Origin of the sequence: Rhizobium sp. 32-5/1 (genome assembly GCF_029537235.1) — a bacterium.
GTDB lineage: Bacteria > Pseudomonadota > Alphaproteobacteria > Rhizobiales > Rhizobiaceae > Pararhizobium.
In genome coordinates, this window is sequence record NZ_CP120638.1 from 2,359,660 (window position 1) to 2,416,976 (window position 57,317).

The following is a 57,317-nucleotide window of genomic DNA, read 5'->3' on the forward strand; positions in this document are numbered from 1 at the left end:
CGGTCACGGAACTGATCACCGGCGTCGATCTGGTCGAACAGATGATCCGGGTCGCGGGCGGCGAAAAGCTCGCCTTCGGCCAGGACGATGTGAAGCTGAACGGCTGGGCGATCGAAAGCCGGCTTTACGCCGAGGATCCCTATCGCAACTTCCTACCCTCGATTGGTCGCCTCTCGTGCTATCGCCCGCCTGTGGAAGGGACGAAAGCCGACGGCACCATCGTGCGCAACGATACCGGCGTCTTCGAGGGTGGCGAGATCTCGATGTATTACGATCCGATGGTCGCAAAGCTCTGCACCTGGGCGCCTGAAAAAGAGGGCGGACCGGCCCGTTTGACGGCGATCGACGCCATGTCCGCAGCACTCGATGATTTCGAGGTCGAGGGCATCGGCCACAACCTGCCCTTCCTGTCGGCCGTCATGCAGCACGACCGTTTTCGATCCGGCAATATTACCACGGCCTTCATCGCCGAGGAATTTCCCGATGGTTTCCATGGTGTTGCGCCGGATGACGGATCGGCTCAAAAGCTGGCGGCTGTCGCAACCGTCGTGCACCAAGCGGTTCAGGCCCGCGCCACGCAGATCTCCGGCACCATCGGCAATCATCGCCGGGTAATCGGCAGGGATTGGGTTGTCACCTTCGCTGGCCACGAACATGCCGTGACGCTCGACGCATCCTCGGATGGCGCCAATGTCCGGTTTTCCGACGGGACCACACTCGCTGTTGCCAGCGATTGGACGCCGGGGCGCAGCCATGCCAGCTTTGATATCGACGGCATGATCATGGGCGTGAAGATCGACCTTCTCGGCACGGGTATTCGCCTTCGCTGGCGCGGCATCAACATCATCGCCCATGTCCGCAGCCCGCGTGTCGCGGAGCTTGCGCTGATGATGCCGAAGAAGCTGCCGCCCGATACATCAAAGATGCTGCTCTGCCCGATGCCTGGCGTGATCACTGCGGTCGCGGTGACCCAAGGCGAAACCGTGGAAGCGGGCCAGACGCTGGCGACCGTCGAGGCCATGAAGATGGAGAACATTTTGCGCGCGGAACGCCGGGGTGTCGTCAAGCGCGTGGCAGTGGCTGCGGGTGCGAGCCTTGCCGTGGATGAGCTGATCATGGAGTTCGAATAATGCCCATCGCGAAAACCCTTGCCGATTGGTCCGCTCTCGCCGAACGGGAGCTGAAATCCTCGCCCGACGCGCTGACTTGGCAGACGCCTGAGGGCATCGCCGTGAAACCTCTTTATACCGAGGCGGATCTGGAGGACGTCAGCCATCTCGGCTCGCTGCCCGGCCTTGCCCCTTTCACGCGGGGCCCGCGTGCCACCATGTATGCCGGACGGCCCTGGACGATCCGCCAATATGCGGGGTTCTCGACGGCGGAGGCTTCGAACGCTTTTTATCGCAAGGCGCTCGCGAGCGGCCAGCAGGGCGTTTCCGTAGCCTTCGATCTTGCCACCCATCGGGGTTATGATTCCGATCATCCACGCGTCGAAGGTGATGTCGGCAAGGCGGGGGTGGCGATCGATTCGGTCGAGGACATGAAGATCCTGTTCGACGGCATTCCGCTCGAAAAGATCTCGGTTTCGATGACTATGAACGGCGCCGTCATCCCGATCCTTGCCTCCTTCATCGTTGCCGGCGAAGAGCAGGGCGTGCCGCGCGATCAGCTGTCCGGCACCATCCAGAACGACATCCTCAAGGAGTTCATGGTTCGCAACACCTATATCTATCCGCCGGAACCCTCGATGCGGGTCGTTGCCGACATCATCGACTACACGGCCCGCGAGATGCCGAAGTTCAATTCGATCTCGATTTCCGGCTATCACATGCAGGAGGCCGGCGCGACGCTGGTGCAGGAGCTTGCCTTCACGCTGGCCGACGGCCGCGAATATGTCCGCGCCGCGATTGCCAAAGGTCTGAGCGTCGATGAATTTGCTGGGCGACTGTCCTTCTTCTTCGCGATCGGCATGAATTTCTTCATGGAGGCGGCCAAGCTCCGCGCTGCCCGGTTGCTCTGGACCCGGATCATGGAAGGGTTCCACCCGAAGAAACAATCCTCGCTGATGTTGCGCACCCATTGCCAGACGTCCGGCGTCTCGCTGCAGGAACAGGATCCCTTTAACAACATCATCCGCACCGCGTTTGAGGCCATGTCTGCGGTGCTTGGCGGCACGCAATCCCTGCACACCAATTCCTTCGACGAGGCGATTGCGCTGCCGACCGAGTTCTCCTCGCGCATCGCCCGTAACACCCAGCTGATCCTCCAGCATGAGACCGGCGTCACAAAAGTCGTCGATCCATTAGCCGGCTCCTATTACGTCGAGAGCCTGACGGCGGAGCTTGCGGACAAGGCCTGGGCGCTGATGGAAGAGGTGGAAGCGCTTGGTGGTATGACCAAGGCCGTGGCGGACGGCTTGCCGAAGCGGCTGATCGAGGAAGCTGCGACACGCCGTCAGGCCGCCGTCGATAAGGGCGAAGAGGTGATCGTCGGCGTCAACAAGTACCGGCTCGAAACCGAGGACGATATCGACATTCTCGACATCAACAATGCCGCCGTTCGTATCGCGCAGGTCAGGCGCATCGAGGAAACGCGGCGCAGACGCGACACGGCGCAAGTGACTGCCGCACTCGAAGCATTGACACAGGTGGCGCGCAGCGGAGACGGCAATATCCTCGAGACGGCCGTGACCGCCGCGCGCGCCCGTGCCACTGTCGGCGAAATCTCGGATGCCTTGCGTGTCGTTTTCGGCGATCATACCGCCGTCCCGGAAGTCGTCCACGATATCTATGGCGAGGCCTACAAGGACGAGCCGGAACTGGCAGTGCTTGCCGCCCGGCTTTCCAATTTCACGCAGACGATCGGCGCCAAACCAAAGATCATGGTCGCCAAGCTCGGGCAGGATGGCCATGATCGCGGTGCCAAGATCATCGCCTCGGCCTTCGGCGACATCGGCTTCGACGTTCTGGCCGGCCCCTTGTTCCAGACGCCGGAAGAGGCCGCAGACATGGCCCTTGCAGCCAAAGTGCATGTTATCGGGATGTCGTCGCTGGCCGCCGGCCACAAGACGCTGGCGCCGCAGCTCGTCGATGCGCTGAAAGCCAAGGGCGGCGGGGATGTCATCGTCGTGGTTGGCGGCGTCGTGCCGCGCCAGGATTATCAGTTCCTGCTCGATCATGGCGTTGCCGCGGTCTTCGGCCCCGGTACCAACGTCATGGATGCCGGCCGCGCCGTGCTTGATCTTCTGGAAGGCCGACGGCGGAATAGCTGACGCCGGTCTGGCCTATTTCGTCACGTCGAAGACGACGCGACCGCGAACCTTGCCGGCCACGATGGCCTCAGCCAGTTCCGGCAGGCGCGACAGCGGCTCCTGCTGCGTCATGCGGGCAAGCTTGTCGCGGTCGAGGCTTTCGACCAGCAGCGCCCAGGCCTTTTCACGCCTGGCATGCGAAGCCATGACCGAATCGATGCCGATCAGCGCGACGCCGCGCAGGATATGCGGCATCACCGTTGCCGGAAGATCGGCACCACCGGCGAGACCGCAGGCGGCAACCGCTCCACCCTGGACTGTCTGTGCCAGCACATTGGCGAGCGTCGTCGAACCGACCGAATCGATGGCGCCGGCCCAGCGCTCCTTCTGCAGCGCACCGCCCTTCTCCGAGAGCGTGTTGCGGTCGATGAAGCCGGTCGCGCCGAGTTCTGCCAGATAGTCATGGGTTTCCGGCCGTCCGGTCGATGCCGTGACGGTATAGCCGCGCGCGGCCAGCAGCGTGATCGCCACGGAGCCGACGCCGCCTGCGGCGCCCGTGACCAGCACTTCTCGACGATCGCCGGCGATCGTGCCCCAATCCTCCAATGCCCGGACAGCGAGAGCCGCCGTATAACCGGCAGTGCCGATCGCCATGCTTTCTTCGAGCGTAAACGCATCAGGCAATCGCGTCAGCCATTCGGGCTTCAGGCGCTGGAAGCGCGAATCGCCGCCCCATTCTGTCTCCGAGAGCCCCCAGCCATTGACGACGACCTTGTCGCCTGTCGTCCAGTCCGCGCTGCGGGATTCGATAACGATGCCGGCGAGATCGACGCCGCCGATCATCGGCAGGCGCCGGGCGATCCGACCCTTGCCCGTCACGGCAAGCCCGTCCTTGTAGTTCAGCGTCGAAAAATGCACCTCGACCAGAACGTCATGATCCGGAAGGTCTGCAAGCGTCAGATCCTTGAAACCGGACACAGGCCCGCCGTCCCGATCTTCGATCACCATTGCCCTGAACCGATCCGTCACAACCTTCTCCCTGTTCTATTTGCTCGGAACATGGCATGGCAGCGCCTTAAAATCCAATTGGACCAAAGGCAAAGAAGGTTGAATGGCGGACCGGGCCGTTCCAGCCGACCGAAAGGGGAACGGCCCTGATGTCAGGCGGCGAGCAGGGATTTCAGCTTGGTTTCCGGGGCGGCGAGCGCCAATGGATCGGGCCGGGCGCCGGTGGCAATCATCATTTCGGCCAACCGGATATCCTGGGCGATCGCATTGCCGGGACCGATACCGCTTGCCGCCAACAATCGGCCCGTGACATCCAGATGAAACAGGATGAAGGCCCCGTCGGCCATGTTGCGCCTGATGGTGATGACGGCGCCGTCTGCCAGACCAGCAATCTGCAAGGTCAAGTCATACTGATCCGACCAGAACCAGGGAACCGTCGCGATCGCTTCCTTGCCGCCCAGGAGATTGGTTGCGGCGAGCAGACCCTGGTCCTGCGCGTTGCGCCAGGCTTCAAGTCGAACGCGGCGGCCATCATAATGGGCCAGCGGAAACGAGCAGCAATCGCCGGCGGCAAAAATGTGAGGATCCGATGTGCGCAAATATTCGTCGACCGCGATGCCATTGTCGATCTTCAGTCCGGCCTCCAGGGCAAGTTCGGTATTGGGCAGAGCACCGATCCCCACAACGATCATATCGACGTTGATGGTGCGTCCATCCTCCAGAACGACCCGGGCTTCGCTACGATTCTCCTCAAGCGCCTTGATGCGGGCGCCGCAGATGATGTTGACGCCCTCGGCCTTGTGACGTTCGGAAACCACGTCGGCGATAGCCTCCGGAACGCCTCGGGTCAGGATGCGCGCCTGGCTTTCGATCAGTGTTACCTTTGCGCCCCGCTTCCGAGCCGTCGCTGCCAGTTCCAGCCCGATGAAGCCGCCGCCGATCACGGCGATATGCTTGCCGGGTTGCAGGGATTCGCGGATCATCACTGCATCACGGTGGGTTCGCAGAGTCTTGATTCGCCAATTGCTACCGCGCAGTCCGGGAAAGGAACGCGGGCGCGCACCCGTTGCCAGCAGCAGCCGATCATAGGTCAGGTTGTGGCCGTCGGACAGACGAACCGCTTTTCCCGTTGTGTCGATGCTTTCGATGCTCATGCCTGTGACGAGATCGATCTTTGCATTCGCATATCGACCGGCGTCGGAGACCAGTTTTGGCTCTTGGCCGTGAAGCAGTGCATCCTTCGATAGCGGTGGGCGTTCATAGGGAAGCACGGATTCGGCGCCGACCAGCGTGACCTTTCCCTTGAAGCCCTTTTCGCGAAGGGCGAAGGCGGCGCGGGCGCCACATTCCCCGGCACCGACGATAACGATATGGTCCATGGTTCGAGTCCTTTCAGGAAACGGAAATGAAGACGCTGCGGGGTTCAACCTTGACCGGACAGGTTTTCAGGTGAGGCAAGCGGAAGCACCCTTGGCTTTGCCGGTGTGGCATTCGAAGCGGCGAATATGCTTTGGACATTCTATAATTCTGTCTGGCACCGCCGGTCGGACCCATGGTGCTGCTCGTGCTTGCACCGCCCGTTCTTTCCCCAGACTTCGATCCAGCTCCCGCTCATGGTCACTCCTCCTCATTCCAACGGCCGTCTTGTCTTGTCGTCGTTTCCCGGCTTGCCCTATTTTGCTGCCGCCACGGCGGTTTCACCATGGCGCTCGTGGCAATAGCGATGCACCGAAGGCGGGAGGTCCCGCTTCGGCAAATTGTCTTCGCTACGCACTTGCCGAATGAACGGCGCGATCATTCTTGATACCCCTCCAGGATCAATCGGTTCGGTGCCGACAGGTCATGTTTTATCATTTCATGCCGTTTGGGAAGGGCTGATCGGGCACCACAGGGACACATGTGGTCCTTGAGAGATGGTTCAAGTTGCAGCCCACAGGTGAATGGAGGGATTTCTGCAAACCGAGCGACAGGTTTGGCGTCGATGGAAGGGCCGTGTTTTGGAACAATTAGCCTGAAGTCGGGTTAGTACAGTTCCAACCAACATAGAGGACCCTGAAATGGACCACACCAATCACGTACGCCTTGGCGCCTCCGAACTCACTCCTGACCTTCTTGAAGGTGCCACGATCTACGGTGCCGATGACAACAAGGTGGGCAAGCTTGACCATGTCCACGGTAGCACAGCCATTATCGATGTCGGCGGCTTTCTTGGCATCGGGGCAAAGCCTGTTGCTGTCCCGCTCATTGATCTCGAATTCATGCGCGACGAGGATGGCGATGTCCATGCCGTCACAAACTGGACGAAAGACCAGTTGAAGGAAATGCCGGAGCATCATCACTAAAACGGCATGCTTCAAAGTGAATAGCCCGGCCAAGCGTCGGGCTTTTTCTTGCACAATATTTTTGCTTTTCCAGAATCGTCTGATTTTATGCCATGTGCACTACACAGGTCTGCGTTGCGGTGCGCCATCTGGCTCGTTTCGCCCGCGTCTGTCATAAGGGCGATATTGCAACACATGGAGACTATCATGACATCGCAGCGCAAGCTCGCGAGCCGGTTCGAAACGCGTTTCATCCAGCAGATCTGGAACGCGATCCTTCTTGTTCACACCCGCGAAACCACATCCCTGATGGATCGCCGCGGCCGCTAAAAGGCTTCAGCCGGCGGAAACCCTACCGTGACCTTCAGTCCCCTGCCGTCCGCGCCATCGGACAGGCTCAGCGTGCCGCCGAACAGTCCCGCTATCTCTTCGACGATCGGCAGGCCTAGGCCCATTCCCGGAGCCTGGGTTTCTCCGCCGCGGGCAAAACGCTGGCGTACCATATGGCGCCGCCCGGGCGGAATGCCTGGTCCGTTATCCTCGACTTCCAGCCGGGTGACGTCCGGCGAACTGACAATGCGCGCGGTGATTTCCGCCTGTTTGCCGGCATAGCTGATTGCGTTCTCAATGAGATTGCGCAGCAACTCGCCGATCAGCAGAGGCTCGGCCCGGATGAAGGCCTCTCCTTCCCCTTCGAAGCCGAGATCGATGCCCATCTCTGCGGCCCGCGGTACATGATCCGCAATAATTCCCTGCGCCAGCGCTGTCAGGTCGATCCGCGCCAGCGGCTGTGGTGCGCTGGAGCCGGCTGCGTCGATTTTCGCCATCAGCAGCAATTGCGTCAGAATACGTTCGGCATGCGCTACCGCCTCGTCGCCTTTTCGGGCCGCGATGTGAGCCTCCTCCAGCGTCGTTGCACGCGCAGACAATGCCAACTGCGTGCGGATGATGGCAAGCGGCGTGCGCAACTGGTGGCTGGCATTGCCGCTGAAATGGCGCAGGGCGTCCAGTGCAGATTGCAGGCGCACCATGAAGGAATTGACGGTTTCTACTAGGCCTTGGATCTCGCTCGGCACGGATTGTTCGATCGGATGCAGGTCATTGGGGCTGCGCTCGGCGATCGCATCCGCCAGCCGGTAGAGCGGGCGCAGCGACACGGTGACGGCAATCCAGACGATGACGGCGGCGCCGAGGATCATCAATGCGAGGCGGAGCGCCGAACGCAGCAGGATCGCCTGCGTCAGCTGCCGCCGGGCGATCGTCGTTTCGGCGACGGTAACCGTGAAGGGTACGGAATTGATGCCGGTCGAGGCCGAGCGCGAAAGGACCGCGAGCCTGATCTGCTCGCCGCGGAAACTGGCATCGCCATAGGCTGTCGATTGCCCTTTCATATCGCTGACGGAGGGCAGGGTCTGGTAGCCCGTGATGAACTGCCCAGGCGGTCCATCGACGCGATAGAAAACACGGTCCTGCGCTGCCGATGTCAGCATTTCCAGCGCCACGTAGGGGATATCGACTTCCAGCGTACCGTCTTCTGCGACGACGACGCGCTCGGCGATCGCCAGCGCCGAACCGGCCAGTACCCTGTCAGAGACGATATCGGCGGTCTTAACCGCCTCGCGATAGGTATCGATCAGGGCGAGCACCCCGATGACGGCGGTGGAAATCAGCAGCCAGCCCAGCAGTCGCCGCCGCAGGGAGTAGACGGCGGGCCGCGTCATGCCCCCTCCGTCGATTTGTCGAGATAATAGCCGATGCCGCGGGCGGTGCGCACCGTCAGCCCATGGGGCGACAGCCGCTTGCGCAGCCGACTGACATATTGCTCGATGGCATTGGCACTCAGATCGTCGTCGAAGGCGGTCAGCGATTGCATGATCGCGTCCTTCGAAACCACCTTGCCGGCCCGCAGGAACAGGATTTCCAAAAGCCCGAGTTCCCGGGCCGGAATATCGATCGGCGCTCCTTCGGCGGAAAACGTGCGTGATGTCAGATCGAACGAGATATTACCGTAGCTGGCCAGCGACGATCGCATGCCCGCTTGCCGGCGCAGCAGCACGCGCACCCGCGCTTCGAATTCGCCGATGTCGAACGGCTTGATCATGTAGTCGTCGGCGCCGCGATCAAGGCCCTTGATACGCTCTTCAGGCGTTCCGCGCGCGGTCAGGATCAGCACCGCTGCCTTGTTCTGACGGGCGCGCATGGAGCGTAGAACGTCCAGTCCGTCCATTTCCGGAAGCGTCAGATCGAGAATGACGAGATCGAAGGTTTCCGTCGCGATGACCGCATCGGCGGAGGCGCCGTCGCGCACCACATCCACGGCATAACCGCTGCCGCGCAGGATGGCGACAAGCCCGTCCGCCAGCGCCGCATTGTCCTCTACCAGTAGAATACGCAAATCCGATGTCTCCCTCGGCATACTGTACCGGTCGTCCCGGCGCTTGTGAACGGGGCGTGCTGCGGCATGATCGGTTTATGCGTTTGGCTGTTCTCATTTTTCTGTTGTTTGGATGTCCGCTGACGGCGTATGCGCAGCCGGTGGTTTTCCCGGCTCTGTCGGGTGCTGCCGATGCGCGGGAACTCCTGGTCTATTCGTCGCTAGACGAGCCGCTTGCCAAGCCGATGATCGCGGGGTTCCAGGCTGCCAATCCGGATGTCGCCGTCCGCTACGAGGACATGCTGACCGGCGAGATTTACGACCGTATCGTCAAGGAGACGGATGCAGGGCAGAAAACGGCCGATTTTGCCTTTTCCTCGGCCATGGACCTGCAGGTTAAACTCAGCAATGACGGCTATGCGCAGCGCAGCGACATGCCGATGAGTGCGCGCTGGCCGGCCTGGGCCAATTGGCGCAACACGGCTTACGCGCTGACTTTCGAGCCAGCCGTGTTCGTCTACCACAAGCCGAGTTTCACCAAGGAGCCACCGCCATCGACCCGGGCGGAATTCGTCGCCTATCTCAAGCACCAGGGCGATGCGGTGCATGGCCGAATCGGCACCTACGACATCGAGCGCTCCGGCGTCGGCTTCCTGTTCATGGCGCGCGACCAGGAACAGTTCGGCGATATCTGGTCCGTGATCGGCGCGATGGGGGCCGCCGGCGTCAAGCTCTATTCCACAAGCTCGGCCATTCTGGAAAGAGTGGCCGATGGCCGCTTCGTGCTTGGCTATAACATTTTGGGTTCCTATGCCGCGGACTGGGCATCACGCCATCCGGATGTCGGCATTGTGCTGCCGAGGGACTATACCGTCGTCATGTCTCGTATCGGCCTCGTACCACAGTCAGCGGCTTCGCCTGATCTCGGACGGCGCTATCTCGAATTCTTCATGTCGAAGGAGGGGCAGTCGATCATGGCCCGCGAGTTGCAGATCGCAGCCGTCAGCCCGGATGTGGCGGGCGAGAACACGGCCAACATGATGCAGTCCATGCTCGGCGCGCAGCTTCGGCCGGTGCCGGTCAGTCCGGGCCTCATGGTTTATCTCGATCAGGTCAAGCGCGCGCGCCTGATTGCCCGCTGGAACGATGTGCTGCGTTTGCAGTAGACGAAAAGCGGAAATTAATGGACAGTGAACGTCCAAGGGCATCGCACATGTCAGCTAAATGTCAGCTTCGTGTGATGGCTTGTGGTTCTTCGGTATCCGTGGAGGCGGATGCTTGAAACGGCCTGGGAGGGGCTTACCGATTTGGCATACTGGCGGTCCGCAAGGATTGTGCGATAAGCTTTCGGTTCAAAATCTCCCCGTCCGTGAAGATGAACAACGCGCTCGAAAGAGAGCGCATGACGGAGGATTTTATCTTGAAGCAGTTTTTTCTGGCATCCATCCTGGCCGGCGCAATGGCGCTGCCAGCAGTCGCTGCCGACTACACCATCATCGCACCGGCGAACCCGGGCGGTGGCTGGGACCAGACGGCCCGTTCCATCCAGTCGGTCATGCAGCAGGAGGGCATCTCCTCCAACGTGCAGGTTCAGAACGTTCCGGGTGCCGGCGGCACAATCGGTCTTGCGCAGTTCGCCAGCCAATCGGCCGGCAACGCCAATGCACTGATCGTCGGCGGCTATGTCATGGTCGGCGCTATCCTGACCAACAAGTCGCCCGTTTCGCTGAGCGACGTGACGCCGATCGCACGCCTGACCGGCGAATATGAAGCCATCGTCGTGCCGGCTGATTCGCCGCTGAAGACTATGGGTGACCTCGTTGAAGCCCTGAAGAAAGATCCGGGCGCTGTCTCCTGGGGCGGCGGCTCGGCTGGTGGCACGGACCATATCGCGGTCGGCCTGATCGCCAAGGCTGCCGGTGTTGATCCGACCAAGATCAACTACATCGCTTTCTCCGGCGGCGGTGAAGCGTTGGCCGCCATCCTCGGCAACCAGGTCACAGCAGGCATTTCCGGCTATGGCGAATTCGAAAGCCAGGTCAAGTCCGGCACCCTGCGCCTGCTCGCCGTTTCGAGCCCCGAGCGCATTGCCGGCATCGACGCGCCGACCATCAAGGAAGGCGGCCTTGACGTCGTCGTTGAAAACTGGCGCATGATCGCCGCCGCACCCGGCCTGACGCCGGAGCAGACGGCAGCCGTGTCGGCTGATATCGAAAAGCTGGTCAAGTCCGCCGGCTGGCAGGAAACCTTGAAGACCAAGGGTTGGGCTGACACCTATCTCGCTGGCGATGCCTTCAAGGAACAGTTGGCAAAGGACGTTTCCGCTACGGAAGCTGTCCTCAAGGACATTGGTCTCGTTCAATGAGCAAGGGTCATACCCTTCAACGGAAACGCGCCGCCCTGATTGGGCGGCGCTTGCCATTGCCGCGTTTCTGGCGGCGCTTGCCGGTCTGATCTTTTGGGATACGTCGCGGCTTGCAACGATTGCCAGCTATTCCGGCATCGGGCCGGGAACAGTACCCTTCGTCATCGCCTGCGGCCTGCTTTTCCTAGCCGCGTGGACCGTTTTTGAAGCGTTTCGAGGCGATTTTCCCGCGCGTGAACGGCAGGAGTTCGGCCCGGTCTTCTGGATCGTCGGCGGTCTTGCGCTGCAGATGTTGCTGTTGAAGACATTGGGCTTTTCCATTGCCACCGGCCTGCTTTTTGCGTTTGCGGCGGCCGGCTTCGGCAAGCGCAAGCTCTGGTTCACGATCCCGATCGGCATCGCTCTCAGTCTCGGCGTCTGGCTGATCTTCTCGGGCCTCTTGCAGTTGTCGCTGCCTGCCGGGCCGCTCGAACGCCTCTTCTGGTAAGGCCAAAGCCATGAACACATTCGAATTCCTGCTGCAGGGGCTGGTCATCGCCGCGCAGCCGATGAACCTGATGTATGCGCTGATCGGTGTAACGCTCGGGACCGCCGTCGGCGTTTTGCCGGGTATCGGCCCGGCGCTGACCGTGGCGCTTCTTCTGCCCGTCACCTACAAGCTTGATCCGGCAGGTTCGCTGATCATGTTTGCCGGCATCTATTATGGCGGCATGTATGGTGGCTCGACGACCTCGATCCTGCTCAACACGCCCGGTGAAAGTGCCTCGATCGTCACCGCGCTCGAGGGCAACAAGATGGCGCGGGCGGGACGTGGAGGTCCGGCACTGGCAACGGCTGCCATCGGCTCCTTCGTCGCCGGCCTGATCGCCACGATCGGCCTCGCCTTCATCGCGCCCTTCGTGGTGAAGCTGGCGCTGGTTTTCGGTCCGCGCGAATATTTCGCTTTGATGGTTCTCGCCTTCGTCACCGTATCTTCTGCCTTCGGCGATTCGACCTTGCGCGGTTTGACCTCGCTGTTCATCGGGTTTGCCCTTGCCATCATCGGCATCGATCAGTTGACGGGGCAGGCGCGCATGAGTTTTGGCGTGCCGGATCTGCTTGACGGTATCGAGGTCACGACACTTGCCGTGGCAATGTTCGCCATTGGCGAATCCCTTTATATCGCCGCCCAGGGCAATCTCGGTCCCGACAAGGTCGAGGCCGTCAAGGGTTCGGTCTGGATGAGCAAGCAGGATTGGTCGCGGTCCTGGAAACCGTGGTTGCGCGGAACGGCGATCGGCTTCCCGATCGGCGCTATGCCGGCCGGCGGTGCCGAAATCGGCACCTTCCTCTCCTATGCGACCGAAAAGCGCCTGACCAAACATCCGGAAGAATTCGGCAATGGCGCCATCGAGGGCGTCGCGGGGCCGGAGGCTGCAAACAACGCGTCGGCCGCCGGAACGCTCGTGCCGCTTCTGACGCTCGGCCTGCCGACGACGGCGACGGCCGCGATCATGCTCGCCGGCTTCCAACAATATGGCCTGCAGCCCGGTCCTCTGTTGTTCGCGACCAATCCGCAACTCGTCTGGGGGCTGATCGCCTCACTGCTGATCGCCAATTTCATGCTGCTGGTTCTGAACCTGCCGCTGGTCGGTCTCTGGGTAAAGCTGCTGACGATCCCCAAGCCCTGGCTCTATGCCGGCATCCTGCTGTTTGCGACGCTCGGCACGATCGGCGCCAATCCGTCGGTGTTCGAACTCGGCATGCTCTTGGCTTTCGGCCTGCTCGGTTATGCGATGCGCATCTTCGGCTATCCGATCGCGCCGGTGGTTGTCGGATTGATCCTTGGTCCGCTGGCCGAGCAGCAGTTGCGCCGGGCGCTGGCCATCAGCCAGGGCGACGTCACGGTGCTGTTCACCTCGCCGATCGCTGCCGTGCTGCTCGTCATTGCCGCGGCGGCGCTGATCGTCCCGCTGATCCTGCGCGCGCGCGGACGTGGCCAAGTCCTGTCGCAACTGGCGGCAAATGAAGACTAGAGTTTGTCAGCGATAAGAACGACAAACGACAACAAAACCATCTGACGCTCCTCCCAAGACCGTCAAGAACAGGGCCCGGTGACCTCTGGTTAACCGGGCCCTGTCTATTTGCATGGCTGTGATGAGTTTCTGTGCATTGTAAACAAGGGGCTTCGGGCGCATCTTCCTGTCATAGAGAAACAAGGAAAGTGAGTTCAAAGATGTCCGCCTACAAACCTGCCCGTGGCTTTTTCAGCAATGCCTTCGCCATCTTCGGCGCAGCCTCCGCTGCTGCAGCGGCTGTTGAAGGCAACCGTCGCCCGCGCGACCGTGATCTCCAGACGCTCGGCATTAACCCGGCAAACTTCCACTCCGTCAAGCGCGGCTGACCGGACCCTGCCTGCGCGCGGTTTCCGTCGCGCGGCTGCTTCGATCGCCCTATTGATCCCAAAACAAAGCCCGCCGGTCAGATGATGACTGGCGGGCTTTTTCATGGCTATCGAGTGCTCTACAGTATCAATCCATGGCATTTTTCCGGATTCAGGTGAGTTCACCTGAATCCGGATACTCTCGTATTATCCGTGTGCTTCGCGTATCTCTTGCTTGTTGTAGCGGATCGAAGACCAGAGGGAGATACCGATCAGGGCCGCGCCACCAAGGCCGGTAATGACCTCAGGAATATGCACGAGCGTCTGGCAATACATGATCACCGAAAGGATCAGGATTGCGTAGAAGGCGCCGTGTTCGAGATAGCGGTATTCGGCAAGCGTGCCCTTCTCCACCAGCATAATCGTCATCGAGCGCACATACATGGCGCCGATGCCAAGGCCGATGGCGATGATGAAGAGGTTCTGCGTCAGGGCGAAGGCGCCGATAACACCGTCGAAGGAAAAGCTGGCATCCAGCACTTCGAGGTAGATGAAGGCTCCAAGACCGCCCTTGGCCGCAGCACTCATCGTCTGCTGGGATGCATCGAGCAGCCCGCCCACAACCTCGACTGCGAGGAAAGTCAGGAGGCCATAGATCGAGCAATAGACGAAGGTCGTTGCCTCTTCGCCTTCGAGCAGGGACGAAAACACCAGGATGATGGTCAGGACGAAAGCAATCTCGACGCCCTTGATGGTGGCGAAACGCGCCATCTTGCTTTCGAGCCAGGCGATCCAGTGTACGTCCTTTTCATGATCGAAGAAGAACTTCAGGCCGACCATCATCAGGAAGGTACCGCCGAAGGCGGCGATCGGCAGGTGAGCATCATTCATGATGCGCGCATATTCTTCCGGTCGAGCGGCTGCGAGAATCATCGCATCGATCGGTCCGATGTTTGCAGCGATGACCACGATCAGGAGCGGGAAGACGATGCGCATGCCGAAGACGGCGATGATAATGCCCCAGGTCAAGAAGCGGTGTTGCCAGACCGGCGTCATGTCCTTGAGCTTGTTGGCGTTGACGATGGCGTTATCGAAGGACAGGGAGATCTCCAGCACGGCAAGCACCGTGCAGATGAAGAACACGGTGGCCGTGCCGCCGATCGTCCCGGTCGTTTGCCAGCCGAGCCAGGCGCCAAGCACAAGACCCACCGCCGTGACGATGAAGGCCCATTTGAAATATCCAAGGGTGGTCGTGGAGGAAGCCGGTGTCATGGCCGCGCCTCCTGTACCGATGCGCGCGCATCAAAAGCTGCAAAAGGCAAAAAAGCTCGCATACCGTCACGGGCATGCAAAGAACGCATGAGGTGGATTTTCATCTGTTTGTATTCCGCCGGCTGTTTGCTGGCGGTACCGACATCACGAGAGCGCCGTTTAAAACTCTCGCCAGAGGGGCCCGGCACCAGGTTTACTTCGCAGGCGTATATCTATGCCCTGCTTCTGCGAAGACAAACTTTTTAGCAACTCCTCCGTCAAGGTCAAGCGCGGACATCGAACAGAACCGGGGGTACTGCATATTTTTTGCCCAGGCAGGATGCCATTCGCAATCGTGATGAACCCATCCGGTTTCCGGGATGGATGGCACGGCCAAAATATGCAACGTGCGGGATCCAATCGTTCAAGAGCACGCCCATGAGCACCCCCAGCGCCACGCTTCCCATCCATGGCAATTCTGCGCGCAACGGCGTTTTGATCATGCTGCTCAGTATGCTGATGTTTTCTCTGAACGACGTGATGGGCAAATGGCTGGTGGCGTCCTATTCGGTCAACCAGCTGATGCTGATCCGAAGCTTGGCGGCACTTGTCGTGCTGTCGCCGTTTCTGATCCGTCGCGGCTGGCGCAGTCTCATCATCGTTGATCGCCCCTGGCTGCAGGGACTTCGGGCTCTGCTCTTTGCTGCCGAAGCCTCCGCCTTCTATTTCGCGGTCAGCTATATGTCGCTTGCCGATGCCATGACCTATTGGCTGGCGGCCCCGATTTATGTTGCCGCAGCCTCGCCCTTCCTGCTCGGTGAAAAGGTCGGATGGCGGCGCTGGTCGGCAATTCTCTTTGGTTTCGCCGGCGTCGTTGTTGCGCTTGAGCCGTCCAGCGAAAGCTTTTCGCTACCCGCACTGATCGCCATCGCCGGCAGCGCTGCTTTCGCCGTTGCCATTTTGCTGGGGCGGACCTTGCGGGAGACGTCGGACACGACATTGATCTTCTGGCAGGTGACTGGCGCTCTGCTTTTTCGGCCTGCGGCCTGGCCATCGAGCCCTCCGGCTGGACGCCGGTCTCCGGACAGCCGCTGATGATGCTTTGCCTGCTCGGCATCGTCGCCATGCTCGCCCACATCTTCGTCACGCGGGCCCTTAAGCTGGCGGATGCCGCAACGGTGGTGCCGCTGCAATATACGCTGCTGCTCTGGGCGATCATTTTCGGATGGGCCTTCTTCGGCGATACGCCGAAGCTGACGACCTTGACGGGGGCCGGCATGATCGTTGCCGCCGGCCTGTTCATTTTCTTTCGCGAGCAGCAGATCAAGCGGCGCGAAAGCCGCAGGGCCTGAAACCTGTCAAGGCATTTGCGCCCCGGTTGCGGTTACGTAGATGGAATAGAGCGACCGGGTTGCGGTGATGAAGAGCCTGTTGCGGCGCGGACCGCCGAAGGTGAGGTTGGCCACTGTCTGCGGCACCAGGATCTTGCCAAGCAACGTGCCGTCGGGCGCAAAACAATGCACCCCGTCGGCAGCACTCGACCAGACATTGCCTGATGTATCGACCCGCATGCCGTCGGGGACGCCGTTGTCGATGTGGCAGAACACTCGTCCATTGCTCAGCGTGCGTCCATCATTAACGTCGAAGACGCGGATATGGCGGGGTGCAGTATCGTCGTGGCTCGCACCGCTGTCGGCGACATAGAGCAGGTTTTCGTCGGGCGAGAAAGCAAGCCCGTTCGGCTGCAGGAAATCGCTGACCAGCGCTGTGATCTCGCCGGTTACCGGATCAAGCCGATAGACGTTTCGGCTCGATTGTTCGGGTTCGGCCTTGTAGCCCTCGTAGTCGGAGAGAATGCCGTAGGTCGGATCGGTAAACCAGATCGAGCCATCGGAACGCACAACGACGTCATTGGGCGAATTCAGATGCTTTCCCTGAAAGCGGTCGGCGAGGACTGTGATCGATCCGTCCGGCTCGGTGCGTGTGACGCGTCGTGTCCCGTGTTCGCAGGAAACCAGTCGGCCCTGACGGTCGCGCGTGTGGCCATTGGTGAAATTGGAAGGCTCGCGGAACACCGAAACATTGCCGTCCGGCGTCCAGCGCAGCATGCGCTGGTTGGGAATATCGCTCCACAGGAGATGCCGGGCGTCATCAAACCAGACAGGACCTTCCGCCCATCGGCAGCCGGAATAAAGCTCCTCGAGTGCTGCGCTGCTGTTGAACAACGCCTTGAACCTGTTGTCGTGGACTTCGAAAGGCGAGGAAGCTGGCATGGGATCAATCCGTATTATCGTTGATTGGGGTTTCGGCCGCCGGCCAGGACGATGACGGCGATGATGATGAGGCCGGTCATGATGAGCCGAATTCCGGCGCCGGCGCCGTAGGTGTTGAGCATCGACACGACCAGGAACATGAACAGCGACGCCCCCAGATGCCTGGCACATTGCTGTCGCCACCGGCCACCGCCGTGCCGCCGATGACAACGACGGCGATCGACATCAGCAAATATTCCGAGCCCATGTTGAGTGCGGCGCCGCCGGAGAAGCTGGCAAGCAGATAGCCGCAGATGGCGGCAAGCACGGCGCAAAGGATATAGGTGATGAAGCGCGTGCCATCGACCGGAATGCCGGCCATGCGTGCTGCCCGGATGCTCTGGCCGATCGCGGCGATCCAGCGGCCGTATACGGTTTTCTGCAGGAGAATGAAGGCAAGTACGGACAGGACAAGCGCGACGAAGGCGACGTTCGGAATGCCTGCTGTCGTCTCCGTCGTGAATTTTGCCAGCACTTCCGGCGGCTTAATCCGCAGGCCGCGATTGGTCCAGATCGCCGTCGATTGCACGATGAAACTCATCGACAATGTCGCGATGATCGGCGGAATCTGCAGGAGCTTGATCAGCGCATAATTGCCGATGCCGACAGCGACGCCGATGCCGATTGCAACAATGAGGCCCGGCAGGATCATCGAATTATCGACATTCATGAATTTCAGCGCAACGGTGCCGGCCAGCGTCATGGTGGCGGGCACGCAAAGATCGATATTGCCAGGCCCCAGCGTGATCACGAACATCTGGCCGATGCCGACGAGGATCGAGAAGGCGGCGAAGGTCAGTGCCGCCTGGCTGAGGCCGACCGTGCTGGCGCCGCCGGTAAACAGGATGGTGGCGGCCCAGACGGTCAGGGCTGCGACGAAGGACCAGATCCACGGCCTGCGCACAAGGGAGGCAAGGCGGGTCATGCGCGTTTCTCCCGGCGTTCGAGGCGGTTGAGCAGCAGTCTTAGCCCGAGCACGACAATGAGGATGGCGCCTTGCGCACCGATCTGCCAGTCGGGCGAGATGCGCAGGAAGGACAGGAAGGAGCCGGCGAGCGTCAGCGTCAGCGCGCCGATGACAGCCCCGATCGGCGAGACCCGCCCGCCGGTGAATTCACCGCCGCCAAGGATGACGCCGGCGATCGACAGGAGCGTGTAGCGCAGCGCGATATTGGCATCGGCAGACGTGGTCAGTCCGACCAGCGAGATACCGGCGAGGATGGCAAAGACCGCGGCAAGCGCATAGGTCGCGGCGCGGGCACCGATGATCGACCAGCCGGCACGTTCGACGGAACGCGCATTGCCCCCGACGCCTCGGAGGATGACACCGAAGGAAGAGCGCATGATCAGGAAATGCGAGACGAGCGCGATGATGATGCTGGCAATGATCGCCATCGGCGCGAAGGGCGGCTTGGAGATCATCAGCGCCCGCACCCATTCCGGCGCCTGACCGCCGGGGGCCGGCAGAATCAGGACAGCGAGGCCGCCCCAGACGAAGCTCATGCCGAGCGTGACGACAATGGAGGGCAGGTTGCGCACGTGGATCAGTACGCCCAGCGCCGCATAGGTGGCGACGGCTGCGGCGAGGATGAGCGTGCCGAGCGCCGGTGTCGCCTGCAGGAAGGTGGCCGCGACGCAGGCGACGAAGCTGACGAAGGTACCCATCGACAGGTCGAGATCGTTGACTGTCATGATCAGCATCTGCGCGATGGTCGCAAGCGCGATCGGGACGGCGAGATTGAACAACAGGTTGAGCCCGATATAGCTCATGGCCCGCGGCTGCAGGTAGAAGACGGCAATCAGCAGGATGGTCAGCGACAAAGCCGGGATCAGCAGCCGGACGGTATCGGAGGACAGGATTTTTCTCATGCGGCAGCGCCCATGAAGGAAGCAGCCAGGATGTTCTTTTCCGTCACGTCTTCGCCCTTGAGTTCGGCGACGATCGCGCCATTGTTGAAGACATAGACGCGGTCGCAGAGGCAGACCTCGTCCATTTCCGTCGAATACCAGACGAAGGTCCGGCCCTTGTGGGCTTCGTCCCGGAGGATCGCGTAGACTTCCTGCTTTGTGCCGATATCGACGCCTCGCATCGGATCGTCCATCAGCACGGCTGGCGCCGGTGTCGCGAGCGCTCGGGCAAAGAGAACCTTCTGCTGGTTGCCGCCGGACAGCGACAGGATCGGATTATCGACGTCAGGCGTGCGTATCTCGATGCGGTCCTTCCAGGACTGGCCAAGCGCTGCCTCGCCTGTATCGTCAAGAAGGCCGCCGCGGCGCGACAGGCCCGACAGATGCGCGATCGACAGGTTCTTCAGGATGCTCCAAAGCGGAAAGACACCGTTCAGCGCGCGGTCGCCGGCAACGAAGGTCACGCGCGGCGCACGACCATTCATCCAGTTGCTGGTATGGGATAGATAGAGATCAACGAGCATATCGGTCTGGCCATGGCCGCCGAGACCGGCAAGGCCGATGATCTCGCCGGAAAACGCCTGGAACGAGAGACCTTTGCCGCGCCGCTCCGCCGCGGTCAGCAGCGGTTGCAGACCATGCGTAGGCTTGATTGTCTTGGCGATGTCGCGACCCTTGACGACGCTGCCCATGGCAGCGACGAGGCTGTGTTCGTCGAATTCGGTTGCCGGTCGCTCCGCCACCACGCGGCCGTCCTTCATGACGATGATGCGGTCGGAGGTCGTGAGGATTTCACCCAGGATATGCGAGATCAGGATCACCGAGCCGCCGGCAGCAACGAAGCTGCGGACATAGGCAAGCAACTGGGTGGCAAGGCTTGCATCGAGCGACGAGGTCGGTTCGTCGAGAATGACGAGCCGGACCGGTTGTGCGACGTGCGAAAAAGCGGTTGCGATCTCTACCATCTGCCGCTCGGCGATGGACAGGTGGCTGACCGGCGACGCCACGTCTATGCCGTGGCCGGGGAAAATCTCATCCAGTTTCGCGCCGATGATCGCGGCCGCACGGCGGCGCCAGCCCCAGCCTGTCAGGGTCTGGTGCATGATACGGGTGTTTTCGATCACGGTCAGGTTCGGGCAGAGCGACAGTTCCTGGAAGACGCAGCGCACGCCGTTGGCCCGGGCGGTGCCGATGCCGTAGCGCACTGCTGCGGTCCCGCTGAGGCTGATCGTTCCTGAATGCGGCGTCAGTCCGCCATTGATGACGTTGACGATGGTCGATTTGCCGGCACCGTTGTGGCCGACGAGGCCGACGCATTCGCCCGGCATGATTTTAACGCTCACGCCATCGAGAGCCTTGACGGCGCCAAAGCTGACCCTGGCATCCGCAACCTCGATCACCGCGTGCCGTTGCGGTTCGTCTGTCATGCTTCATGTTCCCGGAACAAGGGACGGTTCTGCACGGTCCGGGGACCGGCAGAACCGCCAGTTGGGAGGATCGGATTTATTTGGCTTCGGCTATGACCTTTTCGGCATCGGCCTGAGAATATTCGACATTGGCGACGCCGCCTTCCTGGGTGTTAGCCAGGCTGGTTTCCAGCGTATCCTGGCTGATCGAAAGGAAAGGCACGACGAGATCTTTCTTGACCTCCTTGCCGTCGAGGATCTGCTGGGCGACCCAGAAAGCGAGCGTCGAGACTCCGGGTGCGATCGAGACCGACATGGTCTCGTAGCCATTGGCGTCCTTCTGTTCCTTCCACCATTTCAGCTCGTCCTGGCGATTGCCCATGACGATGGTCGGCATCGGCCGCTTGGCGGCGTCGAATGCCTGGGCCGCACCATAACCGTCCCCGCCCTGAGTGACGACGGCGGCAATTTCCGGCAGGCTCGGCAGGATGCCGGCAACGGCCTTCTGGGCGACGTCCTGCGCCCAGTCGCCGTGTACGGAACCGACGATCTTGAACTGCGGGAACTGAGCGACGCCGGCATGGATGCCGGCCGAGATTTCGTCATCGACGAAGACGCCGGCAAGACCGCGGATTTCCAAGAGATTGCCGCCAGCCGGGATTTTCTTCGAGAGATACTCGACCTGGCTGCGGCCCATTTCCTTGAAATCAACGGCGATGCGCCAGGCGCAGGGTTCCGTCACGATACCGTCGAACGAAACGACGGTGATGCCGGCATCGCAGGCTTCCTTGACGGCGCCGTTGAGGGCGGTCGGCGATGCGGCATTGATGACGATGGCGTCATAACCCTGAAGGATCATGTTCTGGATCTGGGCTGCCTGCTCGGTCGCCTGGTTTTCCGCGGTGGTGAAGGGGTCGGCCGCGGCGACGACGCCTGCCTTGACCGCTTCGCCGGTGACCTTTTCCCAGCTTGTCAGCATGGCCTGGCGCCAGGAGTTGCCGGCATAATTGTTGGACAGCGCAATCTTCTTGGCGGCTGTATCTGCAAGGGCCTGGATCGGCATCGCGGCGCACATAAGTGCAGCCGATGCCAGAAGCATCTTTCTGAAATTCATCTCTCTCTCCCTGTTGATCCGGCTTTTTCCGAAGCGGGATCGGTTCATCCTGCCCGAAACGGGGGATGAGCTTTTTGTGAAATGCCGAGCTTCCTCCTCTCGACGGGGGCAGGATGGTATAGAAGTGCGGGCTTGTATAGGAACATTGCGGCAGCGGCTTTGCGGTTTCTGCTGTAAATGATGCGGGATCGTGCAGGACGCGCATTGCCGTCTGGGCGCTTATTGATCGATGGGAACAGTCCGGTGTTTCGGCCGTGGAGGCGGCAGGAGCGATCGGGAGGAGAAAGCAACCATGCTCAAGATGGCGCCCTCGGCGTTGCTCGATCATTATCTCGGCATATCGCGGCTGCTCGCGGGGCAACTCGAGTTCCGTTCGGCCATCCGTGCCGTGGCAGTGGAGATTTCCCATATCATCCCCCATGATCATCTCGATGTCTGCATCATCATGCACGGCGGCAAATACCACACGGCTTACGAGACAGGCCTTGAGACGGCCTGGGGCAACCATCCGCCGGCGCTGGTCTCGGGAAGCCCGATCCGGACACTGCTTTGGGGCGAGGTCAGCTATCTCATGAGCGACGACGCGCGCAACGATCCGCGCTTCAACTTCGAAGGGTCGTTCGTCCGGCCGATCTTCGAGCAGGATCTGCGCAGCCGCATCCATGTGCCGCTGAAAGTCGAGGGCGATGTCATCGGCGCCCTCTCCTGCTCGTCCCACGCGATCGGCCTCTACACGATGGACGACGTTGCCAATGCGCGCTCGATCGCCGATCTCCTGTCTCCCTATTTCTTCGCGCTTCGGGCCGCCGAGCAGGCCCAGCGCTCGGCGATCGTGGAAGCCGAAGCCCGCGCCCGTGAGGAAGGACTTCGCCTCGGGGCACTGAACCTCACGGAAGCGCTGGAGCGGGAGCGCCAGCGCATCGGCATGGACCTCCACGACCAGACCCTCGCCGACCTGACACGGCTGTCGCGCCGGCTTGAGCGATTGACGCATGAACACGAGGTCTCCGGCGAAACGCTGGAGCCGCTCGCCCGCGGACTGCAGCACTGCATGCAGGATCTGCGGCAGATCATCGAGGAAGCCAAGCCCTCGGTCCTGCAGCTCTTCGGTTTCGTCCAGGCGGTGGAAAATCATCTCGACCGGTCCGTGCGTGACAGCGGGCTTTCGATCGAGCCAGACCTTGTCGACGAGACCGATGGCGTGATCGACAGTCTCGACCAGACGGTCTGCGTGGCGCTGTTCCGCATTACGCAGGAGGCAATCAACAATGCCGTGCGCCATGCGCAGGCGGCTCGCATTACGGTGCGGTTGCGCGAACTGGCGGACGGCATTTCCATCGAGGTGTCGGACGACGGCGTCGGTATCCTCAAACCCCGGCGGCGCAATGGCGGCGGCATCGACAATATGAAGACGCGGGCACGGCTGATCTCCGCAAAGTTCTCGATCAGCGCCGGACGGGACAATCGCGGCACTGTTATCAGCGTGCATCTGCCGGTGGCTGCGCAGACACCGCGTCCCCAAAACCAGAGGAATGACGCATGAAAGTCCTGATTGTCGAAGACGATCCGCTGCATCGATCCTACCTGCACGAGGCGGTCTGTGCCGCGCTGCCGGAATGCGAAACTGTCATCGAGGCGGAAAGCGGCACGGCTGGCGAGAAGCTGGCGCGCGACCACAAGTCCGCCCATGTCGTCATGGACCTGCAGATGAACAATCGCAACGGCATCGAGGCGGCGCGCACGATCTGGAAGGAACGCCCGGACACCCGCATCCTGTTCTGGTCGAATTATTCCGACGAGGCCTATGTGCGCGGTGTCTCGCGCATCGTGCCGGATGGCGCTGCCTATGGTTATGTGCTGAAATCGGCCTCCGACGAGCGGCTGAAACTCGCGCTGCGCAGCATCTTCATCGAATCGCAATGCGTGATCGACCGCGAGGTGCGCGGCATGCAGCAGAAGAGCCTCGGCCAGACCAAAGGGTTCAGCGATACCGAGTATGAAATCCTTGTCGATATCGCGCTGGGACTGACGGACCGGGCGATTGCGCGCCGCCGGAACCTATCGCTGCGCAGCGTCCAGAACCGCCTGCAGCAGCTTTACGAGAAACTGGACGTCTACCAGAGCGCGTCGGAAGATCATGACGAAGGACGCTTCAACCTGCGGGCCCGCGCCGTGACGGTTGCGCTGCTGCGCAAGCTTTTGAACTACAGTGCGCTGGAGCGCGCCGAAGCCGAACTGGCCGACTGGCTGGATACCCGCTGATCCGCCTTTATCCCAGCCGCAAGCCGTTGGCCGTAACATAGACCGCATAAAGCGATGTCGTCGCGGTGATGAACAGGCGGTTGCGCCGCGGGCCGCCAAAAGTGAGGTTCGAAACCAGTTCCGGAATATGGATCTTGCCGATCAAGGTTCCGTCGGGATCGTAGCAATGCACGCCGTCGGCGGCGCTCGTCCAGATGCGGCCCGTGCGGTCGAGGCGGAAACCGTCAAAAAAGCCGCTGGTGCATTCGGCAAAGACCCTGCTGTGCGAAAGCGTGCCGTCCTTGCCGACGGTGAGCTTTCGGATATGGCGCGGCCCGCCGTCGCGGTGGGTGCCGCCCGTATCGGCGATGTAGAGCGTGGATTCGTCCGGTGAAAAGGCAAGGCCGTTTGGTTTGACGAAATCGCCGGCGACCTTGGTGACGGCGCCGGACAGCGGGTCGACGCGATAGACATGGCAGCCGCCGATTTCCTCGTCGCCATAGTCGCCTTCGTAGTCGTGCATGATGCCGTAGGAGGGGTCAGTGAACCAGACGGTGCCGTCTGAGGAGACGACGACGTCGTTTGGTGAATTGAGGCGCCTGCCTTCAAACCGGTCGGCGATGACAGTGATGGAGCCGTCGTGTTCCGTTCGCGTTACCCGTCGCGTCAGGTGCTCGCAGGTTACCAACCGCCCTTGTGTATCGATCGTATTGCCGTTGGAATTGTTGGACGGGGCGCGAAAGACCGAGACCGAGCCGTCGGTTTCATCGAAGCGCATCATGCGATTGTTGGGAATGTCGGACCAGACAAGGTATCGTCCGGCGCCAAACCAGGCTGGCCCTTCCAGCCATCGCCCGCCGGTCCAAAGTCGCTCGACCCGCGCATGGCCGACGAAGCAGGCTGCGAACCGCGGATCCAGGGCCTCGAAACCGGTACCTTCCAATTCTCCGAACATAGACCGGCGCCTCCTCGCGCATTTCCGTATTTTCAGACCATGCCAAACAACAAGGCCATGTTGTCTTCGTCTTATGATAGCGATAACATGAAGGCTGGCAAATTGCTTTTCAAAGAAAATATTGCCATCGGGAGGACTTCTGCCGGCGGTGCCGGGAGGAAGCTTTGGGGACGACGGGGCAATGATCAAGTCTGTAAACACCAAGCCGGGAGAGACACCCGCGCCGACCATGGCGGACGTGGCGCGCAAGGCCGGTGTCTCGGCTATGACCGTTTCGCGGGCTCTTAGGCAGAACAGCTATGTCTCCGAGGAAGCGCGCGAGCGGATCCTGTCGGCCGTCAATGAACTCGGCTATGTGCTCGATCAGGCTGCCGGCAGCCTTTCCTCACGCAAAACTGGGTTTGTTGCTGCCATCATCCCCTCGATCAACAACTCGAATTTCTCCGACACGGCGCGCGGCATCACGGATATGCTGGAAAACACCGGCTTGCAGCTGCTGCTCGGCTATACAAACTACTCCGTGGAGCGCGAAGAGAAGCTGATCGAAGCCATGCTGCGCCGGCGGCCCGAAGGGATCATCCTCACCGGGGAGCACACACGGCGCAGGCCCGTCGCATGTTGGAGAAGGCCGGTATTCCCGTGGTCGAAACATGGGATATCCCGGCCAACCCCATCGACCAGGTTGTCGGCTTCTCCAATGGCGAAGCCATGGCCCTGCTCGTCCGGACGCTTGCAGCAAAAGGCTATACGCGTTTCGGCTACATTGGCGGCACGACATCGCGCGATACGCGCGGCAGCCAGCGGCGGGCGGGGTTTGTCCGGGCGCTGGAGGAACTCGACCTTCCGACGGGGCGGGTGATCTCCTTCGGCGTCCCGCCGATCTCGATGGAGCAGGGTGGTCAGGCGGTCGTCAGCCTGCTCGAGCGCTGGCCGGATACGCAGGTCGTGCTGTGTGTTTCCGACCTCTCCGCCTTCGGTGCCCTGATGGAATGCAACCGGCGCGGCCTGCGCGTCCCGGAAGACATCGCCATTGCGGGTTTTGGCGACTACGAGATTTCCGCCTGCTGTCATCCGCGCATGACGACGATCAATGTCGGCTGCTACGACATCGGGCAACTGGCGGCGACCAGGCTGATACAAGCGATCCAGGGCGAAGGCGGCAGTGCCGAGGAGATTACGCTCACCGGCTACCGCGTCATCGAACGCGAAAGCACTTGAACAATTTCCGGGGTGAACCGGTCTACCATTCTTAAGCGGTGAAGGCGGCCCCCATCAGGGTCTGGGTGTAGATCGCTTTCGGTGCGTCGAAGATCGCATCCGTTTCACCTTCTTCGACGATCTTGCCGTCCTTCATGACGATCACATAGTCCGACATCGCCTTCACCACCGAAAGATCGTGGCTGATGAAGATGTAGGAAAGGCCATGCGCCTTCTGAAGGTCGCGCAAGAGGTCGATGACCTGCCCCTGCACGGAGCGATCCAGTGCCGAGGTCGGCTCGTCGAGAATGACGATCTTCGGTTTCAGGATGATGGCGCGGGCAATGGCGATGCGTTGGCGCTGGCCGCCGGAGAACTCATGCGGGTAACGGTTGCGCGAGGCCGGATCGAGGCCGACTTCCTTCAGAGCCTCGATCGCCCGCTTGTCACGATCGGCACGACTCAACTGCGGCTCGTGCACGTAGAGACCTTCGGTGACAATCTCGCCCACCGTCTGGCGCGGCGAGAGGGAGCCGTAGGGATCTTGGAAAACCAGTTGCAACTGTTTGCGCAACGGCCGCATGGCGCTGCGGTCAAAGCCGGAGATATCCGTGCGCTCGAACCGGTAATGCCCGCCGCTCGGTACAAGCCGCAGCAGCGCGCGCCCAAGCGTGGATTTGCCGGAACCGGATTCGCCGACGATACCGATGGTCTGGCCCTGTTTCAGCCGCAGCGTCACGTCGTCGATGGCGCGGAACGTGCCGGATTTGCCGCTGAACAGGCCGCCGCCGAGCGCGTAATCCACCGTGACGTTCTTGCCTTCCAGCATGATCGGGGCATTGTCCGGCGGCGATGGTTTACGGCCGCTCGGTTCGGCATCCAGAAGCATGCGTGTGTATTCGGCCTTGGGTGCCTCGAAGATCTCTGCTGTCGTGCCCGTCTCGACAACTTCGCCACGGCGCATCACGGCAACATGGTTGGCGAAATGCTTGACGATGCCGAGATCGTGCGTGATCAGCACGATCGCCATGCCGAAGCGGGCCTGCAGCGAGCGCAGGAGATCGAGGATTTGGGCCTGAATCGTCACGTCGAGCGCCGTCGTCGGCTCGTCGGCGATCAGGATGTCCGGCTCATTGGCGAGCGCCATGGCGATCATCACGCGCTGGCGCTGTCCGCCGGACAGTTCGTGCGGATAGCTGTCGATGCGGCGTGCGGGATCGGGAATGCCGACCAGTTCGAGCAGTTCGAGAACACGCTGACGGGCCTGTTTGAAACTGCCGCCGCGGTGATGGACGATCGGCTCCGCCACCTGCCGTCCGATCGTGTAGAGCGGATCGAGCGAGGTCATCGGTTCCTGGAAGATCATGGTGATCTTGGCGCCGCGGACCGCATTCAGCGCCTTGGGCGGCAGGCCGACCAGCTCCTGCCCGCGATACTTCGCCGAGCCGGAGACCGTGCCGTTGCCGGCCAGCAGGCCCATGATGCCCATCATCGTCTGGCTCTTGCCGGAGCCGGATTCGCCAACGACAGCAAGTGTTTCGCCGGCCCTGATGTCGAGATCGATGCCCTTGACGGCCTGGACGGTGCCGTCGGGGGTCGAGAAGTTCACGGTGAGGTCGCGGACGGCGAGGATCGTTTCCGGGTGTTGGCCATATCAGCGGTCCTTCGGATCGAGTGCATCGCGCAGGCCGTCGCCGGCAAAATTCAGCGAAAATAGCGTGAGAACGAAGAAGATGGCGGGAAAGATCAGGAGCCACGGTGCCGACTGGATGTTGTTGGCGCCTTCCGAGATCAGCGCGCCCCAGCTCGTCAGCGGCGCCTGGACGCCGAGGCCAAGGAAGGACAGGAAGCTCTCGAGCAGGATGACCTTTGGCACGACGACGGTGACGAAAACGATGACCGGGCCGATCGTGTTGGGGATGATGTGCCGGCGAATGATCTGCCAGTCGGTCAATCCCAGCGCCTGGGCCGCACCGATGAACTCGCGGCGTTTCAGCGCCAGCGTCTGGCCGCGCACAATCCGGGCCATGTCCAGCCATTCCACCGCGCCGATGACGAGGAAGATCAGGATGAACGAGCGCCCGAAGAAGACGACGAGAACGACGACGAGGAAGACGAAGGGCAGCGAATAGAGGATTTCGATCAGACGCATCATCACATTGTCGACGCGGCCGCCGATATAGCCGGAGGTCGCGCCATAGAGCACGCCGATACCGAGCGAGACGAGGCTTGCGAGCACACCGACAGCAATCGATATCTGGCCACCGAGCATGACGCGCACCAGAAGGTCACGGCCGTTTCCGTCGGTGCCGAAGGGGAAATATTCGCGGTCCACGGTTCCGGTCATTTTCAGCGTCCGGCCGTCGTCGTCGGTCGCCACCACCTTGGTATCGCCAAATTCGTTGGCGCGATCGACATAGCGCGTCGCGCGTGGGTCGATGGGCTCGTCGGACGTGAAGGTGACGGTAAACGTCTCACCCTCGACCGCAAATTCCTTGAGATCGACGCGGGCTCGCGAGGCGATGCTTTCCATCACGCCCTGCAGGCTGGAGGCATCCGGACGCGGCTCGAGGCTCGGCGGGATCGTCACGTAGGACGGAAATACCTGATCATAGGTATGGCTGACGAAGTGGGGGCCGGCAAAGGAAAACAGCGCGATCAGGACGAGCACGATACAGCCGGCCATGGCGGCGCGGTTGCGCCGGAAACGGATCAGCGCCAGCTGGAAGAGACTGCGGCCCTGCATTTCCGGGTTGCTGTTTTCGGGCAGGGGTGCTGCCGGGGTGGCGATATCAGTCATGGCGAACCCTCGGATCGAGAAGGCCGTAGAAAATGTCGACCAGAAGATTGAAGACGATGACGAAGATGGCAACTAGGACGACTGTGCCCATGACCAGCGTATAATCGCGGTTGATGGCGCCAAGCACAAAGTAGCGGCCGACTCCGGAATGGTGAAGATCGTCTCGACGACGGCCGAACCGGTAAGAAGAGCCGCCGCGCAGGGCGCCAGATAGGAGACCACCGGCAGCATGGCGGCGCGCATCGCATGGGTGATGACGACGGTTCGGGCGGGCAGGCCGTAGGCGCGGGCGGTGCGGATATGGTCGGTGTGTAGCGCCTCGATCATTGAGCCGCGCGTCAGCCGCGCAAAGACCGCGAGCTGCGGCAGAGCGAGCGCAATCATCGGCAGGATCAGGAAGCGCAGGGAGCCATCGCCCCAACCGCCGGCCGGCAGCCAGGAAAGCATGATCGCGAAGACCAGCGTCAGCACTGGGCCGACGACGAAATTGGGAACGGTAACACCGACGGTCGAGATCGACATGATGGCGAAATCGAGCAGGCTGTTTTGCCGGAGTGCAGCAACCGTGCCGGCCAGCACGCCGCCAACCAGCGCCACGATCAGCGCATAGAAACCGAGCTCCAGCGAATAGGGCAGGCCCTTGCCGATCAGTTCGGCGACCGTGTTGTCCTTGTAGATATAGCTTGGCCCGAAATCGCCGGTCACCGCATTGGTGATATAGGTGACGTATTGCGTCCAGATCGGCTTGTCGAGCTGGTAGGTCGCCATCAGGTTCGCCATGGTCTGCGGCGGCAGCGGGCGCTCGAGGTTGAAGGGGCCGCCGGGGGCGAACCGCATCAGGAAGAAGGAGATCGTGACGACGATGAACAGCGTCGGCACCGCACTCGCCAGACGGCGGAGAACGAAAGAGAACATTGTTTTGCCTTCAGGGATGGACGCGCAGGCAGATCATCCTGCCTGCGCGTCGCCCTTTACCCGTTGATCGGAGCTTATTCGGAAACGCTCAAGAAACGGCTCAGATGCTGGTTTGCGGCATTGTCCTGCCAGCCCTTGACCTTTTCGGCAACGAGCCAGAGGTCGGCCTGGGTCAGGAACGGCGCGACGGGCTGTTCCTTCATCATCAGGGCTTCGGCTTCATGCAGGATCTTGGAGCGGGCCGCCGGATCGGTTTCCTCATAGGATTTCTTCATGAGGGCGTCGAAATCAGGGTTGGTATAGTGCCCGTAGTTGAAGGTCTTGTTGGTGGAAACGCTCAATGCCAGGAAGTTCTCGGCATCGGCATAGTCGGCGACCCATCCGGCGCGGGCGACGTTGAACTTGCCGCCTTCCTGCAGGTAGGCGTAGTGCGAGGATACGTCGAGGTTGACCATGGTGACGGTCGCGCCGAACGTGTTCTTCCACATGTCGGCGACGGCGGTTGCGACGCGCTCGTGGTTCGGGTTGGTGTTGTAGCGGATCTCGATATTCAGCGGTTTGCCGCCCTCGCCGTATCCTGCTTCCTTCATCAGTTCGACGGCCTTGTCCTCGCGATCGAGCTGGGACATTTCCGAGAAATCGGCCTTTGAAGGGTCGCCATAGGTTTCGATGCCAGGCGGAACCATGGAATAGGCCGGCAGCTGCGAGCCCGAATAGATTTCCTTGGCGAGGAAGTCGCGATCGACCGACATCGACAGCGCCTGTCGGACGCGCACGTCGCTATAGGGCTCCTGGCGGGTGTCGAAAGCGTAGTAATAGGTCGCAAGCGTCGGCGAGACATGAACCTGCGCGCCGTAGGCGGTCTTCAAGCGCTCCAGCTGGTCGGCCGAGAAATTGTAGGCGAGATCCATTTCCTTGGCCTCGAACCGGCGAACGGAGGCAGCCTGGTCGTCGATCGGGTAGAAGATCACCTTGTCGAGCTTGACGTTGGCAGCATCCCAGTAGGATGCGTTCTTCTCCACCGTCAGGCTGTCGTTCGGTACATGGGCGGTGAGCTTGAAGGCGCCGTTGGACACCATGACGCCTGGCTTGACGAAGTCGGTGCCGTTCTTTTCGACGCTGGCCTTTGACACCGGCAGTGCTGTCTGGTGTGCCAAAAGCTCGAGGAAGAACGGGGTCGGCCGCTCGAGCGTGACCTCAAGGGTCTTTTCGTCGACTGCCTTCATGCCGAGCTGATCGACTGTCACGTCGCCCTTGTTGACTTTCTCGGCGTTCTTGATCGGGAACAGGATATTGGCATAGCCGGCAGCGGTCTTCGGATCTTCCACGCGCCGGAAGGAGAAGACGAAATCCTCGGCTGTGACCGGAGAGCCATCCGACCACTTAGCGTCGGCTCGCAGCTTGAAGGTGTAGACGGTGCCGTCATCGGACACCGTCCAGCTTTCGGCAGCGCCGGGCACGATCTTGCCGGCCGCATCGTAGACCGTCAGGCCTTCGTAGAGATCCTTGAGAATGAATTCCTCGATGTTGATCGAGGTGTGGGCCTGGTCGAGCGTCTGCGGCTCGCCGGCATTGCCACGGTGGAGTACCGCTTCTGCGAGTGCGGGGCTTGCGCCGATGAGCAGCGAGCCAAGCAGAACCGCGGCGCGAAGATTGAGTTTAAGTGACGACATATCTGTGTCCTTCCCCTTTTTTAGGTTTTGAAGGTACGAACAAAATCCAAATTCAGGGCAAACGCAAGGCGAAATCCTGTGGAAATTACAGCCTTATTTATAAGGATCAGCTAAAGCTATCGCCAAGGTTGTATTTCGACTGCGCCCTGCCACATCCTTTTTGCGCCATCCCAACGAGTCCAGAAATAGGTAGCTGGCCCCTTTACGCGACCAGCGTGGACGAGCTACGCGAGTTGCTGCGTTAATGGCGCGCGACAAGGCACATGGAATGAATGCAAAGTTAAACTGCAGTTTACGTAATATGCTTATTCAGCCATGTGCGTTCGCGAAATTTAGTTTTCGCGATTCTTGCCGGGAGACTTTTTGGAGGTTTGCAACGGGGGCCGCCAGCATCTGTTTGAAAGCCTCAGTAAGCCAGTTCATTCGCGTATTGCTTCACTTGGGAACCCCAAGATGACACCACCACAGGGTGAATCCTGCTGCAGGCCAATTTCTATCAATCGGCAACGTTGCAGGTGCGAAAGCAGGGCTTACTCCCTCCGGATTGGCGTTGCCAAACGAGTCACTTCAATTATTGTGCAGAGAAACGCCCAAATTCCTGTGACGGTGGGGAGCGCCATCAGGGTTTTGCAGAATCAGGAATTATATGCGGGTCGCAAACCGACCCGATGAAAAGAGACGAGCGGGCAGGTGTTTCCAAAGCCTGTTTTCAGCTCGTAGTAAAAGAAAAGGGAGATCTGGAATGGCCTTGATTACGTTGCGGCAATTGCTCGACCATGCCGCCGAGAACGACTATGCGCTGCCGGCGTTCAACGTCAACAATCTGGAATATATCCAAGCGGTGATGCGCGCCGCCGATGCCACAGACTCGCCGGTCATTCTCCAGGCCAGTCGTGGCGCCCGCTCCTATGCCGGCGACGCGTTCCTGCGTCACCTGATCCTCGGCGCTGCGGAAGAATACCCGCATATTCCGATTTGCCTGCATCTTGATCATGGCGACCAGCCCTCCACCTGCATCTCGGCGATCACCAATGGCTTCACCTCTGTTATGATGGACGGCTCGCTACAGGCCGACGGCAAAACCATCGCCAGCTATGAATACAATGTCGCGGTAACGGCAGAGGTCGTGAAGATTGCCCATGCCGCCGGCGTCTCGGTTGAAGGCGAGCTTGGCTGTCTCGGCAATCTGGAGACCGGTGCCGGCGAAAAGGAAGACGGCCATGGCTTCGAGGGCAAGCTGTCGCGCGAGGAGCTTCTGACCGATCCGGAACAGGCGTTCGATTTCGTCGAGAAGACCGGCGTCGATGCGCTGGCCGTCGCCATCGGCACCAGCCACGGCGCCTACAAGTTCACCCGTGCCCCTGATGGCGAAATCCTGTCGATCGACACGATCGCGAAGATCCACAAGCGCCTGCCGAATACCCACATGGTCATGCACGGCTCGTCTTCGGTGCCGCAGGAGTTGCAGGACCTTTTCACCGCCAATGGCGGCAAGATGAAGCAGACCTGGGGTGTGCCGGTTTCGGAAATCCAGAAGGCCATTCCGCTTGGTGTGCGCAAGGTCAATATCGACACGGACCTGCGTCTTGCCTTCACCGGCATGATCCGCAAGCATCATCTGGAAAATCCTGATAATTTCGATCCGCGCAACTATCTGAAGCCGGCAACGGCGCGCATGGTTGAAGTCTGCAAGGAACGCTTCATCGCCTTCAACACGGCAGGTCAGGCCTCGAAGATCCGCGTCAAGCGCCTGCCGGACATGGCAAAGGGCTACGCCAGCGCAGCCTGAAGTTCTTTGTTTTCAAGCAATTCCGGACGAAAAACTGCTTCACCCTTTTCCAGGATTTGCATTATTTTCCGAGCGACGCCCTGCGCAGACGGTGGGGCGTCGTTCCGAAATGCCTGTCGAACCGCTGTGACAGGTGCTGGGCGTTGCGAAAGCCGCAGGCGGCCGCAATCTCCGCTATGCTGATGGGCGTATCGATCAAAAGCGAACGTGCCCGCGCCAGCCGGCGCTTTTCATAGAAGACCGCCGGACTGACCCCGAGGCTCGCCCGAAAGAGCCGCTCCACCTGCCGGCGCGACAGACCGACCTTGAATGCGAGCAAGGGAACGTCGATGGTGTTTTCCAGGTTCTGGTCGAGGATCTGGATGATCGAGGCGAGCTTCGGGGCGTCCGGAATGCTGTCGCCCTCGTCGCGGTAAAAGACCTGGTCCACCGCTTCATTGCGGATCGTGCCGTGGATGCACATATTGGCCGCCGCGCGGGCGAGCGCCTCGCCATGATCGGCAGCGATCAGTGACAACATCATGTCCATCGATCCGTTGCCGCCACCGCTGGTGACGATGCCGTCGTCGGCCTCGAAGATATGTGTCGTCGGCGAAAGGTTCGGGAAGTTTTCAAGGAAGCCGGTGCGGTTTTCCCAGTGCACCGTAAAACGGCGGTTCTCGAGCAGTCCGGCTTCCGCCAGCACGAAAGCGCCGGTGCAGATGCCGCCGACCATGCCGCCGCGCCGGCGGTGCCCCCGGATCCAGGACAGTGCCTGCTTGCTCGCCAGCGATTTCGGCGTGATGCCAGCGCAGACGAGAAGCAATGCCGTGCGGTCTATCGCCCGCGGGCCGCCAGCCACCACCAGTTCGACGCCGTTGGAGCAGACGGGATTTCTTCCGTCCTGCGACAGAAGATGCCAGCGATAAAGCATCTGCCCCGTCAGTTGGTTGACGACGCGCAGGGGTTCGATAGCCGAGCTGAAGGCGATCATCGACAGATGCGGCATCAGCAGAAAGACAACGTCGCGTGTCTGCTGATTGCGTTCGAGGTTGAACGAGGCTGCGCTTTTCGGAACGAAACGATCAAGATCGGTGTCTGATGTCATGGGGCATGCGTGTCCTGAATGCTGCGCCTGAGCGTAGCGGATCAGGGCAGTGACAGGAAGTGGTCGCAAATCAACCTTGGATCAGTCTCCGCATATTGAACATGTTATCGATAACATATATAGGCCGGATCATAATTTTTGTGAAACAATGCGGATGGCAGGAGAGAATGAATATGGGTTTTCCATTGTTTGACCTGAGTGGCCGGCGGGCGCTCATCACGGGATCGAGCCAGGGCATCGGTTATGCGCTGGCTGAAGGCCTGGCAGCGCATGGCGCGTCCGTGGTTCTGAACGGCCGCGCGGCGGACAAGGTCGAGGCTGCGGTTGGGGCGCTGCGGGAAAAAGGCGTGGCCGTCGAAGGTTCTGTCTTCGATGTTACCAACCGCGATTCGGTTGCAGCAGGTGTTGCCCGCATCGAAGTGTCGCTCGGACCAATCGACATTCTGATCAACAATGCGGGCATGCAGTTTCGCGCGCCGCTCGAGGATTTCCCTGTCGACAAATGGGAGTTGCTGTTGGCCACCAACATTTCCAGCGTCTTTTATGTGGGACAGGCTGTGGCGAAACACATGATCGCCCGTGGTCGCGGCAAGATCATCAATATCGCTTCGGTGCAGAGCGAACTGGCGCGACCGGGCATTGCGCCCTACACGGCGACCAAGGGTGCAGTCAAAAACCTGACGCGCGGCATGTGTGCAGACTGGGCAAAATACGGCCTGCAGGTCAACGCCATCGCGCCCGGCTATTTCAAGACGCCCCTCAACCAGGCGCTGGTCGACAATCCCGAATTCTCCGCCTGGCTGGAAAAACGCACACCCGCCGCCCGCTGGGGCAATGTCGACGAACTTGTCGGCTCTGCCGTCTTCCTTGCGGGTAACGCATCCTCTTTCGTGAATGGACACACGCTTTATGTCGATGGTGGCATCACAACATCCCTCTGAACCCGAAACCCTGGCGGTAATCGTCATGGGTGTCAGCGGTTGCGGCAAGACGTCGGTCGGCGAAAAGCTGGCTGAGGCGTTGCATTGTCGCTTCATTGAGGGCGACAGCCTGCATCCGGCAGCCAATATCGAGAAAATGTCGGCCGGCATCCCGCTAGATGATGGTGACCGCTGGCCCTGGCTTGACGTCATCGGCGCACAGCTCGCCCAAAGCCGGACCCGCGGCGAAACCATCGTGATTTCCTGCTCCGCCTTGAAAAAGGTCTACCGGGACCGTTTGAGACAGGCCGCCGGCGGACATCTTGCCTTCGTCTTCCTCGAAGGGTCGCGCGCCGTATTTGAAGCACGGATGAAAAACCGTCCGGGACATTTCATGCCCGCCTCGTTGATCGACAGCCAGTTTGCTGCGCTGGAACCGCCGAATGCCGAGTCGGGCGTGGTCACGGTGGATGTCACCCTATCCATAGACGCAATCGCGCTCCAGGCGCTGGATGGCTTGCGGAAGCTTGCAGCCGGCGCATGACGTGTCTTTTATCGATAAAAATGGCTTTACAAGACGGTTGCGCTTTGGTTTGTCAGGCAGCGCAAGATAAACGACGCTAGGGAAGAACGACCATGAAACTTTTGCGATACGGCCCTGCGGGCAGCGAGAAGCCCGGCATTCTGGATGATGCGGGACGGATCCGCGACCTGAGCGGCGTGATTGCCGATGTCGGCGGCGATGCCATTGCCGATATGGGCTGGGCGAGCGGTCTCGACATCGCCGCCTTGCCTGTCGTCGACGGCAGCCCACGTCTTGGAGCCTGCGTTGCCGGTACTGGAAAATTCATCTGCATCGGCCTCAACTATGCAGACCATGCCGCTGAAACCGGTGCCACGGTTCCGCCGGAGCCGGTGATCTTCATGAAGGCGACGTCGGCCATTGTCGGCCCGAATGACGATGTCGTCATTCCGCGCGGCTCGGAAGCGACCGATTGGGAGGTCGAACTCGGCGTCGTCATCGGCAAAAAGGCCAAATATGTGACCGAAGCCGATGCGCTGGATCACGTTGCCGGCTATTGCGTCATCAACGACGTCTCCGAGCGCGACTTCCAGACCAAACGTTCCGGACAATGGACCAAGGGCAAGTCCTGCGACACGTTCGGTCCGACCGGTCCCTGGCTGGTGACGAAGGATGAGGTTGTCAATCCGCAGGCTCTCAAAATGTGGCTCACGGTCAACGGCGTCTCCAAGCAGGACGGCTCGTCGAAGACCATGGTCTATGGCGTCGCCCATGTGGTGAGCTATCTCAGCCAGTTCATGACGCTGCATCCGGGGGATATCATCTCGACCGGCACGCCACCCGGCGTCGGCATGGGCTTCAAGCCGCCGCAGTACCTCAAGGCCGGCGACGTGATCGAACTGGGGATCGAAGGCCTCGGCACGCAGAAGCAGACGGTCGTCGCCGACGTTTGATTGGATCAGGCCAAATGAGAGGGCGCGGATGCTGCGGCATCTGCGCCCTTTTTCATGTCTCGATCGTCAGCTTGACGCGGTCTGCGGCAAAGCGGGTTCGGGAGTATTGCACTGGTCGCCCCTGTGGATCGGCGTTGATCGCCTGCGCTTCGATGACGATGGCGCCCGGTGACAGTTTCAGCAAGGCCAGTTCGTTAGCATCGGCATGGCGGGCGACGATATCGGTCGAGGCACGGACATAATCATCCAGCCCGCTTGCGGCGAAGGAACGGGTGATCGAGCCGAGCCTTGCAAAATGCTCGGCCATCTTCGGAAAGCGCTCGGCCGAAAAGAAGCTGGTCGAGCAGGACACGCCGCGCCCATCGGCGCTGCTTAAGAGATCAAGCCGGATACACGCATCCCCCGGCGAAAGCTTGAGGGCATCGGCAACCTCGCGGGTGGCCGGCACCTGCTCATGATCGAGCAGTCGCGCTTGCAGATCACGGGCCTGTCCGCTCAGCCCTTGCGAAAACCGGGTTCTCTTGGAAATCGGGAAGCTCAGCCGCTCCTTTCGGACAATCATCGTGCCGCGGCCCTGAAAAGCATTGACCAAACCTTCGTCTGCCAGAGAAGCCAGAGCGCTGCGTACCGTATGTCGGTTGACGCCAAATTCTGCAGCCAGCGCAGTCTCCGGCGGGACCATGCCGGTTTCATCATAGGCGCCATTGCTGATCGATAGCCGGATTCGGTCGGCGATCTGCCGCCACAGGGCCACGCCGATTTGCCGTTCGACCATTTTCTGCCTCTGCGTCATCACTCTGTCACGTTTCAATTCTAGAAAAAGATCAAGATGTATGGTTGTCTAGATTAATAGACATTTCGGAAGAAGGCAATGGACGGGATCAAACAAAACCAGAGCGATCTGAGCAAGCAGGAACGCCGCCGCTGCATACGGCTTCTCGCGCAGGCAACGGTCGAGGAAATGCGCGAGGCCTTGCAGGCCGTCTTGCCAGCCCCTGACGTCTTTGCCGTTCGCGGTCCCGAAACCGGTCTCGTCATGGTCCGCGGACGCATCGGCGGCGGCGGTGATCCCTTCAATCTGGGCGAAGCGACCGTGACTCGCGCGACGGTTCGGCTTGGCACCGGCGAGATCGGCCATGGGCAGATGCTCGGGACCGACAGGAAAAAGCGCGGCTTGCCGCGGTTTTCGATGCGCTGTGGCAGATGCCGGACAAACGAGAATTGGTCGAGGCGCTGACACGGACCGTCGGCGCCCGCATCGAGGCGCAGGACAGGCTCGAAGCCGAGCAGACAGCGGCGACACGCGTCGACTTCTTCACCATGGTCCGGGAGAAAACTGATGGCTGAAACCAACGAGGTCCATCTTGCCTATGCCGGGGCTTTCGACGATCCCGTGTTCCAGTCCCAATCCGTGTTTCGCGCACTGATGGACGGCATGGCCCGCCCGGGCACGATCGTTTCAATCGACACGGCCGCCGTCCCGCCGGGACCAATGGGTCGGAGTTCTGGCGCCATTGCCCTGACGCTGTGCGACAATGATACGCCGGTCTGGCTGACGCAGGCACTGGCACAATCGCCCGTTCGCACCTGGCTGGCCTTCCACACCGGCGCACCGGTGACAGTCGTGAAGCCTGAAGCGCGGTTTGCCTTCGTCGAAGCCGGGGCGTTGGTTCCGGGCTTCAACCAGTTTGCCTTGGGCACGCAGGAATATCCCGATCGTTCGACCACCATCATCATCGAGATCGCTGCTCTTTCGGGCGGTATCGAGATGATCGCATCCGGGCCGGGCATCAAGGATGAGACGGTGATCGCGCCGCTCGGTCTGCCCGACATTTTCCTGACGCTGTGGAATGAAAACCGGGCCGTGTTCCCGCGTGGCGTCGACCTTGTGCTGGTCGCCGGCGGTGCAGCCCTTTGCCTGCCACGCACTGTCAAACTTCGCCGCAGGGAGGGCTGAAGCCATGTATGTTGCTGTCAAGGGAGGCGAGGCCGCCATCGCCAATGCCCATCGGTTGTTAGCCGATCGCCGGAGGGGCGACCGGTCGCTGCCGGCCATCTCGATCGAGCAGATCGTTGCCCAGCTTGGTCTTGCTGTCGATCGCGTCATGGCGGAGGCTTCGCTGCATGACCGTTCGCTTGCCGCCCTTGCCGTGCGCCAGGCGCGCGGCGACATGATCGAGGCGATCTTCATCCTGCGCGCCTACCGCACGACGCTGCCGCGCTTCGGCTATTCGCAGCCGGTCGATACGGCGGACATGAAGATCGAGCGCCGCGTTTCGGCGACCTACAAGGATCTGCCCGGTGGACAGTTGCTGGGACCGACCTTCGACTACACGCACCGCCTGCTCGACCCGTCCCTGCTGGAAGATGGCCCTGTTGCCGAGCCGGAGCAGAAGGATGCGGGGGATGCAGTGACCATGCGGGTCTCGGAAATTCTGGCCGGCGAAGGGTTGATCGAGCCCGACGGCATGCTGCCGGAAGACCATATGCCCGGCGATATCACCCGCGAACCGCTGGAGTTTCCGCTCAACCGTGACCTGCGCCTGCAGGCGCTTGCCCGCGGCGACGAAGGGTTTTGCTGGCGCTCGCCTATTCGACTCAGCGCGGCTATGCCCGCACCCATCCCTTTGCCGGCGAAATCCGCATCGGCGAGGTCGAAGTCGAGATGGATATTCCCGAACTGGGCTTCGCCGTTTCGCTTGGGCGCATCCGGGTCACCGAATGCCAGATGGTCAACCAGTTCAGTGGCTCGGCCAAGCAGCCGCCCCAGTTCACCCGCGGCTATGGCCTCGTCTTCGGCCAGAGCGAGCGCAAGGCCATGGCAATGGCGTTGGTCGACCGGGCGCTGCGGGCGCAGGAATTCGGCGAGGATATCGTTGCGCCGGCGCAGGACGAGGAATTCGTCATATCCCATTCCGACAATGTCCAGGCAACCGGCTTCGTCGAACACCTGAAGCTGCCGCATTATGTGGATTTCCAGGCCGAACTCGATCTCGTGCGCCGGATGCGTAGGGAGCATGAGGCGTCGAAATCCCAACCTCCCAAGCCTGATATCAAGGAGGCTGCCGAATGAGCGACCTTGCCACCTATAATTTTGCCTATCTCGATGAACAGACCAAGCGGATGATCCGGCGGGCGATCCTTAAAGCGATCGCCATTCCCGGCTATCAGGTGCCTTTCGCCTCCCGCGAGATGCCCATGCCCTACGGCTGGGGAACCGGCGGTGTGCAGGTGACGGCAGCGATCCTCGGACCGGATGACGTGCTGAAAGTCATCGACCAGGGCGCCGACGACACCACCAATGCGGTCTCGATTCTGCGCCTTCTTCCAGAAGGTCGCCAATGTCGCGGTGACCACGAAGACGAAAGAGGCGACGATCATCCAGACGCGCCATCGAATCCCCGAGGAAAAGCTGACCGCCGGCCAGACGCTGGTCTACCAGGTTCCGATCCCGGAGCCCTTGCGCTTTCTCGAGCCACGCGAGACCGAGACCCGCAAGATGCACGCGCTGGAGGAATACGGCCTCATGCACGTCAAGCTTTACGAGGACATCGCCCGCAACGGGCATATCGCCACCACCTATGCCTATCCGGTGAAGGTCGAGGGTCGTTACGTCATGGACCCTTCGCCGACACCGAAATTCGACAATCCGAAAATGCACATGTCGGATGCCCTGCAACTCTTCGGTGCCGGACGCGAAAAACGCATCTATGCGGTGCCGCCGCATACGGAGGTGGTCAGCCTGGATTTCGAGGATCACCCCTTCGAGATCCAGCATTTCGACAAGCCCTGCGCGCTCTGCGGCGCGGAACAGGTCTATCTCGATGAGGTGATTCTGGATGACAAGGGCGGGCGGATGTTCGTCTGCTCCGATACGGACCATTGCGAGGACCGCCGGGCGCATGGCCATGCCGGACATCTCCTGGCGCAGGAGGCTGCAGAATGACCACCGTTCCGCTTCTCAAAGTCAACGACGTCTCGAAATTCTATGGCAGCCGCATCGGTTGCAAGAATGTTTCCTTCGATCTCTGGCCCGGTGAGGTGCTGGCGATCGTCGGTGAATCCGGGTCCGGCAAGACGACGTTGCTCTCCTGCCTTTCGACGAGGCTGATGCCAACATCCGGCAAGGTCGAGTATCACATGCGTGACGGCCACTATCGCGATCTTGCTCGCATGGGTGAAGCCGAGCGCCGCTTCCTGATGCGCACGGATTGGGGTTTCGTCCATCAGAACCCGGCAGACGGTCTGCGCATGACGGTGTCGGCCGGTGCCAATGTCGGCGAGCGGCTGATGGCGGTCGGCGACCGGCACTACGGCCAGATCCGGGCGACGGCAACCGACTGGCTGCGGCGGGTCGAGATCGAGGAAGACCGCATCGACGACCAGCCGCGCGCGTTTTCCGGCGGCATGCGGCAGCGGCTGCAGATTGCCCGCAATCTCGTGACGTCGCCGCGTCTCGTCTTCATGGACGAACCGACCGGGGGCCTCGATGTCTCGGTGCAGGCCCGCCTGCTCGACCTGGTGCGCAGCCTGGTTCATGATCTCGGCCTGTCGGCGATCATCGTCACGCATGATCTTGCCGTAGCCCGGCTGCTGTCACACCGAATGATGGTGATGAAGGACGGTCTCGTCATTGAACAAGGTCTGACCGATCGGGTGCTCGACGATCCGCGCGAGCCGTACACCCAGCTTCTCGTTTCCTCGATCCTGCAGGTGTAAAAATGGCAACTCCCTCGTTGTTTCCGAAGTCTGCAAGACGTTCACCATGCACCTGCGCGATGGTATTCGGCTGCCGGTGGTCGCGGGCGTGTCCTTCTCGGTGAAAAGCGGCGAATGTGTCGTACTTGGCGGTCCATCGGGCGTCGGAAAGAGTTCGATCCTGAAGATGCTCTACGGCAACTACGCCGTGGATGAGGGACAAATCCTCATCGATCATGCTGGAAAGCTGGTCGATCTTGCCCATGCCGATCCACGAGCCGTGCTCGAAGTGCGGCGGGATACGCTCGGTTATGTCAGCCAGTTTCTGCGCGTCGTACCGCGCGTTTCGGCGGTGGATGTGGTCGCCGATCCGTTGCTGGCGCGCGGTGTTTCGCAGACCGAGGCGCGGGAGCGTGCCTCGGAGCTTCTTGCCAAGCTCAACCTGCCGCATGAACTCTGGCAGTTGCCGCCTGCCACCTTCTCCGGCGGTGAACAGCAGCGCGTTAACATCGCCCGTGGCTTCATCACCGATCATGCGATCCTTCTGCTGGATGAGCCAACAGCCTCGCTCGATGCGAAGAACCGAGCAGTTGTCGTCGAGATGATCGCGGAGAAAAAGAAGGCAGGCACTGCCCTGCTCGGCATCTTCCATGACGAGGAAGTGCGCGATGCCGTGGCCGACCGGATCATAGATGTCTCGGCCTTCTCTCCGCGAAAGGCTGCGGCATGACCAAGCTTTCGGAAACCCCGCTCATTCATCCGAGTGCCATGGTCGAGGAATCGACCCTTGGCCGCTATACCGAGATTGCCGAGCGCTGCCGGATCAGCGAGGCGGAGATCGGCGATTATTCCTATATCATGCAGGATGGCTCGGTTTGGTGTGCCACGATTGGCAAGTTCGCCAATATCGCAGCGTCCGTGCGCATCAACGCCACAAATCATCCGGTCTGGCGCGCAACACTGCATCATTTCACTTACCGGGCCGGTGACTACTGGCCGGATGCTGGCGGGGACGAGGAATTCTTCGCATGGCGTCGGGGCAATCGCGTCGTCATCGGCCATGATGTCTGGATCGGCCACGGCGCGACCGTGCTGCCCGGCGTCACGGTTGGTAACGGCGCGGTGATCGGCGCCGGTGCTGTCGTCTCCAAGGATGTTGCGCCCTACACGATCGTCGGGGGTGTACCTGCCAGGTTGATCCGGGACCGCTTCGGTCCGGAGATCGCCGGCCGCTTCGAAAAGCTCGCCTGGTGGGACTGGGATCACGCCCGTTTGCGCGACGCACTGGATGATTTCCGCATGCTGGATGCAGAGGCTTTCCTTTCGCGCCACAACGCCTGATTTCAATCTGAAAAGCCCGGATTTCCGGGCTTTTCATTGTAATAGAACTTACATGAAACTGACATTGCCGCTTCATGAAACGGCGTTAAAGCCTTCGACATATCGATGATGGATATCGCGAACAGGGAAGTGCCCGATCATGTTTCAGCTGAAGAATGTAACCCGTCGATTTGGCAAAAAGATTGCGGTCGATTCCGTTACATTCGACATTCCGCAGGGGCAGATGGTCGGCATCATCGGACGATCCGGCGCCGGCAAATCGACGCTGCTGCGGATGATCAATCGGCTGAACGATGTTTCATCCGGCTCGATCCATTTCGGTGATCTGGAGGTTTCGTCGCTGCGCGGCGCGGCACTGCGCAACTGGCAGCGTGATTGCGCCATGATCTTCCAGCAGTTCAATCTCGTGCCGCGCCTTGACGTGTTGACCAATGTGCTTCTCGGTCGCCTCAATCACCGCTCCACGGTCCTCAGCATCCTCAACATGTTTAGCCGCGAAGAGCGGATCGCCGCGATCGGCGCTCTGGAGCGGCTTGGCATCGAGCAGACCGCGCTGCAGCCGGCCGGCACGCTGTCGGGTGGCCAGCAGCAACGCGTGGCGATTGCCCGTGCCCTGATCCAGCAGCCGAAAATGCTTCTGGCCGACGAACCGATCGCCTCGCTCGATCCGCTGAATGCAAAGATCGTCATGGATGCGCTGCGCGATATCAACGAGCGCGAAGGCATCACCGTCGTCACCAATCTGCACACGCTCGATACGGCGCGCAATTATTGCGAACGCATCGTCGGCATGGCGCATGGCCGCGTCGTCTTCGACGGTCCGCCATCGCAACTCACGGCAGCTGCCGTCAGCGAGATTTATGGATCGGGCTCGGATCTCGACGAGAGCATGACCTCTACCAGCATCAATATTCCCGCGGCGAAAGTCCGGGACGCCAAGGAATCCGCCAGCCCCCAGCCGCTGGCTCTGGCCGGCCTTTAAGGACCGACAGGATCGAAGACCCGCGTCAAGGGTACCTATCCTCGAAACCGAACACGATCCGGCATGGCCGGACAAACGGGAGACGATTGTCATGTTGAAGAAAGCTCTTTTGAGCGCCGTTGCGCTCTTTGCGCTTGTCGGCCATGTTCAGGCTGAAGACCTCAAGGAATTCCGCGTCGGCATCATCGGCGGCGAAAATGAAGCCGACCGTCTGCGCAACTACCAGTGCCTCGGCGATCACCTGAAGACCTCCTTCGGTTTTGAGAAGGTCTCCTTCTTCCCGGCTGCCGATTATGACGGCGTCATCCAGGGACTTCTCGGTGGCACGCTCGACTATGCTGAGCTTGGCGCTTCCGGATTTGCCAAGATCAATCTCGCCAAGGCTGATGCCGTCGAGCCGATCCTGACGACGGTTCAGACCGATGGTTCGACCGGTTATCATTCTATCATGGTCGCCCGCAAGGATTCGGGCATCACCAAGCTCGAAGACCTGAAGGGCAAGAAGCTCGGCTTCGCTGACCCGGATTCGACTTCGGGCTATCTGATCCCGCTCGTCACCCTGCCGGAAGCAATCGGCGGCCCGGTCAAGGAATTCTTCGGCTCCACCGGTTTCGGCGGCGGCCATGAAAACCTCGTTCTCGAAGTTCTGAAGGGCACTTTCGATGCCGGCACGACCTTCGGTTCGGGCGTCGGCGAATTCAAGGACGGCTACACCTCCGGCAACCTGCACAAGATGGTTGAAAAGGGCGTTCTCGACATGAACGACCTCGTCGAACTCTGGAAGTCACCGCTGATCCCGAACGGCCCGATCGTCGTTCGCGCTTCGATGGATACCGACATGAAGACCAAGTTCAAGCAGTTCATGCTTGATCTGCCGAAGACCGATGCAGCCTGCTTCTCGGCTGTCATGGGCGGTGATTTTACCGGCTTCGTCGAAGTCAACACCGAGTTCTACAAGCCGATCATCGATGCCCGCAAGGCAACGATCGGCGGCTGATAGCAGCCCTGAATCAGGAGCGCTGGCCGGGAAACCGGCCGGCGTTTCATTGTTTGAAGCGCCTCAAACGACCTGGGCTTTGAAGTGAGCCTGTCGCGTCGGAGACCCCCATGGCAGTATCGACACTCCCGCGGACGCTCAGCCAGACCGGCATGGTGGTCGAACGCCACTGGCAGGAACTGGCCTCGAAACGCCGGCTCTACACTTGGCTGTGTTTCGGTCTGCTGGCGATCGCCTTGTCCGGCTCGCTGTGGTTTGCCAACGAAACCAACTCCGGAAAATTCTTCGACCGGCTGCCCTATTTCTTCGGTTTCATCGAGGATCTGGTGCCGCGCGACGGGATGGAGGTTGTCCGGGCGATGTTCGACCTGCCGTCTCCTTATGATGATGGAAGTTTTAAGTATAATTATCCGGAGGGCCGGCTCTACCTGACGGACACGATCTACGTGCCGGAATATTTCCACAAGATGCTGGAAACGCTCAACATTGCCATCCTGTCGACATTCATAGGCGTTTTCTTCGGCTTCATCCTGAGCTTCCTTGCTGCGAAAAATCTTGTCTCCAGTCCCTGGATTCGTGGGCCGGTGCGCCGGGTCATGGAGCTTCTGCGAGCCTTTCCGGAAGTCGTGATTGCCGGCTTCTTCCTGGCCATTCTCTCGCTCGGACCTATCCCCGCCATTATCGCCGTGGCCGTCCATACGATCGGCGCACTCGGCAAGATGTTCTTCGAAGTTGTCGAAAATGCCGACATGCGGCCGGAAGAGGGTTTGCGCGCCGCCGGGGAAACTGGGTCGAGCGGGTCTGGTTCGGCATCGTGCCGCAGGTCTTGCCGAATTTTACCAGCTATTTCCTGATGCGGCTCGAGATAAATGTCCGTGCCTCGACGATCATCGGTGCGGTCGGCGGCGGTGGCATTGGCGAATTGCTGCGGCTTTCGATCGGCCAGGGTCATGAGGCCAAGACGCTCGCCATTGTCATCCTGCTGTTCACCACCGTCTTTGCCGTCGATCAGTTTTCCGCATGGCTGCGCCGCCGTCTTGTCGGCGACCATGCCTTCCAGCTCGCGCAATAGGGTATCTGCCATGACCGCTTTGAATCCGGCCGAGATGGACGCTATCGCCACCCGCCATCCGCAACTTCTCAAATCTTCAGGAGGCAAGCGTTTCCGCACATTGCTATTCTGCGCGGCGATCGGCCTCTACCTCGTCTACAGCTGGTGGTTCTTTGCGATCGGACACGTGCTCGGCAATGCCAATTGGTCGATCGCCGGCAGCTATCTGGCCGATTGGGTCTCCTACGAGGTCCGCTCGGATATTGCTGTGGCGCCCGATGGTGCGATGCAGATAGAGTATCCGCGCTTTTCGCCGCTCGGCAAAAATCCCGACCCGGACTGGGTTCGCCTCGAACGCAAGACCATCACGCGAACCGTCGAGGTTCCGGCGCAAGCCGGGCAGCAGGCGAAGAAGAACGGTTCGTCCTTCAGTTTCATGGCGCCTGGCGCCGCGGAAGGCGGAGCGCCCGCTGCAGTCGAGCAGCAGTTACGCCGCGAGACGGTGACGGAAGAGGTCATCAGCAACGCCGTCATCAGCTATGACGGCGACACCGACATCCAGGTCGCGGCAAACGAAGTGCGCGTCAGCCATGACGGCGACGAGATCGTCGTTCGCATCAACGGCAAGGACACCGTCGAGCTGCTGACAGCCTTGCCGGAATGGGCCGTCCAGAAGCGGCCGGGCGAAAAAATCACGCTTTCCTTCGGCGCGACCGGCTGGGCTGAGATCGATGGGGACGAAGTCAGCATCCGAAACCGCTTCTTCGGCTGGGCAAACTTCATCTTCGACACCAATTCGCCTTTCTTCGGCAAACCTACTTCGGAGATTTTATCGCTCATCACAAGCGGCGAACGCCTTGATCCAACGCGCAGCAACCTGTCGCTTGCCTGGAACAACATCCTCTACAATGCTGAATGGCAGCATCTCGATGTCTGGACCAAGCTGTTGCAGACCATCGTCATGGCCTTTGTCGGCACGCTGTTTGCCTCGGTCATCGCCTTTCCGCTGTGCTTCATCGCAGCCCGCAACATCACCCGCAACCTGTTGCTCAACCAGGTCACCAAGCGCTTCTTCGATTTCCTGCGTTCGGTCGATATGCTGATATGGGCATTGTTCTTCACCCGCGCCTTCGGCCCCGGCCCGTTGGCCGGCATGTCGGCGATCTTCTTCACCGATACCGGCACGCTTGGAAAGCTCTATTCGGAAGCGCTCGAAAACATCGACGACAAGCAGCGCGAGGGCGTGAAATCAGTGGGGGCCGCACCGCTCGCCGTGCAGCGCTTCGGTGTCCTGCCGCAGGTTCTGCCGGTCTTTGCCAGCCAGGCATTGTATTTCTGGGAATCGAACACGCGCTCCGCCACGATCATCGGCGCGGTGGGTGCCGGCGGTATCGGCTTGAAACTCTGGGAAGCCATGCGCACCAATTCCGACTGGGAAAATGTTGCCTACATGGTTATGTTGATTCTCATCGTGGTGTTCATTTTCGATGGCCTGTCGAACGCCCTGCGCTCGCGACTGATGGGGCAAAAAACGCACTGAGTTGAGGATGTCAATTTATGCCGGAACGGCGCAAGCATCACGATAGTGTCACGAAAACTGGGTAGCGACGCGGCCACGGGCCATTGCTGATCAATGCCGCCGCTCATCAAGCCCATTCTTACAAGGAAACGACGCTTTTGCGTTACGCTCTGTATTTCACGCCACCGCAAAACCATCCGCTGTCGCGCGCAGCGCAGCATTGGCTGGGCAGCGATCCGTTCAAGGGCGAGCTTTGCTCGCAGGCGGCAGTCCCCGGTTTTCCGCCGGAAGAATTGCGCGACCTGACGGCCGATCCGCGCCGCTATGGTTTCCACGGCACGCTGAAAGCGCCTTTCGAACTGGCTGCGGGCAAGACGGAAATGCAGCTGCTGCAGGCGCTTGACGAATTTTCTGCAGAGCGCGAAGCCTTCGAAATCTCGGAAATGACACTTGCCCAGTTAGGCCCTTTTTTGCGCTGGTGCCGAGTAAAGAGTGTACCGCGTTGCAGATGCTGGCTGATGAGACCGTGCGGCGCTTCGCGCCATTTCGCGCTCCGTTGTCTAAGGCCGATATCGCACGGCGCAAGCCGGAGGAGCTGACGGAAAGTGGCCGCCGAAACTTGGAGACCTGGGGATATCCTTACGTCTTTGACGATTTCCGCTTCCACATGACGCTGACCGGCAAGGTGCCAGCCGAGCAGCGGCCGGCAATGCGCGAGGCGCTTGAAGAAAGATTCGGCGCATTCATAGGCAAGCCTTTGCTCGTCGATACAGTGGCGCTGTTCATAGAGCCGCAGCGTGGCGCGCCGTTTACCGTGCATTCCCTTCTGCCGCTTGGCGGCACGTCCAAACGAAAGATATCGTGAGATGACCCGAGAACTCGTCCTGTCCAATGCAATGCTCGTTCTTGAAAACGAGATCGTTGCCGGTTCCGTTCTGATCCGGGACGGCTTGATTGCCGATATTTCCGAGGAGCAAGCCGCGCCGGCGAGGATTTCGAAGGGGATTACCTCATTCCGGGCCTGGTTGAGCTGCACACGGATCACCTCGAAGCCCACTATTCCCCGCGTCCGGGCGTGCGCTGGCTGAAGATGGCAGCGATCCAGGCGCATGATGCGCAGATCGCCACCGCCGGCATCACGACTGTTTTCGACTGCCTGCGCATGGGCTCCGACGAGGATGGCGGTTTCGAAACCGGCGAAATGCGCGAGATGGCTGACGCTCTTGCGCTGGCCGCGCGCGAAAACCGGCTGCGCGCCGACCACCGCATCCACCTTCGCTGCGAGGTTTCGACAGACAATGTCATGGAACATTTCCAGCAGTTTGAAGACGACCCGCAGGTCGGCCTGGTCTCGCTGATGGACCATGCGCCTGGCCAGCGGCAGTTCCAGACGATGGAGCAGTACACGCTCTACTACAAGACCAAGCGCGGCCTGTCCGACGAGGCATTTGCCGCTTTCGTCGCCCGCCAGCAGGCGCTGTCCGCCCAATATGCAGGGCCGCACCGGATCGAGATCGTCAAGGCCTGTGCCGAGCGCGGCATCACGGTCGCCAGCCATGACGATGCAACGCTGGAGCATGTCGAGGAATCGGTCGGTTTCGGTATCCGGCTTGCCGAATTTCCGACCAGTTTCGAAGCGGCGGAGGCTTCGCACAAAGCGGGGCTGAGCGTGCTCATGGGTGCGCCGAACATTGTGCGCGGCAAGTCGCATTCCGGCAATATCGCGGCCCGTGACCTGGCTTCCCGTGGTGTGCTTGATGTCCTGTCGTCGGATTATGTGCCGTTCAGCCTGATCCAGGCGCCGTTCGTGCTGTCGGACGAGCTTGAAGCCATCAGCCTGCCGCAGGCTCTGGCCATGGTCACTTCCAACCCGGCACGTACTGTCGGGCTTGATGATCGCGGCCGTATCGCTCCGGGCCTGCGGGCCGACCTCGTTCGGGTGCATCGCTCAAATGGCATTCCCGTCGTGCGGTCCGTCTGGCGCGAAGGCCGGCGGGTCGCCTGATGCCAGGGCAGGTCAAGGCGCAGGCCATTCCACGTCCCGGCACGATGATCGTCGTTGTCGGCCCGAGCGGTGCCGGCAAGGATAGCGTCATCGATTTCGCGTTGCGCCGTCTCGGCCGGGACGTGAGCTTGCATCTGGTCCAGCGCGCCATCACGCGGCCCACTGATGCGGGCGGCGAGGATCATGAGTGCGTTTCACCAGAGGCGTTCGATGCCCGGCTGTACGCCGATGGCTTTGCCGTGGCCTGGGAGGCGCACGGGCTGAAATATGGGATTCCGAGAGACACTGTCGAGCGGATCGGCGCGGGCCAGACCCTGATCGCCAATGGCAGTCGGGCGGCCCTTGCCCAGTTCCGCCTCGTCTTTCCACGGCTGGTCATCGTACAGATTGTTGCTTCGGCGGAAGTCCTTGCCCAGCGTCTCGTCGCCCGGGGCCGCGAGAGCGAGGCGAATATCCGGCTGAGGTTGGCCCGTCAGGCGCCGGAAATTGTCGATAAGGATGTGGTCGTCATCGACAATAGCGGCCCGCTGGAGATCGCGGGCACTCAGTTCGCGGATCTTGTCGCGGCGCTCGCCTTCGGGGTGACGGTCAAGAGCGGCTGAACACTGCCAATGCGCCGGTCGCCCTCGAAAACCGTCAAAAGGCGATCTGCACCTTCATCGACCGGCTGCGATCACCGGCCGTATCGAATGCTTCTACGGCATCATCAAGCGCAAAAATTTCTGTGAGCAAGGGTTTCACATCGACACGGCGTTGGTTGATCAGCGAGACGGCGAGCGCAAACTCCTCGTGGAAGCGGAAGGTGCCGCGCATGTCGATTTCCTTGGAAACGACGAGGTTCTGCGGGATGGATACGTCTCCGCCAAGGCCAAGCTGCATCAGGATGCCGCGCGGTTTGAGCACTTCAAGGCCGGAGCGCACGGCGCGTTCGTTGCCCGATGCCTCGAACATCACGTCGAAGCTGCCCTTGTTGGCTGAATAGGCTGAAAGCGCTTCGCCGTTTGTCGCGACATTGATCGTCCGGTCGGCGCCGACGGCACGCGCCTTGTCCAGCACCGCATCCATGACGTCGGTGGCGACAATCTCCTGCGCGCCATGGGCACGGGCGGCCAGAATGCAGAGCGCGCCGATCGGGCCGCAGCCTGTGACCAGCACTTTCTTGCCGAGCAGAGAGCCGGCGCGATTGACGGCATGCAGCGTCACGGCGAAGGGTTCGGCAAAGGCGGCCTCGTTGATCGAAACGCCGTCGGCTACCTTGTGGCACTGCCAGCTTTCTGCGATCAGCCGCTGGCGGAATGCGCCCTGAATATGCGGCATGGGCATGGCGCTGCCGTAGAAGCGCATGTTGAGGCAGTGGTTCTGCATCCCCTTGAGGCAATAGTCGCAGTGGCCGCAGGGCCGGCTGGGGAGACCGCGACGCGGTCGCCGACCGCAAGGCCGGAGACGCCGGCGCCGAGCGCCTTGATGCTGCCGGCGACCTCATGGCCGAGGATCATCGGCTCGCGCAGGCGGATCGTGCCGAAGCCGCCGTGATTGTAGTAGTGCAGGTCCGAGCCGCAGATGCCACCGGCTTCGATCGCCACTTCGACCTGTCCCGCCCCCGGCGCACCGCTCTCTGTTTCCTCGATGCGCAGGTCTTTTGCCGCATGGATGACGATCGATTTCATGGGGCGTTCTCCTTCAGGCGACCGGTGTCAGTAGCTCTTTGCCGGCAAAATGCGCGGCAAGATTGTCGCGGACCAACTTGCCCATGGCCTGCCGGGTTTCGATGGTACCACTGCCGTGGTGCGGATGCAGCACGACATTCGGCAATGCCATGAACCGGGCATCAATCTTCGGTTCGTTGCGGAAGACGTCGAGACCGGCGCCCTTGATCCGGCCGTTTTCCAAGGCCTCAAGCAGTGCTGCTTCGTCGACCGTAGTGCCGCGCGATATGTTGATCAGGAAGCCGTTCGGCCCTAGTGCCGAAAGGACTTCGGCATTGATGATATCCTTCGTGCCCTCGCCGCCCGAAACGATGACAATGAGAAATTCGGCCCAGTCAGCCAACGATGCGGCACTGTCGAAATAGCGATAGGGAATCTCGGCCTTCGGCGTGCGGCTGGTATAGGCAATCTCGCAGTCGAACCCGCTGGCGCGGCGGGCAATCGCCTGGCCGATGCGACCCATGCCAACAATGCCGACCTTCTTGCCATAGACGCGGGTGACGAGCGGCATATTTCCCTTGGCCCAAGAACCGTCGCGCACAAAGCGGTCGGATTGCGGAATCTGGCGGGCGGTGGCGAGCATCAGCGCGATGCCCAGATCGGCGACGTCGTTGGTGAGCACGTCCGGCGTGTTGGTGACCCTGATGCCGTGGCCGCGGGCGTAGGAAAGATCGATCGCATCGGTGCCGACGCCATAGCAGGAGACGATTTCGAGCTTGGGGAAACGACACATGAGATCGGCCGAAGCACCCAGCTCGCCGCGCGTGGCAATCGCCCGGACGTTTGCCCCGATGCTGTCGATGAAGGAATCGCGATCCCCGGCCTCCCAGAGCCGGTGGGCGGTGTAGGCAGCATCGATCGCCTCCATGTCCCAGGCGGGATAAACGCCGACAATGGCAATTTCCGGTTTCGTCATGTTTCTCTCCTACAAGCCTGTTGACCTTGAATATGTTATCGATAACATTGCTGTCAAGAGTGTCGTCGCAAAGGTCCTGACCGCCTATCCCGTGTAGAGTGGATAGGAGATCGTGCCAGATCGATCGATGGCCGGCAGTGGGGAGGAATGGAAGATGGCAGAAGCAAAAGCGCAATCCGTTGCGGTCATCGGCGCGGGTATCATGGGCTCGGCGATTGCCACAAGGCTGATCGAAACTAGCCAGCGCGTTGCGGTTTTCGACCTTGATCCGGGCAAGGTCCAGGCGCTTGTCGACAAAGGCGGGTTTGCTGCAGGCTCGATCGCGGAGGCAACGCAACAGAGCGATTTCGTGATTCTCAGCCTGAACCATGCCAGCATCGTCCGAGCAGCCGTCTTCGGTCCGAATGGTGTTGCAGAAGCGGCCGCGGCGGATAAGATCCTGATCGATATGTCATCGATCGATCCGGCAGAGACGGTCCAGATGGCGGAGAAGCTGAGAACGGAAACCGGGATGAAATGGGTCGATTGCCCCTTGTCCGGTGGTGTTCCCGGCGCGCTTGGCGGGAGCCTGACGGTGATGGCGGGCGGTGCCGAGGCGGATTTCGAGCAGGCCCGCGCGGTCATGCAGCACCTTTGCCGAAACTATACGCTGATGGGCCCGAATGGTGCCGGGCAGACGGTCAAGCTCATCAACCAGTTGTTCTGCGCCGTGCTGTTCCAGGCGACAGCGGAGGCGGTCAAGATTGCCGAGGCGGGTGGTGTCGATGCGGCGGTCATTCCGGCAGCGCTTGCCGGCGGTCGCGCCGATTCGGCGATCCTGCAGGAGTTCATGGCCAAGTTTTCCGCCCGCGACTACACGCCGACGGGGCGCATCGACAACATGCTGAAGGATCTCGATTCGCTGCAGGCCTTTGCGCTGAAGACGAAAACGCCGATGCCGATGACGGGGCAGGTGGTCGAAATTCACCGGCTGCTTTGCGCGGCCGGCCTCGGCCCGCGTGATTCGGCAGAGATGATGCGGCTGCTCGACGGCTCGCCAGTCTGACAAAATTCAAGGACGCATTCGAGCAGCCTTGACATTACAAATGTGTTAGCGATAACATACAATCATCAGCCGGCTTTGGGAGGAGCAATGTTGACCAATCGCACGCTCATCGATTTTCAGGGGATCACCAAGGACTTCGGCGGAACGCGTGCGCTGTCGAATGTCTCGATCGATCTTCGCGAGGGCGAAATCCTCGCTCTGCTCGGAGAGAACGGGGCCGGCAAATCAACGCTGATCAAGACATTGGCCGGTATCTATAAGCCGGATTCCGGACAGATCCTGTTTCGCGGTGAACCCTATCAGCATCGCCCGCCGCGTCCCAATGAGCGCCAGCCCGTTGCCTTCATCCATCAGGACCTCGGTCTGATCGAGTGGATGACGGTCGGCGAGAATGTCGGTCTGGCGCAAGGTTTTTCACTTCGTTCGAAATTGATCGACTGGCGCAGCACGGAAGAGCGCGCCCGCGAGGCCCTGCGTCTCGTCGGTTGCGATTTCGATCCGACGACGCGCGTGCAGGACCTGACGCGCACGGAAAAATCACTGGTGGCTATCGCCCGGGCTCTTGCAGTGGAGGCTGATGTTCTGGTGCTGGACGAGCCTACCGCCAGCCTTCCCGCGGACGAAGTCGACCGGCTGTTCGATGCCATCCGGCCGCTGAAGGAACGCGGCGTCGGCATGATCTATGTGTCGCACCGGCTCGACGAAATTTTCCGCATCGCCGATCGCGTCGCGGTCCTGCGCGATGGCAAGCTCGTCGGTCAGAAGCCGGTTTCCGAGACGAAGCCGGCCGAGCTGGTGGAAATGATCGTCGGTCGTCCGGCCGACCAGTTGTTTGCGAAGGCTGAAACGGTACCTGGCGAAACCATCGTCGCGGTGCGCGACATGGTCTGCGCCGGCGCCGGCCCGGTTTCCTTCGATGTCCGTCGCGGCGAGCTTCTCGGCCTTGCCGGCCTGCGCGGTGCCGGCCAGGAGCTGATCGGACGCGCGCTGTTCGGCTGCGAAGGCTTTGGCGGCACGGTCACGATTCACGGCGCAACGCCGGATCTTTCCAGCCCCGTCGCTGCGATGCGTTCCGGCGTCGGTCTGATCGCCCGCGACCGTACCGAAGAATCGGTCGCCATGTCTCTGTCATTGCGGGAAAATACGTTCATCAATCCGGGGGCATCCGGGCGGTCGTTGTTCTCGTTCCTTTCGCCGGCCCGAGAAGCTGAAAAGGCACGGGTCATCGGCGCCAGCGTCGGCCTACGACCTAACAATCAAAGCCTGCCGATCGAGGCCTTGTCCGGTGGCAACCAGCAGAAGGTGGTCGTCGCCCGCTGGCTCGTCACCGGACGCAAGCTCCTGATCGCCGAGGATCCAACGGCGGGCGTCGATGTCGGCGCCAAGGCGGAAATCTACCGGCTGATTGCGCAAGCCGTCGAAGCCGGGCTGGCGGTGATCGTCGTATCCACCGATTTTGAAGAAATCGCACATATCTGCCACCGCGCACTGGTGTTTTCGCGCGGCCGGATCGTCCGCGAACTGTCGGGGCCAGCCCTGACCGTTCAGTCGGTGATCACGGCTGCGTCGGCATCGGAAGCGGCCTGAAGGAGAAGACCCATGCAATCCATCGAATCCACCGCGCTCGAGCCGACCCGCGCCGAGCTTTCAGGCCTGTCGTCGGGGCAGAAGATCATGCGCTTCATCCCGGTCTACGGACTGGTCATCCTGATGGTGTCGCTGATCATCCTCTTCTCGATCCTCTTGCCATCGACCTTTCCGACGCTGCTCAACCTGCGTTCCATCGTGTCCGACAAGGCGATCATCGCGCTTTTGTCGCTCGCCGCGATGATCCCCATGGCTTCGGGCCGCATCGATCTCACGGTCGGATACGGCATCGTGCTCTGGCATATCCTGGCGATCAGCCTGCAGACCATGTATGGCGTGCCGTGGCCGATGGCGGTCCTGATCGTGCTGGCGCTTGGCGCGCTGACGGGTTTCCTCAATGGCCTTCTGGTGGAAATCGCGCGGATCGATTCCTTCATCGCGACCCTTGGAACGGGGACCGTTCTTTACGCCCTTGCGCTTTGGCATACCGGCGGTCGGCAGGTGGTCGGCGTCCTGCCAGATGGCTTCTACGCCCTCAACGGCACCATGATTTTTGGTTTGCCGATTACCGGTTTCTATGTGCTGGGCCTTGCGATCGCGCTGTGGCTGATCCTCGAATATCTGCCGATCGGCCGTTACGTCTATGCTATCGGCGCCAATCCGAAAGCCGCAGCGCTGAACGGTATTCCCGTGCGCCGTTTCGTCATGGGGGCTTTCATTACCTCCGGCGTCCTCGCAGCGCTTGCCGGCGTCCTGCTGGCCTCCAAGCTGCGGATCGGACAGGCGAGTGTCGGGCTTGAATATCTGCTGCCGGCGCTGGTCGGCGCCTTTCTCGGCTCGACGACGATCAAGCCCGGACGCGTCAATGTCTGGGGCACGATGACCGGCGTCGTCATTCTGGCGGTCGGCATTTCCGGCATCCAGCAGTTTGGTGGCTCATTCTTCGTCGAGCCGCTGTTCAACGGCGTAACGCTTCTCGTGGCTATCGGCATTGCCGGCTACGCCCAGAGGCGCCGCGGTACGGTTTCGAAGGCCCCGCCTGCAAAGGGAAAATGAGGGCTGGCGGGCCTGGACGAAAGATCATCAATCAATGGGAGGAACGACAATGAAACGCAGAACAGTCTTGCAGATGTCCATCGCTATGATGGCGCTCGTAGCGGCGGGCCCGGCACTTGCCGATGCAATGTCCGACGCCAAGGCGGTCGTCGATAAATATGCCGTGCGGGTCACCAACTGGGATGGACCGAAGGAAAGCCCCAAGGCGCAGGAAGGCAAGACGATCGTCGTTCTCGCCGGCGACCTAAAGAATGGCGGCATCCTGGGCGTCACCACGGGTGTAGAGGAAGCTGCAGCGGCCATAGGCTGGGAAGTCAAGGTTCTGGACGGCGCCGGTTCGATCGGTGGCCGCACGGCGGCTTTCGGCCAGGCCATGGCGCTAAAGCCGGCCGGCATCATCATCAACGGTTTCGATGCCGTCGAGCAGGCGCCGGCCATGGCCGAAGCCAAGGCTGCAGGCATTCCGCTGGTTGCCTGGCATGCAGGGCCGACCATCGGCCCTGATGAAGCCAACGGCCTCTTCGCCAACGTCTCGACAGATGCCATGGAAGTCTCCAAGGCTGCGGCCGACTGGGCCTATGTCGATGCCAAGGGTAAGCCGGGCGTGGTGATCTTCACGGATTCGACCTATGCGATCGCTATCGCAAAGGCCGACCGGATGAAGGAAGAGATCGAGGCCCTCGGGGGCAAGGTGCTTGAATATGTCGATACGCCGATCGCCGAGACCTCCCAGCGCATGCCGCTTCTGACGACGTCGCTGCTGCAGCGCTACGGTGACGAATGGACGCATTCGCTCGCTATCAACGACCTCTACTTCGACTTTATGGGTCCGGCGCTTGCCGCCGCCGGCAAGTCCGGCACCGATGCACCGATCAACGTTGCTGCCGGCGACGGTTCGGAATCGGCCTATCAGCGCATCCGTGCCGGCCAGTTCCAGAAGGTCACGGTCGCCGAACCGCTCAACCTGCAGGGCTGGCAGCTCGTCGATGAACTGAACCGCGCCTTTGCCGGTGAAAAATGGTCTGGCTACCTGTCGCCGCTGCATGTCGTCACTTCCGACAATGTCGAGTTCGACGGCGGACCGAAGAACACCTTCGACCCGGACAATGGCTATCGCGACGAATACAAGAAGCTCTGGGGCAAGATGTAACCCTCCCGGAAACGAGGCGTCGCGAATGGCGCCTCGGATCTTTCCTGTTTTATCCCTTCTCTGAAAGTCTCATCATGATCATCCGTTACGCCCTGTTCGAGGGCGAAATTCATGCTGGCCGCGAGGCCGAGTTTCGGGCATACGTCAAGGAACGCCTGGTGCCACTGTGGACGACTTTTCCGGGGGCGGAGGAAGTGCGGGTGCTCGACGGCACCGATCGCGACGAGGGCGCACCGAGCTTCGCCATGGCGCTGGCCATCCGCTATCCCGACATGGCGGCCTGCGAGAAGGCCCTGCAGTCCAACGTTCGCTTCAAGAGCCGCGAAGTCACGGCCGGTCTTTTGACGATGTTCACCGGCAAGGTGCACCATCACGTCTTCGACGCCAACCAATATCCCGTTTCACCCGTTTGATATCGGCCACATACACTGCGTTCAGCGGCGGTGCAGGGTAACCGGCAGCCCGCCGCGTGGTCGTAGCGTCAGTCGGCATTGCGGCTCGACCTTGGCGTCCTCGGCAACCCTGACCTTGAAACGCTGG

General features: G+C 61.0%; 45 protein-coding genes and 12 pseudogenes (2 of these 57 only partly in view). 36 read left to right on the plus strand and 21 right to left on the minus strand.

What is annotated here, in order from left to right; translation table 11 throughout:
* On the plus strand, nt 1–1,130 hold the 3' portion of the coding sequence (locus P6U16_RS12090; protein WP_277700795.1) for an acetyl/propionyl/methylcrotonyl-CoA carboxylase subunit alpha. It extends 892 nt beyond the left edge of the window; 1,130 of the gene's 2,022 nt are visible here — the last part of the coding sequence; the start codon falls outside the window, past its left edge; its stop codon occupies nt 1,128–1,130.
* On the plus strand, nt 1,130–3,271 hold the full coding sequence (gene scpA, locus P6U16_RS12095) for a methylmalonyl-CoA mutase (protein WP_277700796.1): 2,142 nt from the start codon (nt 1,130–1,132) through the stop codon (nt 3,269–3,271). Before P6U16_RS12090 ends, scpA begins: the two co-directional genes overlap by 1 nt.
* A 12-nt stretch (nt 3,272–3,283) precedes the next feature.
* Here scpA and P6U16_RS12100 read toward each other — a convergent pair whose 3' ends face one another.
* The 3 genes and pseudogenes from P6U16_RS12100 to P6U16_RS28360 all read right to left on the minus strand — a co-directional run.
* Nucleotides 3,284–4,279, minus strand: coding sequence for an MDR family oxidoreductase (locus P6U16_RS12100; RefSeq protein WP_277700797.1), 996 nt, complete (start codon nt 4,277–4,279; stop codon nt 3,284–3,286).
* Between the two features lie 131 nt (nt 4,280–4,410).
* Nucleotides 4,411–5,637: an FAD-dependent oxidoreductase gene (locus tag P6U16_RS12105; protein WP_277700798.1), complete on the minus strand. Its 1,227-nt coding sequence runs from the start codon at nt 5,635–5,637 to the stop codon at nt 4,411–4,413.
* Between the two features lie 293 nt (nt 5,638–5,930).
* Nucleotides 5,931–6,133: pseudogene (locus P6U16_RS28360) on the minus strand (fatty acid desaturase); the annotation flags it as partial.
* A 182-nt stretch (nt 6,134–6,315) separates the two neighbouring features.
* On the opposite strand from P6U16_RS28360, the gene P6U16_RS12110 reads away from it, so the two are divergent.
* Nucleotides 6,316–6,600, plus strand: a complete 285-nt coding sequence (locus P6U16_RS12110; protein WP_277700799.1) for a PRC-barrel domain-containing protein — start codon at nt 6,316–6,318, stop codon at nt 6,598–6,600.
* Nucleotides 6,601–6,786: 186 nt separating this feature from the next.
* A complete protein-coding gene (locus tag P6U16_RS12115; RefSeq protein ID WP_277700800.1) occupies nt 6,787–6,909 on the plus strand; it encodes a hypothetical protein in 123 nt (40 codons plus the stop codon).
* Here P6U16_RS12115 and P6U16_RS12120 read toward each other — a convergent pair.
* A complete protein-coding gene (locus P6U16_RS12120; protein ID WP_277700801.1) occupies nt 6,906–8,300 on the minus strand; it encodes a sensor histidine kinase in 1,395 nt (464 codons plus the stop codon). The two genes, P6U16_RS12115 and P6U16_RS12120, sit on opposite strands and share 4 nt — an antisense overlap.
* Nucleotides 8,297–8,974, minus strand: a complete 678-nt coding sequence (locus P6U16_RS12125) for a response regulator transcription factor (protein WP_277700802.1) — start codon at nt 8,972–8,974, stop codon at nt 8,297–8,299. The genes P6U16_RS12120 and P6U16_RS12125 overlap by 4 nt, the downstream gene beginning before the upstream one ends.
* Before the next feature lie 77 nt (nt 8,975–9,051).
* Between P6U16_RS12125 and P6U16_RS12130 the strand changes: the two genes are divergently transcribed.
* The 5 genes from P6U16_RS12130 (at nt 9,052) to P6U16_RS12150 (ending at nt 13,701) form a co-directional block, all read left to right on the plus strand.
* Nucleotides 9,052–10,119 (plus strand): ABC transporter substrate-binding protein, encoded by a 1,068-nt coding sequence (locus tag P6U16_RS12130; RefSeq protein WP_277700803.1) that lies wholly within the window; start codon nt 9,052–9,054, stop codon nt 10,117–10,119.
* 254 nt (nt 10,120–10,373) lie between these two features.
* Nucleotides 10,374–11,318 (plus strand): tripartite tricarboxylate transporter substrate binding protein, encoded by a 945-nt coding sequence (locus tag P6U16_RS12135; RefSeq protein WP_277700804.1) that lies wholly within the window; start codon nt 10,374–10,376, stop codon nt 11,316–11,318.
* Complete coding sequence (locus P6U16_RS12140; RefSeq protein WP_277700805.1) at nt 11,302–11,805, plus strand: tripartite tricarboxylate transporter TctB family protein; 504 nt, start codon at nt 11,302–11,304, stop codon at nt 11,803–11,805. Before P6U16_RS12135 ends, P6U16_RS12140 begins: the two co-directional genes overlap by 17 nt.
* 10 nt (nt 11,806–11,815) lie before the next feature.
* Nucleotides 11,816–13,333 (plus strand): tripartite tricarboxylate transporter permease, encoded by a 1,518-nt coding sequence (locus tag P6U16_RS12145; protein WP_277700806.1) that lies wholly within the window; start codon nt 11,816–11,818, stop codon nt 13,331–13,333.
* 200 nt (nt 13,334–13,533) lie between these two features.
* Nucleotides 13,534–13,701, plus strand: coding sequence for a hypothetical protein (locus P6U16_RS12150; RefSeq protein WP_277700807.1), 168 nt, complete (start codon nt 13,534–13,536; stop codon nt 13,699–13,701).
* Nucleotides 13,702–13,887: 186 nt separating this feature from the next.
* Here P6U16_RS12150 and P6U16_RS12155 read toward each other — a convergent pair whose 3' ends face one another.
* Nucleotides 13,888–14,952 carry a DUF475 domain-containing protein gene (locus P6U16_RS12155; protein ID WP_277700808.1) on the minus strand — a complete coding sequence of 355 codons (1,065 nt, stop codon included), beginning with the start codon at nt 14,950–14,952 and terminating at the stop codon, nt 13,888–13,890.
* A gap of 417 nt (nt 14,953–15,369) precedes the next feature.
* On the opposite strand from P6U16_RS12155, the pseudogene P6U16_RS12160 reads away from it, so the two are divergent.
* A pseudogene (locus P6U16_RS12160) lies at nt 15,370–16,283 on the plus strand (DMT family transporter).
* 6 nt (nt 16,284–16,289) lie between these two features.
* On the opposite strand, the gene P6U16_RS12165 reads toward P6U16_RS12160, so the two are convergent.
* The 5 genes and pseudogenes from P6U16_RS12165 to P6U16_RS12185 form a co-directional block, all read right to left on the minus strand.
* Nucleotides 16,290–17,204, minus strand: coding sequence for an SMP-30/gluconolactonase/LRE family protein (locus tag P6U16_RS12165; RefSeq protein WP_277700809.1), 915 nt, complete (start codon nt 17,202–17,204; stop codon nt 16,290–16,292).
* A 14-nt stretch (nt 17,205–17,218) separates the two neighbouring features.
* Nucleotides 17,219–18,168 (minus strand): annotated as a pseudogene (locus P6U16_RS12170) (ABC transporter permease).
* Nucleotides 18,165–19,112, minus strand: coding sequence for an ABC transporter permease (locus P6U16_RS12175; RefSeq protein ID WP_277700810.1), 948 nt, complete (start codon nt 19,110–19,112; stop codon nt 18,165–18,167). Before P6U16_RS12175 ends, P6U16_RS12170 begins: the two are co-directional and overlap by 4 nt.
* Nucleotides 19,109–20,578: a sugar ABC transporter ATP-binding protein gene (locus P6U16_RS12180; RefSeq protein WP_277700811.1), complete on the minus strand. Its 1,470-nt coding sequence runs from the start codon at nt 20,576–20,578 to the stop codon at nt 19,109–19,111. Before P6U16_RS12180 ends, P6U16_RS12175 begins: the two co-directional genes overlap by 4 nt.
* Before the next feature lie 76 nt (nt 20,579–20,654).
* Nucleotides 20,655–21,671, minus strand: a complete 1,017-nt coding sequence (locus P6U16_RS12185) for an ABC transporter substrate-binding protein (RefSeq protein ID WP_277700812.1) — start codon at nt 21,669–21,671, stop codon at nt 20,655–20,657.
* A 292-nt stretch (nt 21,672–21,963) separates the two neighbouring features.
* Here P6U16_RS12185 and P6U16_RS12190 point away from each other — a divergent pair, with 292 nt between their 5' ends.
* Both P6U16_RS12190 and P6U16_RS12195 read left to right on the plus strand, forming a co-directional pair.
* The gene (locus tag P6U16_RS12190) at nt 21,964–23,214 is read left to right on the plus strand and encodes a sensor histidine kinase (protein ID WP_277700813.1); all 1,251 of its coding nucleotides are present in this window, start codon (nt 21,964–21,966) and stop codon (nt 23,212–23,214) included.
* A complete protein-coding gene (locus tag P6U16_RS12195; RefSeq protein WP_277700814.1) occupies nt 23,211–23,933 on the plus strand; it encodes a response regulator transcription factor in 723 nt (240 codons plus the stop codon). Before P6U16_RS12190 ends, P6U16_RS12195 begins: the two co-directional genes overlap by 4 nt.
* Nucleotides 23,934–23,940: 7 nt before the next feature.
* Here P6U16_RS12195 and P6U16_RS12200 read toward each other — a convergent pair whose 3' ends face one another.
* Nucleotides 23,941–24,867, minus strand: coding sequence for an SMP-30/gluconolactonase/LRE family protein (locus P6U16_RS12200; RefSeq protein WP_277700815.1), 927 nt, complete (start codon nt 24,865–24,867; stop codon nt 23,941–23,943).
* 181 nt (nt 24,868–25,048) lie between these two features.
* Between P6U16_RS12200 and P6U16_RS12205 the strand changes: the two are divergent.
* Nucleotides 25,049–26,085, plus strand: a pseudogene (locus P6U16_RS12205) (LacI family DNA-binding transcriptional regulator).
* Nucleotides 26,086–26,116: 31 nt separating this feature from the next.
* On the opposite strand, the gene P6U16_RS12210 reads toward P6U16_RS12205, so the two are convergent.
* From P6U16_RS12210 to P6U16_RS12225, 4 genes and pseudogenes are all read right to left on the minus strand, one after another.
* Complete coding sequence (locus P6U16_RS12210) at nt 26,117–27,673, minus strand: ABC transporter ATP-binding protein (RefSeq protein WP_277700816.1); 1,557 nt, start codon at nt 27,671–27,673, stop codon at nt 26,117–26,119.
* Between the two features lie 45 nt (nt 27,674–27,718).
* Nucleotides 27,719–28,864 (minus strand): ABC transporter permease subunit, encoded by a 1,146-nt coding sequence (locus tag P6U16_RS12215; RefSeq protein WP_277700817.1) that lies wholly within the window; start codon nt 28,862–28,864, stop codon nt 27,719–27,721.
* Nucleotides 28,857–29,779 (minus strand): annotated as a pseudogene (gene oppB, locus P6U16_RS12220) (oligopeptide ABC transporter permease OppB). The gene P6U16_RS12215 and the pseudogene oppB overlap by 8 nt, the downstream one beginning before the upstream one ends.
* 74 nt (nt 29,780–29,853) lie before the next feature.
* Nucleotides 29,854–31,452 carry a peptide ABC transporter substrate-binding protein gene (locus tag P6U16_RS12225; protein WP_277700818.1) on the minus strand — a complete coding sequence of 533 codons (1,599 nt, stop codon included), beginning with the start codon at nt 31,450–31,452 and terminating at the stop codon, nt 29,854–29,856.
* Nucleotides 31,453–32,194: 742 nt separating this feature from the next.
* Here P6U16_RS12225 and fba point away from each other — a divergent pair.
* On the plus strand, nt 32,195–33,241 hold the full coding sequence (gene fba / locus P6U16_RS12230) for a class II fructose-bisphosphate aldolase (protein WP_277700819.1): 1,047 nt from the start codon (nt 32,195–32,197) through the stop codon (nt 33,239–33,241).
* Nucleotides 33,242–33,302: 61 nt separating this feature from the next.
* Here the strand turns inward: fba and P6U16_RS12235 are convergent, their stop codons facing one another.
* Entirely contained in the window at nt 33,303–34,328 is a 1,026-nt protein-coding gene (locus P6U16_RS12235; protein ID WP_277700820.1) for a GlxA family transcriptional regulator, read from the minus strand.
* A gap of 173 nt (nt 34,329–34,501) precedes the next feature.
* Here P6U16_RS12235 and P6U16_RS12240 point away from each other — a divergent pair, with 173 nt between their 5' ends.
* From P6U16_RS12240 to P6U16_RS12250, 3 genes are all read left to right on the plus strand, one after another.
* A complete protein-coding gene (locus tag P6U16_RS12240; protein WP_277700821.1) occupies nt 34,502–35,269 on the plus strand; it encodes an SDR family oxidoreductase in 768 nt (255 codons plus the stop codon).
* A gap of 25 nt (nt 35,270–35,294) precedes the next feature.
* The gene (locus P6U16_RS12245; RefSeq protein ID WP_277700822.1) at nt 35,295–35,792 is read left to right on the plus strand and encodes a gluconokinase; all 498 of its coding nucleotides are present in this window, start codon (nt 35,295–35,297) and stop codon (nt 35,790–35,792) included.
* A gap of 92 nt (nt 35,793–35,884) precedes the next feature.
* Nucleotides 35,885–36,724, plus strand: coding sequence for a fumarylacetoacetate hydrolase family protein (locus tag P6U16_RS12250; RefSeq protein ID WP_277700823.1), 840 nt, complete (start codon nt 35,885–35,887; stop codon nt 36,722–36,724).
* Between the two features lie 52 nt (nt 36,725–36,776).
* Here the strand turns inward: P6U16_RS12250 and phnF are convergent, their stop codons facing one another.
* Nucleotides 36,777–37,499 (minus strand): phosphonate metabolism transcriptional regulator PhnF, encoded by a 723-nt coding sequence (gene phnF, locus P6U16_RS12255; RefSeq protein WP_277700824.1) that lies wholly within the window; start codon nt 37,497–37,499, stop codon nt 36,777–36,779.
* Between the two features lie 96 nt (nt 37,500–37,595).
* On the opposite strand from phnF, the pseudogene phnG reads away from it, so the two are divergent.
* The 14 genes and pseudogenes from phnG (at nt 37,596) to phnN (ending at nt 49,919) form a co-directional block, all read left to right on the plus strand.
* Nucleotides 37,596–38,071: pseudogene (phnG, locus tag P6U16_RS12260) on the plus strand (phosphonate C-P lyase system protein PhnG).
* Nucleotides 38,064–38,681, plus strand: coding sequence for a phosphonate C-P lyase system protein PhnH (gene phnH / locus P6U16_RS12265; protein WP_277700825.1), 618 nt, complete (start codon nt 38,064–38,066; stop codon nt 38,679–38,681). Before phnG ends, phnH begins: the two are co-directional and overlap by 8 nt.
* A gap of 4 nt (nt 38,682–38,685) precedes the next feature.
* Nucleotides 38,686–39,797 (plus strand): annotated as a pseudogene (locus P6U16_RS12270) (carbon-phosphorus lyase complex subunit PhnI).
* Nucleotides 39,794–40,670 (plus strand): annotated as a pseudogene (locus P6U16_RS12275) (alpha-D-ribose 1-methylphosphonate 5-phosphate C-P-lyase PhnJ). The pseudogenes P6U16_RS12270 and P6U16_RS12275 overlap by 4 nt, the downstream one beginning before the upstream one ends.
* Entirely contained in the window at nt 40,667–41,443 is a 777-nt protein-coding gene (gene phnK, locus P6U16_RS12280; protein ID WP_277700826.1) for a phosphonate C-P lyase system protein PhnK, read from the plus strand. The pseudogene P6U16_RS12275 and the gene phnK overlap by 4 nt, the downstream one beginning before the upstream one ends.
* Before the next feature lie 46 nt (nt 41,444–41,489).
* On the plus strand, nt 41,490–42,152 hold the full coding sequence (gene phnL, locus P6U16_RS12285) for a phosphonate C-P lyase system protein PhnL (protein ID WP_277700827.1): 663 nt from the start codon (nt 41,490–41,492) through the stop codon (nt 42,150–42,152).
* On the plus strand, nt 42,149–42,763 hold the full coding sequence (locus tag P6U16_RS12290; protein ID WP_277700828.1) for a DapH/DapD/GlmU-related protein: 615 nt from the start codon (nt 42,149–42,151) through the stop codon (nt 42,761–42,763). The genes phnL and P6U16_RS12290 overlap by 4 nt, the downstream gene beginning before the upstream one ends.
* Before the next feature lie 139 nt (nt 42,764–42,902).
* Complete coding sequence (gene phnC, locus P6U16_RS12295) at nt 42,903–43,745, plus strand: phosphonate ABC transporter ATP-binding protein (protein WP_277700829.1); 843 nt, start codon at nt 42,903–42,905, stop codon at nt 43,743–43,745.
* A gap of 91 nt (nt 43,746–43,836) precedes the next feature.
* The gene (phnD, locus tag P6U16_RS12300) at nt 43,837–44,742 is read left to right on the plus strand and encodes a phosphonate ABC transporter substrate-binding protein (RefSeq protein ID WP_277700830.1); all 906 of its coding nucleotides are present in this window, start codon (nt 43,837–43,839) and stop codon (nt 44,740–44,742) included.
* 110 nt (nt 44,743–44,852) lie between these two features.
* A pseudogene (gene phnE / locus P6U16_RS12305) lies at nt 44,853–45,814 on the plus strand (phosphonate ABC transporter, permease protein PhnE).
* A gap of 10 nt (nt 45,815–45,824) precedes the next feature.
* A complete protein-coding gene (phnE, locus tag P6U16_RS12310; protein ID WP_277700831.1) occupies nt 45,825–47,333 on the plus strand; it encodes a phosphonate ABC transporter, permease protein PhnE in 1,509 nt (502 codons plus the stop codon).
* Between the two features lie 137 nt (nt 47,334–47,470).
* Nucleotides 47,471–48,177, plus strand: a pseudogene (locus P6U16_RS12315) (DUF1045 domain-containing protein).
* Nucleotide 48,178: 1 nt separating this feature from the next.
* Nucleotides 48,179–49,317 (plus strand): annotated as a pseudogene (locus P6U16_RS12320) (alpha-D-ribose 1-methylphosphonate 5-triphosphate diphosphatase).
* A complete protein-coding gene (gene phnN, locus P6U16_RS12325) occupies nt 49,317–49,919 on the plus strand; it encodes a phosphonate metabolism protein/1,5-bisphosphokinase (PRPP-forming) PhnN (protein WP_277700832.1) in 603 nt (200 codons plus the stop codon). The pseudogene P6U16_RS12320 and the gene phnN overlap by 1 nt, the downstream one beginning before the upstream one ends.
* 34 nt (nt 49,920–49,953) lie before the next feature.
* On the opposite strand, the pseudogene P6U16_RS12330 reads toward phnN, so the two are convergent.
* Both P6U16_RS12330 and P6U16_RS12340 read right to left on the minus strand, forming a co-directional pair.
* Nucleotides 49,954–50,984, minus strand: a pseudogene (locus P6U16_RS12330) (L-idonate 5-dehydrogenase).
* Nucleotides 50,985–50,997: 13 nt separating this feature from the next.
* Nucleotides 50,998–51,939, minus strand: a complete 942-nt coding sequence (locus P6U16_RS12340) for a 2-hydroxyacid dehydrogenase (RefSeq protein WP_277700835.1) — start codon at nt 51,937–51,939, stop codon at nt 50,998–51,000.
* A 154-nt stretch (nt 51,940–52,093) separates the two neighbouring features.
* On the opposite strand from P6U16_RS12340, the gene P6U16_RS12345 reads away from it, so the two are divergent.
* The 5 genes from P6U16_RS12345 (at nt 52,094) to P6U16_RS12365 (ending at nt 57,190) form a co-directional block, all read left to right on the plus strand.
* Nucleotides 52,094–52,984, plus strand: coding sequence for an NAD(P)-dependent oxidoreductase (locus tag P6U16_RS12345; protein WP_277700836.1), 891 nt, complete (start codon nt 52,094–52,096; stop codon nt 52,982–52,984).
* Between the two features lie 90 nt (nt 52,985–53,074).
* Nucleotides 53,075–54,571, plus strand: a complete 1,497-nt coding sequence (locus P6U16_RS12350) for a sugar ABC transporter ATP-binding protein (RefSeq protein WP_277703833.1) — start codon at nt 53,075–53,077, stop codon at nt 54,569–54,571.
* 12 nt (nt 54,572–54,583) lie between these two features.
* Entirely contained in the window at nt 54,584–55,627 is a 1,044-nt protein-coding gene (locus P6U16_RS12355) for an ABC transporter permease (protein ID WP_277700837.1), read from the plus strand.
* 49 nt (nt 55,628–55,676) lie between these two features.
* Complete coding sequence (locus tag P6U16_RS12360) at nt 55,677–56,777, plus strand: substrate-binding domain-containing protein (RefSeq protein ID WP_277700838.1); 1,101 nt, start codon at nt 55,677–55,679, stop codon at nt 56,775–56,777.
* A 74-nt stretch (nt 56,778–56,851) separates the two neighbouring features.
* Complete coding sequence (locus P6U16_RS12365) at nt 56,852–57,190, plus strand: hypothetical protein (protein ID WP_277700839.1); 339 nt, start codon at nt 56,852–56,854, stop codon at nt 57,188–57,190.
* A gap of 21 nt (nt 57,191–57,211) precedes the next feature.
* Here the strand turns inward: P6U16_RS12365 and P6U16_RS12370 are convergent, their stop codons facing one another.
* Nucleotides 57,212–57,317 carry the end of a cytochrome P450 gene (locus P6U16_RS12370; RefSeq protein WP_277700840.1) on the minus strand. It continues 1,304 nt past the right edge of the window, so 106 of the gene's 1,410 nt are visible here — the last part of the coding sequence; its start codon lies beyond the right edge, outside the window — the gene reads right to left on this strand; it ends in the stop codon at nt 57,212–57,214.

Excerpts from the sequence above, each read along its gene's own strand:
- scpA (WP_277700796.1), top strand. The coding sequence starts at position 1,130 with ATGCCCATCGCGAAAACCCTTGCCGATTGGTCCGCTCTCGCCGAACGG.
- P6U16_RS12105 (WP_277700798.1), bottom strand. The coding sequence starts at position 5,637 with ATGGACCATATCGTTATCGTCGGTGCCGGGGAATGTGGCGCCCGCGCC.
- P6U16_RS12110 (WP_277700799.1), top strand. The coding sequence starts at position 6,316 with ATGGACCACACCAATCACGTACGCCTTGGCGCCTCCGAACTCACTCCT.
- P6U16_RS12115 (WP_277700800.1), top strand. The coding sequence starts at position 6,787 with ATGACATCGCAGCGCAAGCTCGCGAGCCGGTTCGAAACGCGTTTCATC.
- P6U16_RS12120 (WP_277700801.1), bottom strand. The coding sequence starts at position 8,300 with ATGACGCGGCCCGCCGTCTACTCCCTGCGGCGGCGACTGCTGGGCTGG.
- P6U16_RS12130 (WP_277700803.1), top strand. The coding sequence starts at position 9,052 with ATGCGTTTGGCTGTTCTCATTTTTCTGTTGTTTGGATGTCCGCTGACG.
- P6U16_RS12145 (WP_277700806.1), top strand. The coding sequence starts at position 11,816 with ATGAACACATTCGAATTCCTGCTGCAGGGGCTGGTCATCGCCGCGCAG.
- P6U16_RS12150 (WP_277700807.1), top strand. The coding sequence starts at position 13,534 with ATGTCCGCCTACAAACCTGCCCGTGGCTTTTTCAGCAATGCCTTCGCC.
- P6U16_RS12155 (WP_277700808.1), bottom strand. The coding sequence starts at position 14,952 with ATGACACCGGCTTCCTCCACGACCACCCTTGGATATTTCAAATGGGCC.
- P6U16_RS12165 (WP_277700809.1), bottom strand. The coding sequence starts at position 17,204 with ATGCCAGCTTCCTCGCCTTTCGAAGTCCACGACAACAGGTTCAAGGCG.
- P6U16_RS12175 (WP_277700810.1), bottom strand. The coding sequence starts at position 19,112 with ATGAGAAAAATCCTGTCCTCCGATACCGTCCGGCTGCTGATCCCGGCT.
- P6U16_RS12180 (WP_277700811.1), bottom strand. The coding sequence starts at position 20,578 with ATGACAGACGAACCGCAACGGCACGCGGTGATCGAGGTTGCGGATGCC.
- P6U16_RS12185 (WP_277700812.1), bottom strand. The coding sequence starts at position 21,671 with ATGAATTTCAGAAAGATGCTTCTGGCATCGGCTGCACTTATGTGCGCC.
- P6U16_RS12190 (WP_277700813.1), top strand. The coding sequence starts at position 21,964 with ATGCTCAAGATGGCGCCCTCGGCGTTGCTCGATCATTATCTCGGCATA.
- P6U16_RS12195 (WP_277700814.1), top strand. The coding sequence starts at position 23,211 with ATGAAAGTCCTGATTGTCGAAGACGATCCGCTGCATCGATCCTACCTG.
- P6U16_RS12200 (WP_277700815.1), bottom strand. The coding sequence starts at position 24,867 with ATGTTCGGAGAATTGGAAGGTACCGGTTTCGAGGCCCTGGATCCGCGG.
- P6U16_RS12215 (WP_277700817.1), bottom strand. The coding sequence starts at position 28,864 with ATGACTGATATCGCCACCCCGGCAGCACCCCTGCCCGAAAACAGCAAC.
- P6U16_RS12225 (WP_277700818.1), bottom strand. The coding sequence starts at position 31,452 with ATGTCGTCACTTAAACTCAATCTTCGCGCCGCGGTTCTGCTTGGCTCG.
- fba (WP_277700819.1), top strand. The coding sequence starts at position 32,195 with ATGGCCTTGATTACGTTGCGGCAATTGCTCGACCATGCCGCCGAGAAC.
- P6U16_RS12235 (WP_277700820.1), bottom strand. The coding sequence starts at position 34,328 with ATGACATCAGACACCGATCTTGATCGTTTCGTTCCGAAAAGCGCAGCC.
- P6U16_RS12240 (WP_277700821.1), top strand. The coding sequence starts at position 34,502 with ATGGGTTTTCCATTGTTTGACCTGAGTGGCCGGCGGGCGCTCATCACG.
- P6U16_RS12245 (WP_277700822.1), top strand. The coding sequence starts at position 35,295 with ATGGGTGTCAGCGGTTGCGGCAAGACGTCGGTCGGCGAAAAGCTGGCT.
- P6U16_RS12250 (WP_277700823.1), top strand. The coding sequence starts at position 35,885 with ATGAAACTTTTGCGATACGGCCCTGCGGGCAGCGAGAAGCCCGGCATT.
- phnF (WP_277700824.1), bottom strand. The coding sequence starts at position 37,499 with ATGGTCGAACGGCAAATCGGCGTGGCCCTGTGGCGGCAGATCGCCGAC.
- phnH (WP_277700825.1), top strand. The coding sequence starts at position 38,064 with ATGGCTGAAACCAACGAGGTCCATCTTGCCTATGCCGGGGCTTTCGAC.
- phnK (WP_277700826.1), top strand. The coding sequence starts at position 40,667 with ATGACCACCGTTCCGCTTCTCAAAGTCAACGACGTCTCGAAATTCTAT.
- phnL (WP_277700827.1), top strand. The coding sequence starts at position 41,490 with ATGCACCTGCGCGATGGTATTCGGCTGCCGGTGGTCGCGGGCGTGTCC.
- P6U16_RS12290 (WP_277700828.1), top strand. The coding sequence starts at position 42,149 with ATGACCAAGCTTTCGGAAACCCCGCTCATTCATCCGAGTGCCATGGTC.
- phnC (WP_277700829.1), top strand. The coding sequence starts at position 42,903 with ATGTTTCAGCTGAAGAATGTAACCCGTCGATTTGGCAAAAAGATTGCG.
- phnD (WP_277700830.1), top strand. The coding sequence starts at position 43,837 with ATGTTGAAGAAAGCTCTTTTGAGCGCCGTTGCGCTCTTTGCGCTTGTC.
- phnE (WP_277700831.1), top strand. The coding sequence starts at position 45,825 with ATGACCGCTTTGAATCCGGCCGAGATGGACGCTATCGCCACCCGCCAT.
- phnN (WP_277700832.1), top strand. The coding sequence starts at position 49,317 with ATGCCAGGGCAGGTCAAGGCGCAGGCCATTCCACGTCCCGGCACGATG.
- P6U16_RS12340 (WP_277700835.1), bottom strand. The coding sequence starts at position 51,939 with ATGACGAAACCGGAAATTGCCATTGTCGGCGTTTATCCCGCCTGGGAC.
- P6U16_RS12345 (WP_277700836.1), top strand. The coding sequence starts at position 52,094 with ATGGCAGAAGCAAAAGCGCAATCCGTTGCGGTCATCGGCGCGGGTATC.
- P6U16_RS12355 (WP_277700837.1), top strand. The coding sequence starts at position 54,584 with ATGCAATCCATCGAATCCACCGCGCTCGAGCCGACCCGCGCCGAGCTT.
- P6U16_RS12360 (WP_277700838.1), top strand. The coding sequence starts at position 55,677 with ATGAAACGCAGAACAGTCTTGCAGATGTCCATCGCTATGATGGCGCTC.
- P6U16_RS12365 (WP_277700839.1), top strand. The coding sequence starts at position 56,852 with ATGATCATCCGTTACGCCCTGTTCGAGGGCGAAATTCATGCTGGCCGC.